Annotated in this window: 63 protein-coding genes (2 of these 63 cut by a window edge); 28 read left to right on the plus strand and 35 right to left on the minus strand. The window is 49.5% G+C overall.

The annotated features are described in order from the left end of the window. The 4 genes from ABJU74_RS01100 to ABJU74_RS01115 all read right to left on the minus strand — a co-directional run. A protein-coding gene (locus ABJU74_RS01100) for a mechanosensitive ion channel (RefSeq protein ID WP_348385735.1) crosses the window boundary here: on the minus strand, window positions 1–689 show its 5' portion. 514 nt of this gene lie to the left of the window's left edge; the window shows 689 of its 1203 coding nt (coding positions 1–689); it begins with the start codon at window positions 687–689; its stop codon lies off the left edge, out of view. A 122-nt stretch (window positions 690–811) separates the two neighbouring features. Further along, on the minus strand, window positions 812–1804 hold the full coding sequence (locus ABJU74_RS01105; RefSeq protein ID WP_348385736.1) for an NADPH:quinone oxidoreductase family protein: 993 nt from the start codon (window positions 1802–1804) through the stop codon (window positions 812–814). Next, on the minus strand, window positions 1801–3150 hold the full coding sequence (locus tag ABJU74_RS01110; protein WP_348385737.1) for a serine hydrolase: 1350 nt from the start codon (window positions 3148–3150) through the stop codon (window positions 1801–1803). Before ABJU74_RS01110 ends, ABJU74_RS01105 begins: the two co-directional genes overlap by 4 nt. Continuing rightward, on the minus strand, window positions 3134–4453 hold the full coding sequence (locus ABJU74_RS01115; RefSeq protein WP_348385738.1) for a replication-associated recombination protein A: 1320 nt from the start codon (window positions 4451–4453) through the stop codon (window positions 3134–3136). The genes ABJU74_RS01110 and ABJU74_RS01115 overlap by 17 nt, the downstream gene beginning before the upstream one ends. Window positions 4454–4569: 116 nt before the next feature. Here ABJU74_RS01115 and ABJU74_RS01120 point away from each other — a divergent pair, with 116 nt between their 5' ends. Beyond that, window positions 4570–5031 carry a hypothetical protein gene (locus ABJU74_RS01120; RefSeq protein ID WP_348385739.1) on the plus strand — a complete coding sequence of 154 codons (462 nt, stop codon included), beginning with the start codon at window positions 4570–4572 and terminating at the stop codon, window positions 5029–5031. A 4-nt stretch (window positions 5032–5035) separates the two neighbouring features. Here ABJU74_RS01120 and ABJU74_RS01125 read toward each other — a convergent pair whose 3' ends face one another. Beyond that, window positions 5036–6217 carry a glycosyltransferase family 1 protein gene (locus ABJU74_RS01125; protein WP_348385740.1) on the minus strand — a complete coding sequence of 394 codons (1182 nt, stop codon included), beginning with the start codon at window positions 6215–6217 and terminating at the stop codon, window positions 5036–5038. 64 nt (window positions 6218–6281) lie between these two features. Here ABJU74_RS01125 and ABJU74_RS01130 point away from each other — a divergent pair, with 64 nt between their 5' ends. Further along, window positions 6282–6944: an MOSC domain-containing protein gene (locus ABJU74_RS01130; protein ID WP_348385741.1), complete on the plus strand. Its 663-nt coding sequence runs from the start codon at window positions 6282–6284 to the stop codon at window positions 6942–6944. Here the strand turns inward: ABJU74_RS01130 and ABJU74_RS01135 are convergent. The 11 genes from ABJU74_RS01135 to ABJU74_RS01185 form a co-directional block, all read right to left on the minus strand. After that, entirely contained in the window at window positions 6932–7885 is a 954-nt protein-coding gene (locus tag ABJU74_RS01135; protein WP_348385742.1) for a hemolysin family protein, read from the minus strand. The genes ABJU74_RS01130 and ABJU74_RS01135 overlap by 13 nt on opposite strands. A gap of 17 nt (window positions 7886–7902) precedes the next feature. Then, on the minus strand, window positions 7903–8415 hold the full coding sequence (ybeY, locus tag ABJU74_RS01140) for an rRNA maturation RNase YbeY (protein ID WP_348385743.1): 513 nt from the start codon (window positions 8413–8415) through the stop codon (window positions 7903–7905). Next, entirely contained in the window at window positions 8402–9424 is a 1023-nt protein-coding gene (locus ABJU74_RS01145; RefSeq protein ID WP_348385744.1) for a PhoH family protein, read from the minus strand. The genes ybeY and ABJU74_RS01145 overlap by 14 nt, the downstream gene beginning before the upstream one ends. After that, window positions 9424–10761: a tRNA (N6-isopentenyl adenosine(37)-C2)-methylthiotransferase MiaB gene (miaB, locus tag ABJU74_RS01150; protein WP_348385745.1), complete on the minus strand. Its 1338-nt coding sequence runs from the start codon at window positions 10759–10761 to the stop codon at window positions 9424–9426. The genes ABJU74_RS01145 and miaB overlap by 1 nt, the downstream gene beginning before the upstream one ends. Before the next feature lie 9 nt (window positions 10762–10770). Then, entirely contained in the window at window positions 10771–11571 is an 801-nt protein-coding gene (locus tag ABJU74_RS01155; protein WP_348385746.1) for a lysophospholipid acyltransferase family protein, read from the minus strand. Beyond that, window positions 11543–11965, minus strand: coding sequence for a Fur family transcriptional regulator (locus ABJU74_RS01160; RefSeq protein ID WP_348385747.1), 423 nt, complete (start codon window positions 11963–11965; stop codon window positions 11543–11545). The genes ABJU74_RS01155 and ABJU74_RS01160 overlap by 29 nt, the downstream gene beginning before the upstream one ends. A 114-nt stretch (window positions 11966–12079) precedes the next feature. Beyond that, entirely contained in the window at window positions 12080–12493 is a 414-nt protein-coding gene (locus ABJU74_RS01165) for a MucR family transcriptional regulator (protein ID WP_348385748.1), read from the minus strand. A 120-nt stretch (window positions 12494–12613) separates the two neighbouring features. Next, a complete protein-coding gene (rimI, locus tag ABJU74_RS01170) occupies window positions 12614–13126 on the minus strand; it encodes a ribosomal protein S18-alanine N-acetyltransferase (RefSeq protein ID WP_348385749.1) in 513 nt (170 codons plus the stop codon). A 3-nt stretch (window positions 13127–13129) separates the two neighbouring features. Beyond that, the gene (tsaB, locus tag ABJU74_RS01175) at window positions 13130–13756 is read right to left on the minus strand and encodes a tRNA (adenosine(37)-N6)-threonylcarbamoyltransferase complex dimerization subunit type 1 TsaB (protein ID WP_348385750.1); all 627 of its coding nucleotides are present in this window, start codon (window positions 13754–13756) and stop codon (window positions 13130–13132) included. 17 nt (window positions 13757–13773) lie between these two features. Continuing rightward, window positions 13774–14367, minus strand: coding sequence for a malonic semialdehyde reductase (locus tag ABJU74_RS01180; protein WP_348385751.1), 594 nt, complete (start codon window positions 14365–14367; stop codon window positions 13774–13776). A 22-nt stretch (window positions 14368–14389) separates the two neighbouring features. Next, entirely contained in the window at window positions 14390–14962 is a 573-nt protein-coding gene (locus tag ABJU74_RS01185; protein WP_348385926.1) for a NifU family protein, read from the minus strand. Window positions 14963–15047: 85 nt separating this feature from the next. Here ABJU74_RS01185 and ABJU74_RS01190 point away from each other — a divergent pair, with 85 nt between their 5' ends. Next, window positions 15048–18038, plus strand: a complete 2991-nt coding sequence (locus ABJU74_RS01190) for an insulinase family protein (protein ID WP_348385752.1) — start codon at window positions 15048–15050, stop codon at window positions 18036–18038. Window positions 18039–18065: 27 nt separating this feature from the next. On the opposite strand, the gene ABJU74_RS01195 is transcribed toward ABJU74_RS01190, so the two are convergent. The 4 genes from ABJU74_RS01195 to ABJU74_RS01210 all read right to left on the minus strand — a co-directional run bounded on the left by ABJU74_RS01195 (window position 18066) and on the right by ABJU74_RS01210 (window position 21146). After that, window positions 18066–18689 carry a peroxiredoxin family protein gene (locus tag ABJU74_RS01195; RefSeq protein ID WP_348385753.1) on the minus strand — a complete coding sequence of 208 codons (624 nt, stop codon included), beginning with the start codon at window positions 18687–18689 and terminating at the stop codon, window positions 18066–18068. A 119-nt stretch (window positions 18690–18808) separates the two neighbouring features. Continuing rightward, window positions 18809–20110, minus strand: coding sequence for an ATP-dependent protease ATPase subunit HslU (gene hslU, locus ABJU74_RS01200; protein WP_348385754.1), 1302 nt, complete (start codon window positions 20108–20110; stop codon window positions 18809–18811). Between the two features lie 52 nt (window positions 20111–20162). Then, window positions 20163–20705 carry an ATP-dependent protease subunit HslV gene (gene hslV, locus ABJU74_RS01205; protein WP_348385755.1) on the minus strand — a complete coding sequence of 181 codons (543 nt, stop codon included), beginning with the start codon at window positions 20703–20705 and terminating at the stop codon, window positions 20163–20165. Between the two features lie 192 nt (window positions 20706–20897). Next, complete coding sequence (locus ABJU74_RS01210; protein WP_348385756.1) at window positions 20898–21146, minus strand: hypothetical protein; 249 nt, start codon at window positions 21144–21146, stop codon at window positions 20898–20900. A gap of 260 nt (window positions 21147–21406) precedes the next feature. Here ABJU74_RS01210 and ABJU74_RS01215 point away from each other — a divergent pair, with 260 nt between their 5' ends. Continuing rightward, window positions 21407–21625 carry a hypothetical protein gene (locus ABJU74_RS01215; protein ID WP_348385757.1) on the plus strand — a complete coding sequence of 73 codons (219 nt, stop codon included), beginning with the start codon at window positions 21407–21409 and terminating at the stop codon, window positions 21623–21625. 9 nt (window positions 21626–21634) lie between these two features. On the opposite strand, the gene ABJU74_RS01220 is transcribed toward ABJU74_RS01215, so the two are convergent. Beyond that, window positions 21635–22921 (minus strand): MFS transporter, encoded by a 1287-nt coding sequence (locus tag ABJU74_RS01220; RefSeq protein ID WP_348385758.1) that lies wholly within the window; start codon window positions 22919–22921, stop codon window positions 21635–21637. Window positions 22922–23095: 174 nt separating this feature from the next. On the opposite strand from ABJU74_RS01220, the gene pgsA reads away from it, so the two are divergent. From pgsA to ABJU74_RS01235, 3 genes are read left to right on the plus strand one after another with little or no spacing between them, the layout of a single operon-like run. Then, window positions 23096–23647 (plus strand): CDP-diacylglycerol--glycerol-3-phosphate 3-phosphatidyltransferase, encoded by a 552-nt coding sequence (gene pgsA / locus ABJU74_RS01225; RefSeq protein ID WP_348385927.1) that lies wholly within the window; start codon window positions 23096–23098, stop codon window positions 23645–23647. Window positions 23648–23659: 12 nt separating this feature from the next. Further along, window positions 23660–23923, plus strand: a complete 264-nt coding sequence (gene moaD, locus ABJU74_RS01230; protein WP_348385759.1) for a molybdopterin converting factor subunit 1 — start codon at window positions 23660–23662, stop codon at window positions 23921–23923. Next, a complete protein-coding gene (locus tag ABJU74_RS01235; protein ID WP_348385760.1) occupies window positions 23920–24363 on the plus strand; it encodes a molybdenum cofactor biosynthesis protein MoaE in 444 nt (147 codons plus the stop codon). The genes moaD and ABJU74_RS01235 overlap by 4 nt, the downstream gene beginning before the upstream one ends. Here ABJU74_RS01235 and ABJU74_RS01240 read toward each other — a convergent pair. Beyond that, a complete protein-coding gene (locus ABJU74_RS01240; RefSeq protein WP_348385761.1) occupies window positions 24360–25283 on the minus strand; it encodes a hydrogen peroxide-inducible genes activator in 924 nt (307 codons plus the stop codon). The genes ABJU74_RS01235 and ABJU74_RS01240 overlap by 4 nt on opposite strands. Before the next feature lie 153 nt (window positions 25284–25436). Between ABJU74_RS01240 and epsC the strand changes: the two genes are divergently transcribed. From epsC to ABJU74_RS01255, 3 genes are all read left to right on the plus strand, one after another. Next, complete coding sequence (epsC, locus tag ABJU74_RS01245; protein WP_348385762.1) at window positions 25437–26141, plus strand: serine O-acetyltransferase EpsC; 705 nt, start codon at window positions 25437–25439, stop codon at window positions 26139–26141. Continuing rightward, window positions 26141–26497: a DUF2794 domain-containing protein gene (locus tag ABJU74_RS01250; RefSeq protein WP_348385763.1), complete on the plus strand. Its 357-nt coding sequence runs from the start codon at window positions 26141–26143 to the stop codon at window positions 26495–26497. Before epsC ends, ABJU74_RS01250 begins: the two co-directional genes overlap by 1 nt. Window positions 26498–26630: 133 nt before the next feature. Continuing rightward, window positions 26631–27986 (plus strand): porin, encoded by a 1356-nt coding sequence (locus tag ABJU74_RS01255; protein ID WP_348385764.1) that lies wholly within the window; start codon window positions 26631–26633, stop codon window positions 27984–27986. 71 nt (window positions 27987–28057) lie between these two features. Here the strand turns inward: ABJU74_RS01255 and phoB are convergent, their stop codons facing one another. From phoB to ABJU74_RS01290, 7 genes are all read right to left on the minus strand, one after another. Next, window positions 28058–28753: a phosphate regulon transcriptional regulator PhoB gene (gene phoB / locus ABJU74_RS01260; protein WP_348385765.1), complete on the minus strand. Its 696-nt coding sequence runs from the start codon at window positions 28751–28753 to the stop codon at window positions 28058–28060. Between the two features lie 18 nt (window positions 28754–28771). Beyond that, window positions 28772–29482, minus strand: a complete 711-nt coding sequence (gene phoU / locus ABJU74_RS01265) for a phosphate signaling complex protein PhoU (protein WP_348385766.1) — start codon at window positions 29480–29482, stop codon at window positions 28772–28774. Between the two features lie 29 nt (window positions 29483–29511). Then, window positions 29512–30309: a phosphate ABC transporter ATP-binding protein PstB gene (gene pstB / locus ABJU74_RS01270; protein WP_348385928.1), complete on the minus strand. Its 798-nt coding sequence runs from the start codon at window positions 30307–30309 to the stop codon at window positions 29512–29514. Window positions 30310–30362: 53 nt separating this feature from the next. Further along, entirely contained in the window at window positions 30363–31613 is a 1251-nt protein-coding gene (gene pstA, locus ABJU74_RS01275) for a phosphate ABC transporter permease PstA (RefSeq protein ID WP_348385767.1), read from the minus strand. Window positions 31614–31623: 10 nt separating this feature from the next. Beyond that, window positions 31624–33006 (minus strand): phosphate ABC transporter permease subunit PstC, encoded by a 1383-nt coding sequence (gene pstC, locus ABJU74_RS01280; protein WP_348385768.1) that lies wholly within the window; start codon window positions 33004–33006, stop codon window positions 31624–31626. An 83-nt stretch (window positions 33007–33089) separates the two neighbouring features. Further along, window positions 33090–34133: a substrate-binding domain-containing protein gene (locus tag ABJU74_RS01285; protein ID WP_348385769.1), complete on the minus strand. Its 1044-nt coding sequence runs from the start codon at window positions 34131–34133 to the stop codon at window positions 33090–33092. A gap of 121 nt (window positions 34134–34254) precedes the next feature. Further along, window positions 34255–35499, minus strand: a complete 1245-nt coding sequence (locus tag ABJU74_RS01290) for an ATP-binding protein (protein WP_348385770.1) — start codon at window positions 35497–35499, stop codon at window positions 34255–34257. Window positions 35500–35822: 323 nt separating this feature from the next. On the opposite strand from ABJU74_RS01290, the gene ABJU74_RS01295 reads away from it, so the two are divergent. The 4 genes from ABJU74_RS01295 (at window position 35823) to ABJU74_RS01310 (ending at window position 38439) form a co-directional block, all read left to right on the plus strand. After that, complete coding sequence (locus ABJU74_RS01295) at window positions 35823–36161, plus strand: hypothetical protein (RefSeq protein WP_348385929.1); 339 nt, start codon at window positions 35823–35825, stop codon at window positions 36159–36161. Window positions 36162–36269: 108 nt separating this feature from the next. After that, the gene (locus ABJU74_RS01300; RefSeq protein ID WP_348385771.1) at window positions 36270–36548 is read left to right on the plus strand and encodes an HPr-rel-A system PqqD family peptide chaperone; all 279 of its coding nucleotides are present in this window, start codon (window positions 36270–36272) and stop codon (window positions 36546–36548) included. A gap of 14 nt (window positions 36549–36562) precedes the next feature. Further along, a complete protein-coding gene (locus tag ABJU74_RS01305; protein WP_348385930.1) occupies window positions 36563–37423 on the plus strand; it encodes an HprK-related kinase A in 861 nt (286 codons plus the stop codon). Beyond that, on the plus strand, window positions 37420–38439 hold the full coding sequence (locus tag ABJU74_RS01310; RefSeq protein WP_348385772.1) for a nucleotidyltransferase family protein: 1020 nt from the start codon (window positions 37420–37422) through the stop codon (window positions 38437–38439). Before ABJU74_RS01305 ends, ABJU74_RS01310 begins: the two co-directional genes overlap by 4 nt. A 3-nt stretch (window positions 38440–38442) precedes the next feature. Here the strand turns inward: ABJU74_RS01310 and ABJU74_RS01315 are convergent, their stop codons facing one another. Next, entirely contained in the window at window positions 38443–39129 is a 687-nt protein-coding gene (locus ABJU74_RS01315) for an HAD-IA family hydrolase (protein ID WP_348385773.1), read from the minus strand. A gap of 97 nt (window positions 39130–39226) precedes the next feature. Between ABJU74_RS01315 and glmU the strand changes: the two genes are divergently transcribed. The 7 genes from glmU to ABJU74_RS01350 are packed head-to-tail and all read left to right on the plus strand — an operon-like array spanning window position 39227 to window position 44854. Beyond that, window positions 39227–40579, plus strand: coding sequence for a bifunctional UDP-N-acetylglucosamine diphosphorylase/glucosamine-1-phosphate N-acetyltransferase GlmU (gene glmU / locus ABJU74_RS01320; RefSeq protein ID WP_348385774.1), 1353 nt, complete (start codon window positions 39227–39229; stop codon window positions 40577–40579). A gap of 7 nt (window positions 40580–40586) precedes the next feature. Beyond that, a complete protein-coding gene (locus ABJU74_RS01325; RefSeq protein ID WP_348385775.1) occupies window positions 40587–41483 on the plus strand; it encodes an acyl-CoA desaturase in 897 nt (298 codons plus the stop codon). Between the two features lie 25 nt (window positions 41484–41508). After that, a complete protein-coding gene (locus ABJU74_RS01330) occupies window positions 41509–41841 on the plus strand; it encodes a CopG family transcriptional regulator (RefSeq protein ID WP_348385776.1) in 333 nt (110 codons plus the stop codon). Next, the gene (locus tag ABJU74_RS01335) at window positions 41838–42206 is read left to right on the plus strand and encodes a PIN domain-containing protein (RefSeq protein WP_348385777.1); all 369 of its coding nucleotides are present in this window, start codon (window positions 41838–41840) and stop codon (window positions 42204–42206) included. Before ABJU74_RS01330 ends, ABJU74_RS01335 begins: the two co-directional genes overlap by 4 nt. A 16-nt stretch (window positions 42207–42222) precedes the next feature. Then, window positions 42223–44046: a glutamine--fructose-6-phosphate transaminase (isomerizing) gene (glmS, locus tag ABJU74_RS01340; RefSeq protein ID WP_348385778.1), complete on the plus strand. Its 1824-nt coding sequence runs from the start codon at window positions 42223–42225 to the stop codon at window positions 44044–44046. Window positions 44047–44048: 2 nt separating this feature from the next. Beyond that, window positions 44049–44489: an OsmC family protein gene (locus tag ABJU74_RS01345; RefSeq protein ID WP_348385779.1), complete on the plus strand. Its 441-nt coding sequence runs from the start codon at window positions 44049–44051 to the stop codon at window positions 44487–44489. Further along, window positions 44486–44854: a GFA family protein gene (locus ABJU74_RS01350; RefSeq protein ID WP_348385780.1), complete on the plus strand. Its 369-nt coding sequence runs from the start codon at window positions 44486–44488 to the stop codon at window positions 44852–44854. The genes ABJU74_RS01345 and ABJU74_RS01350 overlap by 4 nt, the downstream gene beginning before the upstream one ends. A gap of 58 nt (window positions 44855–44912) precedes the next feature. On the opposite strand, the gene katG is transcribed toward ABJU74_RS01350, so the two are convergent. Further along, entirely contained in the window at window positions 44913–47111 is a 2199-nt protein-coding gene (gene katG / locus ABJU74_RS01355; RefSeq protein ID WP_348385781.1) for a catalase/peroxidase HPI, read from the minus strand. Window positions 47112–47378: 267 nt separating this feature from the next. Here katG and ABJU74_RS01360 point away from each other — a divergent pair, with 267 nt between their 5' ends. From ABJU74_RS01360 to queE, 6 genes are all read left to right on the plus strand, one after another. Further along, on the plus strand, window positions 47379–48563 hold the full coding sequence (locus tag ABJU74_RS01360) for an aspartate aminotransferase family protein (RefSeq protein ID WP_348385782.1): 1185 nt from the start codon (window positions 47379–47381) through the stop codon (window positions 48561–48563). Further along, on the plus strand, window positions 48560–49486 hold the full coding sequence (gene argF, locus ABJU74_RS01365) for an ornithine carbamoyltransferase (RefSeq protein ID WP_348385783.1): 927 nt from the start codon (window positions 48560–48562) through the stop codon (window positions 49484–49486). The genes ABJU74_RS01360 and argF overlap by 4 nt, the downstream gene beginning before the upstream one ends. Beyond that, window positions 49486–50400, plus strand: coding sequence for an Hsp33 family molecular chaperone HslO (locus ABJU74_RS01370; protein ID WP_348385931.1), 915 nt, complete (start codon window positions 49486–49488; stop codon window positions 50398–50400). Before argF ends, ABJU74_RS01370 begins: the two co-directional genes overlap by 1 nt. 149 nt (window positions 50401–50549) lie before the next feature. Beyond that, window positions 50550–50957 (plus strand): hypothetical protein, encoded by a 408-nt coding sequence (locus ABJU74_RS01375; protein WP_348385784.1) that lies wholly within the window; start codon window positions 50550–50552, stop codon window positions 50955–50957. Between the two features lie 214 nt (window positions 50958–51171). Continuing rightward, entirely contained in the window at window positions 51172–51861 is a 690-nt protein-coding gene (gene queC / locus ABJU74_RS01380) for a 7-cyano-7-deazaguanine synthase QueC (RefSeq protein WP_348385785.1), read from the plus strand. Beyond that, window positions 51858–52502, plus strand: a complete 645-nt coding sequence (gene queE, locus ABJU74_RS01385; RefSeq protein ID WP_348385786.1) for a 7-carboxy-7-deazaguanine synthase — start codon at window positions 51858–51860, stop codon at window positions 52500–52502. The genes queC and queE overlap by 4 nt, the downstream gene beginning before the upstream one ends. A gap of 3 nt (window positions 52503–52505) precedes the next feature. On the opposite strand, the gene ABJU74_RS01390 is transcribed toward queE, so the two are convergent. Both ABJU74_RS01390 and lipB read right to left on the minus strand, forming a co-directional pair. After that, window positions 52506–52757, minus strand: a complete 252-nt coding sequence (locus ABJU74_RS01390; RefSeq protein WP_348385787.1) for a hypothetical protein — start codon at window positions 52755–52757, stop codon at window positions 52506–52508. Window positions 52758–52801: 44 nt separating this feature from the next. Continuing rightward, window positions 52802–53449 carry a lipoyl(octanoyl) transferase LipB gene (lipB, locus tag ABJU74_RS01395; protein WP_348385788.1) on the minus strand — a complete coding sequence of 216 codons (648 nt, stop codon included), beginning with the start codon at window positions 53447–53449 and terminating at the stop codon, window positions 52802–52804. Between the two features lie 74 nt (window positions 53450–53523). Here lipB and ABJU74_RS01400 point away from each other — a divergent pair, with 74 nt between their 5' ends. Further along, a complete protein-coding gene (locus ABJU74_RS01400; RefSeq protein WP_348385789.1) occupies window positions 53524–54276 on the plus strand; it encodes a glycerophosphoryl diester phosphodiesterase membrane domain-containing protein in 753 nt (250 codons plus the stop codon). On the opposite strand, the gene ABJU74_RS01405 is transcribed toward ABJU74_RS01400, so the two are convergent. Both ABJU74_RS01405 and hemF read right to left on the minus strand, forming a co-directional pair. After that, a complete protein-coding gene (locus ABJU74_RS01405; RefSeq protein ID WP_348385790.1) occupies window positions 54269–54853 on the minus strand; it encodes a GNAT family N-acetyltransferase in 585 nt (194 codons plus the stop codon). The genes ABJU74_RS01400 and ABJU74_RS01405 overlap by 8 nt on opposite strands. 7 nt (window positions 54854–54860) lie before the next feature. Continuing rightward, on the minus strand, window positions 54861–55327 hold the 3' portion of the coding sequence (gene hemF, locus ABJU74_RS01410; protein WP_348385791.1) for an oxygen-dependent coproporphyrinogen oxidase. Its footprint extends 418 nt past the window's final position; only the last 467 of its 885 coding nucleotides appear in the window; the start codon falls outside the window, past its right edge — the gene reads right to left on this strand; the stop codon is at window positions 54861–54863.

Genomic DNA, 55327 nt, shown 5'->3' on the forward strand with positions numbered 1-55327 from the left:
ACTTCTTCGATCAAACCGCCAACCCAACGTGCAATCATATAAGCAATGCCGAGCAAGATCGCGGCACCAATGACGAGCGGGATGGATGTGAAGATTGTGTCGAGAAGCGCCGTCGCTGGGCTCGTAATAGCCGACATTTGCAACGCATCAAGAGCCAATATCGCAATTGGGATCAGGATCAACACATAGACAACAGTACCGATGGTTTTGCTGATCGTGCTGTTGCCTGTGACTTCTTCTGCACCGGCTTTATTTGCCCATTTGTCTAAGTTTACCGTCATCATTGCAGTTTCGACAATTTGTTTGACGATTTTGGCAACAATGGAGCCAACAAAGAAAATGATGCCAGCGCCGACAATATTAGGGATGAAGCCCATGACATTATCAAGCAGGGTCTGCAGCGGCTCGATAACATTGTTGAGACCGAATGTCTGCAAAATGGCAATGAGACCGAACAACCAAATCAACAAGGACACGATTTTTCCGAGGGATTTTCCGATGGATTCACCAGAACCAGTGTCGCGTTGTAACAGGCTGATATTGTCAACCAATTTCGCAAAAGCCCATTTGGCGGCTTTAGCGATCAACCATGTAACGACCAGAATTGCTATTGCAATTCCGATTTTGCCGCCCCACGCCATGATGAGCTCAGTATCGAGCGCATAGTTTCCTATTCTCAATCCATCCATTATTTTTCCCCTTGTTGTGAAAATGACTATTCAACCGGTGCGTTACCACGTTCGGGATATCAGATATAGTGTTGAGTAGTCATTTGGCTGTCAGATAATGTAATCATATGTAACATGGTCGTTCATATTGTCATTTTTATAGCCACACGGCCAATGGCTTCGCGTTTTTCCAAGACACGCAAGGCATCTCCGGCTTGTTCCAATGGAAAGCTATGCGAAATATGAGGGCGCATCACGCCCTCTTGAGCCAAGCATTTTAGAGACTTATTGCTTTGAGCAGCAAGAATGGGATCTCGGCGACCACTTTCTCCCGCGCGCAAGCCGATCAGGCTATAACCTTTGATAAGCGCGTGATTGGCCGGAAAGGAAGGAATATCGCCACTTGCAAAACCGACGATTAAATATCGTCCGCCCCATCCAATTGCCCGTGTCGCGGTGATCGATAGATCACCGCCTACCGGATCAAAAACAACATCTACGCCTTTGCCATCGGTGAGTTTTTTCACCGTCGCTGCCAAGTCAGGATCGGCGGGATCCAGGCTGTGGTCAGCACCAGCTTGATCAATTGCCTGGCGTTTTTCATCGCTTGATCCAGTGGCAATGATGGTTGCGCCCTTATATTTGGCCAGCTTAACCGCGGCCATGCCGACACCGCCACTCGCTCCGAGGATCAAGATTGTTTCGCCTTCGGATAAATTGGCCTTGTCGTTCAAGGCGTGCCAAGCAGTTATCGCGGCTCCATGCCAGCATGCTCCTTCGGCGAAGGACAGGCTTGATGGCAGTTCTCGGATCGCGGCCATGGGCAGGACGATTTGTTCTGCAAAGCCATTGCCTTTACTGCCCCCCATTATCCGATCTCCCGGTGCGTAATCCTTAACACCGGCCCCGACTTCCAGAATTTCGCCAGCTATTTCTATTCCAGGAACAAATGGCGGTTCGGGACGAAATTGATATTTGCCATAGGTCATGAGCAGATCTGGAAAATTGAGACCTGCAGCTTGCACGGCTATGCGGACTTCGCCGGGCTTTAGTGGTTTAACCGGCAGTTGCTCAATCTTGACAGAATCTGGTCCCGTTAAAGCCGTGCATATAGCGGCGCGGTAGCTATTCGTCATGGATTTGTGGCCTCTATGATGTCCCGGGAAAAACCGGCGATATCAAAACGGTTGTCGCGTGTATCATATCCCCGACGGACGATGACCAAATCGCGGGAAGGAATGATAACCAGAAATTGCCCGCGATTGCCGAAAGCGGCAAACGTATCTTTGGGAATACCGTCTGATTTGTTCATCAACCAAAAACTGGCACCATAACCAAATTCGCGATCCGGTTGCGGTCCGGATGGGCTGCTGACATATTTGCGCCAGTTTTCGGGCAACAGTCTTTTTCCGCCCCACATACCATTATTAAGATACAGCATACCCATGCGACCGAGATCCCGCGCAGTTGTCCAAACTTGGCTGGAAAGAATATAATTATTCTGCCAATCCGTCTCCGCATAGGTGCGGGTCATGCCGATTTTCTGGAAAAAATCAAAAGGATCAAAAGCACCCGATCGCGCCGCATGCACAGCCAGCAACGTATCATTATTGGCATATCGAAACCGCGACCCGGGAGGATATAGAAGCGGCCAGTTTACCGCGCGCTGAGTTACGGTTGCGCCGCCCATGTAAATGGGGTCAGTGCGATTACCTGCCGTATCACTTGTCAGACCGCTGGACATGCGCAAAAGCTGATCCAAAGTGATTTCTCGGCGCGGATCGAGGGCGCTCATCCATTCCATAATTTTTGCCGGTGCGTGAACATCCGAAAATCCTTGCTCAACACTATGTCCGATCAAGGTTCCGGCCATTGATTTTGCAACCGACCAGGTGCGTTGGGCAGTGTGCATATCATGGCCATTTTTATAGCCTTCGAGCAGGATCTTCCCATTTTGGATTATCAGGAAGCCGCTCGTTTTTCCGCCATATTTCTCCGTATCAAAAGCGGCATTATGCAACTGTTGAACCGGTTTTGGTAATTGTGCAGGATCTATTGCGGCATTGCGATCACCATAGGGCCAAGCCCGTTCATCTTGAAACGTCCGCAATTTAGGCGGCTTGGAAAAAGCCAATCCAGCAGAGCCAATTGGCATGGCTGTGCATCCTGTTAGTGGATTCCAAAAAGCAATTCTGGGTTCCAAATCCGGATTGAAAGATACCCGCACTTGCCGTTTTTCCTGATCGATCTCGGTAGTCAAATCGGGAATAATCGGTTCAACACGATCATAGATGCCGGTTAATTCGTCGGCTTCAATATCCGCCAGCGATTTGCCCCCATTCCAAAGACCGGAGCAGATAAATTGCGCTTTGTATCCGGCCGCCAAGGCCCGATCATAATCCGATGATTCTGATGAAGTTTGCGCCGTAACGGGCATGGCCAGAAACTGGCTCAATAGAATCGTTTTAACCAACCATTTCACGTCTGAGTTTCTCCCAATAATCAAGTCTTTCGCGGACCTTCCTTTCAAATCCTCGGTTTACGGGATTGTAAAAGTTGTCGCTGTCCATTTCTTCAGGCCAATAATTGTCCCCGGAAAAGCCTTCATCCCGTTCATGATCATAGCTATAATTTTTGCCATAACCGATATCCTTCATCAATTGAGTCGGCGCATTAAGGATATTTTGTGGCGGCATCAGAGAACCGGTTTGTTTCGCCGATTTCCAAGCGGCTTTCTGCGCAACATAGGCGGCATTGGATTTCGGCGCCGTGGCACAATAAAGACAGGCTTGGACGATCGCCAATTCTCCTTCGGGACTGCCCAAAAATTCATAGGCATCTTTGGCGGCTAATGTTTGGAGCAGGGCTTGGGGATCCGCCAATCCGATATCTTCGCTGGCAAACCGGACCAATCGCCGCAAAACATATAAAGGTTCTTCGCCCGCGACTAGCATCCGCGCGAGATAATAGAGAGATGCTTGAGGATCCGACCCGCGCATAGATTTATGCAAAGCGGAAATCAGATTATAGTGACCTTCACGATCCTTGTCATAAACCGCCATTCGGCGATGCAATAATGCCGCCAACTCAGCTGCATCTAGTGGTTCTGCAATATCCATTGAGAACAAAGTTTCGGCCTGGTTGAGGAGAAAACGGCCGTCACCGTCAGCGCTTGCGATTAGCGCTTCCCGCGCAATGTCGGTAACCGGCAAGATTTGGCTCAGCAACGCTTCTGCCGCTTCCAACAATTGCCCCAGCGCCTGGCTATCCAAACGATTGAGGATTAGAACCTGGGTTCGGCTGAGCAAAGCGGCATTTAGCTCGAAGGACGGATTTTCGGTCGTGGCACCAACAAGAATGACCGTGCCTTTTTCGACATAAGGCAAAAAACTATCTTGTTGAGAGCGATTGAACCGATGAATTTCATCGACAAAGAGTAAAGTCTGTTTCCCGTTATTTTGTTGTTGCTCGGCTTGGGCAAACACTTTTTTCAAATCGGCGACACCGGAAAATACAGCCGATATCGCCTTGAAATGCAGATCAGTTTCATTGGCAAGCAGGCGGGCCAGACTGGTTTTGCCAGTGCCAGGCGGTCCCCAGAAAATGATGGACGAGAATTTACCAGCGACGATCATCCGGTGCAAAGCGCCATTTTCTCCGACCAATTGATCCTGGCCAACAATCTGATCCAGTTTTTTTGGTCGCAATTGCTCGGCTAGCGGCGCATGTGGCGAAACTGTTTCGGACGTTTGCTGATCATCATCAATGTCGAAAAAATCATTCATCAGATGATGTTATGGCATCTTCCTCATCAAAAACTAGTGCCATCAAACGCGGGCCTCAAAATTTTGTCTGAGTGCAAAGCCATGATATGCATCCCAGCGGAAAGGGGATGATGATTATGTCTACACTTGAAAATGACGATGGACTTGTCGACGCAAAACCGAAGACGCCCTGGCATTTATGGGTAGTTGGTATTCTGGCCGTATTATGGAATTCGGGGGGAGCGGTTGATTATACGATGACCCAAACCCAGAACAAAGATTATCTGAGCCAATTTACGCCAGAACAATTGGACTATTTCAGTTCCTTTCCGGCATGGGCAGATGCCTTTTGGGCCTCTGGGGTGTGGGGCGCTTTTATCGGCTCACTGCTGATCTTGCTGCGCAGCCGCCATGCTTTGACCGCTTTCGTAATTTCACTATTTGGTCTTGCGGGATCCACCGTGCACCAATTGATTGGAGATATGCCGCCAAGTTTAAACACGCCGGGCATATGGGTGTTTACAGCGGTGATTGCTTTGTCGATTATATTGTTGATTATATATGTACGAAAAATGAAGGCAAACGGCGTTTTACGCTAGGTTTCTAGCGAATAGCTTCTTGTTTGATCGGGCTTTGTCCAGATTGGCGTTGGCGAATGAGACGCATATAGGTTTCCGCTACGGTCTGATTAATCTGATCCCAGCTAAACTCATCCGCACGCCGTTCGCCTGCAGATCCATGAGCCTTGCGAATATCCGAATCTTGGCAGTAAATCTGAAGTACATCGGCAAAATCCCGGATAGCGCCTGGGGTTACGAGACGACCGGATTGCTTGTCTTTTACCAGGCTTTGACTGCCGGTCGCTTTAGCCGCGACAACCGGTATTCCGCAGGCCATGGCTTCAAGGGTTACATTACCAAAAGTTTCGGTAACCGATGGGTTGAATAGCATATCCATGCTGGAAACGGCACGGCCCAAATCATGACCTTGTTGAAAACCAGCAAAAATGGCCTCGTCTACGCGATCTTCAAACCATTGCTGGGCCGGTCCTTCGCCGATAATCAAAACCCGATGCTTGATTCCCCGTCGCTTCAATTCGTCAATTGTGTCAGAAAAAACATCCAGTCCTTTTTCCATCACCAATCGGCCAAGAAAACCAATGACAGGTTCATCGTCCGCTATACCGAAGGCCTGACGCCACGCATGATCTCGCTTCGAAGGATTGAAAACATTTTTGTCTACGCCGCGGGACCAAATGCCCACATCGTAATTCATTCGCTGTTGCCGCAGCACCTGCGCCATAGATTCTGATGGTGCGACCAACGCGTCACAGCGTCTATAGAGGCGCCGCAAAATGGCTTCGATAACCGGTTCGAGAAACGCGAGATTATAATAGCGCGGATAGGTTTCAAAACGCGTGTGTACCGATGCCAAAACCGGAATATCTTGTTTGCGCGCCCAGCTCACCATCCTGTGACCGACCCGATCAGGACTTGAAATTTGCATGATATTGGGCTGGAAAGCCGCCAAATCTCGTTTTGCACTGGCTGAAAGATGTGTGGGAAAGCGATATTCTCCGCGTCCCGGGAAAGCGATGGACGGGACGCTGATCAAATCCCCGGTGGGCTCAAAAGCCGGTGTATCCGTTGTAGGGGAATAGACGCGAACAGCGGCTCCTTGCCGCAAAAGATATTCCGCTAACCGGTTTAACGCTTGGTTGGCGCCATCGCGGACAAAATTATAATTACCGCTATATAAGGCAATGCGAAGGTCACTAATTTCCATTTGGATCTTCAAGCATAATGTGAGGCAAATTGCCATTATGAACTTGGCAGGTTAGGCGTGAGAAATGATTGAAACAAAAATTGACATGCTTCTGATTGGAAGGCCAAGGCCGTTTCGCGAAGATGGCGAAATGAGTGCAATCAGTAAAATACCGGTCAATAAGCCGCTATTGCTGGACTATGAGGGTTTGGATGGCAATCAAGTTGCCGATCCGGTGCATCATGGCGGCACCGACAAGGCCATCCATTTTTACCCGGTGGAACATTATGCCTTTTGGCGAGAAAAATATCCTGATCTTGATCTGCTCAACCGTCCCGGTGCGTTTGGTGAAAATATAAGCTGCACAGGATTGACCGAAGGCAGCTTGTGTCTTGGTGATGTTTTTCGCATCGGCAATGCGCGTATTGAATGCAGCCACGCGCGCCAGCCTTGTTGGAAACTCAATCACCATTTCGGTCAAGCTGATGTGTTGAAAACCGTAGTGAAAACCGGGAAGTCGGGAAGCTATTTTCGTATATTGGAACCGGGAGAAATCTGCATGGGAGATCGTATCATCCAAGAAGATCGCCCCTATCCCCAGTGGACTTTGGAGCGCCTGTTTGGGATGATTATTGGCGGTAAGCACAAAGGGCAGGGAAGCGCTCTATCGGAATTGGCTGCGATAGATGAATTGGCTGAAACCTGGAGGAAAAGAGCCTTTGAATTGGCCAAAACTCAATCAGATTGAGCTCTTGTTTCTTCTTTGCTCTTTGCTGGAATGAGCCGCAACCTTGTCACACGGCGATCATCAGCTTCCAAAATTTCAAGTTGCCAACCGCTGGGATGTTCCAGCAATTCGCCTTTGGTTGGTATATGGCCGGCCAGTACAAAGGACAGACCGCCAATTGTGTCGACATCCTCTTCGATTTCAGCCAGCGCTGGATCAATTTCTTCGCCGACATCTTCCAGTTCAGCCCGCGCGTCCGCTTCCCATACACCATTTTCAAGCGGCTTAAGCATCGGGACGGGTTCGTCATCATGCTCGTCTTCGATATCGCCGACGATTTCCTCAACAATATCTTCAATCGTCACAAGACCCTCTGTGCCATTATATTCATCGAATATAATCGCCAAATGAATCCGTGTGGCCCGCATTTCTGCTAATAAATCAAGCACACCCATGGATTCCGGAACAAATCGGGGTTGCCGCAAATAGGGTGTGATATCCGAAGGCGGTTTGCCACCTTTGGCAACGATTGCGAATATATCTTTGATATGAATCATACCGATAATTGTATCGAGATTCTCTTTGAAAACCGGAATACGGCTATGGCCATGTTCTGAGAAAATTTCGACATATTCCGAAAAGGGGGCGCTCTCTTCAATCGCGATTATATCAGCCCGTGGGACCGCAATATCATCGACGCGGTGATCACTGAAATGTAGCAAGTTTCGCAGCATCTCCAATTCAACGGGTGAGATGTCCGCATCGCCTTTCTTCTCGTCTTCTCCGTCATTTTCGTGCTCATCGATAACTTCTTCGAGCTGCGCGCGGAGAGAATTATCTTCCGTTTCTCCAAAAACCAGAGCTTTCAGGTTGCGCCATATTCGTCCCGGTTCATCCTCTTCGCCGCGCGATGCTCCCGCGTTGCGACCGCTGGATCCGTTACTTTTATTATCGTCTGACATAAATTGTTCTTAATCACTCATTGTGAAGGTTGTTCGGCATAGGGATTCGCAATGCCAATTGTGTGAAGGGCTCTGGTTTCCAACGATTCCATAATCTCGGCTTCTGCATCTGTTTGGTGATCATAGCCTAAAAGATGCAAAACGCCATGAACCATCAAATGCGATGCGTGATCCGCCATGGCGATAGACTTTTCAACGGCTTCCTTGGAACATACGGCATGAGCCAAAATTATGTCACCCAACAGAATTTCTCCATCATCGCTATTGCTCAAAGATGGCAGGAGATCTGCAGGGATTTGCGGAAAAGACAATACATTGGTCGGTTTGTTTTTTCCGCGATAAGCCACGTTTAATGATTGAACTTCAGCATTGTCGGACAATTTTATACTAATTTCTACGGCAAAATTTTTGTTCGTTAAAGCGCCATAGGAAGATAAAGACAGTGCAGCATGAGCAGCATCTTCGCTTCTTTTTCGCCAATCTATCCCGTCTTGCCAATCGGGTCCCGTATCGAGCTCAACTTGCAGCATCTTTGCCTTCATAGGCTTCAACAATTTTGCCGACCAAAGGATGGCGGACGACATCCGCAGCGCCAAATCGGACGGTGCTGACACTTTCCACATTTTCCAATTTGTTAACCGCATCGGCGAGCCCGGACGTTGCACCGCCGGGTAAATCAATCTGTTTTGGGTCGCCGCAAATCACCATCCGACTGTTCATGCCAAATCGAGTGAGAAACATCTTCATTTGAGCGGCTGTAGTGTTCTGCGCTTCGTCCAAAATCACGAAGGCATCCGCCAATGTGCGGCCACGCATAAACGCAATGGGTGCGATTTCTATTTCGCCACTTTCAATCCGGCGTTCCACCTGCTCAGCCGGCAAAGTATCATAAAGCGCGTCGTAAAGCGGGCGCAGATACGGATCGACTTTTTCTTTCATATCGCCAGGAAGGAAGCCAATTTTTTCTCCGGCTTCTACCGCGGGTCGGGACAGGATCAGGCGATCTACGGAACCGGTTATCAGTTGTGAAACGGCTTGCGCAACGGCCAGATAGGTTTTTCCGGTGCCAGCTGGGCCGAGTGCGAAAATCATGTCATCGCGCGCCAATTTTTCCATATAATCCGCTTGCCGCACAGAGCGTGGGAAAATAGTCTTTTTACGGGTTTTGATCATCACCTTAGGCGGTGCAGAAATATCAGTTTTATTTTGTGCTTGCTCGGGTTTGGTGCTTTTCGACACGCGCGGATCGGCTACCATCCCGATAATCGCTTCGACAACAGCCGCGTCAATTTCTTGCCCTTCTTCGAGACGATTATATATGCCCGTGAGCACATCGCGCGCGTGCGTAGCGGCTTCTTCTTCCCCTTCAATTTTCAATTTTGTGCCGCGCGCTGCAATATAGACCCCAAGACGATTTTCAATCGCCACAATATTACGGTCATATTCGCCGAACAGATCTCCCAAAATTTGAGGATCATCAAACTCGATATCTAATGTCACCAGATTGACTTTGCTCTCGGCAGTGGTTTTTTTGACCATTAAGCGGCTTCTCTCTGTGTCAGCTTACCTTGCAGGCTATTGGGCCCCGCGCTTTCTATCGTCACGTCCACCATGTCGCCAATTGCAAGCTCGGGAGCAATGATATGAACAGATTGCAACCATGGTGTTTTTCCAACCAATTGCCCATCTAATTTGCCATTGCGTTCTAATAAAATATCCGTTTGGCGGCCGAGCGCTTGCTTGTTGAAATCATATTGTTGCTCGTTAAGTAAGGCTTGCAAACGTTGCAGGCGTTCGTTCGTCACTTCAGGCGGAATTTGATTTTCCATGACCGCCGCAGGAGTTCCCGGGCGCGGAGAATATTTGAAGGAATAGGCCTGCGCATAATTGGCCTCGCGCACGACAGAGAGCGTTTCCTCAAAATCGGCATCAGTTTCGCCAGGAAAGCCAACGATAAAATCGCCGGAAATAGCAATATCAGGACGAACATCACGGATGCGGCGTAATATTTTGAGATATTCCTCCGCGGAATGTGACCGGTTCATTGCTTTGAGAATGGGGTCACTGCCGGATTGTACCGGAAGATGCAAATAGGGCATTAGCTTAGGAACGTCGCCATGCGCGGCGATTAAGGCATCGGTCATGTCATTGGCGTGGCTGGTTGTATATCTTATCCGTTCCAATCCATCTATTTCGTTGAGACGGCGGATCAGCCCGTCGAGACCTTGTTTCTTGCCAGTGTCATCATTGCTAGACCAGGCATTCACATTCTGGCCAAGCAGCGTAATTTCTTTGACGCCTCCATCGACAAGGGCCTGCGCCTCTGCGATTAAGTCTGACCAAGGCCGAGAAATTTCCGCTCCGCGCGTATATGGCACAACACAATAGGTGCAAAATTTGTCGCAGCCTTCCTGAACCGTCAAAAACGCTGTGGGGCGCGCCTGCTTTTTTCTTCCGGGCAGCACATCAAATTTTGAATTTGCTGGCATGTCAGTATCCAGCGCTTTTTTCCCAGACTTGGCCCGATCAATAAGCTCGGGCAAGCGATGATAGGCTTGTGGGCCGACGACAATATCAACACTAGGTGCCCGGCGGGAAATTTCTTTGCCTTCGGCCTGAGCGACGCATCCGGCCACAGCAATCATCGGACTCTTGCCATCTTTACCGCGCAGCCGACCGATATCAGAATAGACTTTTTCCGCCGCCTTTTCACGGATGTGGCAGGTGTTCAAGACAACCAAGTCGGCATCTTCGCCTTCGTCGGCGTTGCTCATGCCTTGATCGACGAGCATTTCTGACATGCGTTCGCCATCATAGACGTTCATTTGGCAGCCAAAGGATTTGACGCGGAATTTCTTTGGATTGGTTCGATTCATAGCCGCTGCCTATACAACGGGCTCTCCGGACTGGGAAGCGGAAAGCGCGTCTGCAATTCTGCGCTCTGCTTCGGCACAAATGGCCTTACGATCTCCAAATTCTGCGGGGTTAAAAGGTTCCAGAAAATGTAGTGTCGTCGAGATAATTCCCCAACGTGAGAAAAGATGAAGCGCATTGTCCGCTGCCGGTTGTTCGCCGACCCAGGCAATATTTCTGCTGACCGAGCCATAGTCGAGCAGCATGGGTTGCACCATGATCGGTTTAGGCGGCGGTGCCATAGCTTGGAACAGGGAAGGCTTGAATGGCAACAGGCTGTGACCGTCTGTCGTCGTTCCCTCAGGGAATACCGTGATGGGATATTTTTCTTCAATTGCTTCGCGAATAATATCAATTTGATTGCCCACTTGCATGCGATCGGTTCGCGAAACAAATATGGTTTTATTGATACGGCACAACCAACCGATGATCGGCCAACTGGCGATACCGTCCTGTGCTACGAACGTGCAACCGGTTACGCCTGCTATGACAGGAATATCGAACCAGCTAATATGATTGGAAACATAGAATACATCATGTTTCAGCCGTTGACCGTTTGTTTTGATTACGGCACCGCAATTGGTTGCCACTAGTCGCAGAAATAGTCGCGGCCATGGTGATGGCAAACGAAATAGCCGCCACAGATAATGAAGCGGCAAGCAGATGACCAATGTCAACGCGATGGCACAGGCCCGCAAAGCGATGAGCAGAATCCCGATAACTGAGACAGACAGTTTTTCCGTCTCAGTCTTTCCGGTCAGAGGATACGCCATATAGCTCCATACGGTGATCGACCAAACGATAGCCCAGTTTCTCTGCAATCTGTTTTTGCAGCGCCTCTAACTCGGGATCGACAAATTCGATGACCTTACCGGTTTCAACGTCAATGAGATGGTCATGATGGGCTTCGGGAACCGCTTCGTAACGGGCCCGGCCATCTCCAAAATCGTGACGATCCAAAATACCGGCTTCTTCGAAAAGACGGACAGTCCGGTACACCGTTGCAATGGAAATACGCGAATCCACTGCCGATGACCGTTCGTGCAAAGTTTCGACATCGGGATGATCATCCGCTTCTGAAATGACGCGAGCGATAACTCTGCGTTGATCGGTTATCCGCAAACCTTTTTCTGCGCATAGTTTCTCAAGATCAATTTTGTCTGGCATTTGCTCCGTCCTGATATTTACCCAACACTCTATTCTGGGTGTTCGATAAAGCAAAGGGAAAATTGCGATTCAGAATCGCGATTTTCAGCAAATAAAATCAAGAACCCATCGTGGCTAGGGCTTTTTCTTTTTCTTTCCCAATCCGATCGCTTTTGCCAATTCGCGCCGTTGTTCTGCGTAGTTTGGAGCGACCATGGGATAGTTGCTAGGCAGCCCCCATTTGGTGCGATAATCGTCGGGCGTCATGCCATAATGAGTCATGAGATGGCGTTTCAGCATCTTCAGTTTTTTGCCATCTTCCAAACAGATTACGTAATCTGGCTTGATCGACGACTTGATAGCAACAGCTGGCTCTGGCCGCGCTTGCTCAGCGGCTCTGCGTGATAAACCTGCCAAAGCTCCGTGCACATTGTTGATAATCAGCGGCAAATCCGAAACCGCAACGCTATTGTTGCTGACATGGGCGGCAACAATGTCTGACGTAAACGCGATGAGCGTCTCGTTCAGAGCAACTTCTTCCTCTGTCATATAAACCTCTTTGCGACCATTTTATGGTTTTAGTTTTATTATGCGTGTCTGCTGACATGACATAAGAGGATTATCAATGATCAAACTTTATAGTGTGGCGTATTTGCGTTACTCTAAGGATTAGAGCTGTTTCTTGTAGGTAATCGCGTCAAATTTTTCCTTATTATCGCCCGTATAATAAGCCGGTCTTGTTCCGATTTTCTCAAACCCCAGTCGTTGATAGAGATTTTGTGCCGGATTGTTGGAACGGACTTCAAGAAATACAGCGCTTACGCCATTGCGCACGGCATCATCAAGAAGCCGTTCAAGAAGAGCAATGCCTATCCCATGCCCTTGATGTTGCGGACTAACAGCGATCATGAGCAGCTCTTCTTCTCCTGCAAGGCTTCTACTAATCGCAAACCCACAGGATTCATCCTCAATATTGGCTATCATCAATTGTGTGCCAGGCAGGCAAAGCATGGACCGGCATTGATGTTCGTTCCAGGATTCTCCGTAAAGCGGGGAAAATGCTGAATTCATGATGGCCATCACCAGCTTCAACTTTTCCATTCCTGCATATTCCAATGCAATGATCGATGCCTCGTTTACAGCGGATGGATCGTCATGGGGAGGAGAAAACAAGCTGCTCATGAATCAAGTCGAGTCTTGCGGTTGTGCATCGGGAGCCCGGCCATAAATGGGTATGGTTGGTAAATACTCATAATTTTGCGGCAAGGCCAAAATTTGAGCGGCATCCGGTAAAATGGTCTCGAAAGTGGCATCATCGGTTAAGCTTGCCAATTGCGCCGCGGCAGAGCCAGCATAAAATTCCGCTGACCGGTTTTTTTGTGCCGCATCCGGGACCAGCGACAAAAGCGCGTCGCTGGCATGGCCATTGCTTTCAAAATTCTGTACGAAATACTCGCCATGACCGCCTAGCATCGCAACATAAACCGGGCTTTGTTGAGTCATGTTCTGTAATGCTTGTGCTGCGACTAACGCCAAGCATTGATAGCCCGCAATTTCGGCTTGCCAGGCCAGAGCCAATGCTTTCGCAGCCGACAGGCCAATGCGGACGCCGGTAAAGCTGCCGGGGCCGCAATTGACGAAAATTTTGTCAGCGCGTCCTTTGTCCGGCAATTGCGCGATCATTGGAACGAGCTTCTCTGCATGCCCGCGACCAATATCTTCAAAATAAGAAGCAACCAATTTGTCATTTTCGAACAAGGCTACGGAACAAGCCGTTGTTGCGGTGTCGATAACGAGAAAACGGTGGCTCATCGAAAAACGATCAACTGCTATATGATCGCGTTGAATTTTTCGAAGGCGGGGCGAGGGCTGCGATCAAATATTGTCGACGGATCCCCATAGCCCAAAGTTGAAATGAAATTCGATTTAACGCTTGGTTGATTACCAAAAAATGCGGCATCGACTGCACCATTGTCGAAACCTGACATTGGCCCTGTATCCAAACCCAAGGCCCGCGCCGCCAGAATGAAATAGGCTCCTTGAAGAGAACTGTTGCGCATGGCCGCTTCTGCCCGGCCATCAGCATCGCCTTCAAACCAGCTTTTGGCATCGATATGTGGGAATAGTTCCGGCAGATGTTCGTGAAAATTATAATCCATCCCAATAATCACAGTCGCCGGGGCCGCAATGATCTTTTCTTTATTCCCGTCTCCGGCACAGTCAGCGAGCTGTTGTTTAGATTGCTCGCTATGGCACCAAATCAGGCGAGCAGGGAGCATGTTGGCGCTGGTTGGTCCCATTTTCATAAGGTCCCAAATCGCATGGAGCTGCTCGACCGAAACGGGCCTGTCATGATAACCATTATAAGTACGGGCATCGTTGAACAGCTGATCGAGTGCAGCTTTGTCGAGGGGCTGATTCATGTCTTTTCCATAAATTGGCGGTTTAAGCGGCTCTGACTTCAATCACTTCCGGCACATAATGTTTGAGGAGTGATTCAATCCCATGTTTCAAAGTGGCGGTGGATGACGGGCAGCCAGCGCATGCGCCTTGCATTTTCAAAAAGACGACGCCCTTGTTAAAGCCACGATAGACTATATCTCCACCGTCATTTGCAACCGCAGGACGAACCCGAGTTTCGATCAATTCCCGGATTTGGGCGACAATGTCTGCATCCTCAGGATCATCATGCACCTCTTCTTCGGGGGGAATATATATTTCACCCGCTGAGCCTGGTTTAAACAGCGGTAAATCTGCGGAGAAATGATCGAGCAAAATGCTCAGCACTTGAGGCTTGACGTCCATCCATTCTGACCCGGGTCCGGCCGTGACCGACACAAAGTCTGCGCCGAAAAATACCCCGGTCACATCGCCTAGTGTGAACAAGGCTTCTGCGAGCGGTGAAATTTCTGCTTCTTCTGGCGATGCAAAGTCCCGCGTACCATCAGCCATCACTGTCTGGCCCATTAGAAATTTCAAGGTGGACGGGTTGGGTGTTTTTTCTGTTTCTATAAGCATGGTCCACATGTGGGACCATTTTGCCCGGCTATCAAGGCAAAATTCGCATCTGTGATTGAAATGATTTGCAGAATTAATTCAAAATTTGCATCAGTCTGACGCGGTTTATTCACTGGCCAGTAAGATAGGGCCTGCTTATACCGACGGTATGAACAAATTTTTCGGCGCTGCTGGCCGCCTTGCCACCATATTGATGACTATTTCCGGAATGACCTTGTGGTCCGGTGCTGCATTGGCGCAATCTCAAGACAGTTCGACGGTTTCCGAGGAAGCTGGCTCACCGCAACCTTGGTTATATGAGCGCAGCAATGTCCCCGTTGATACCAGTTGGACATTTGGGGTGCTCGATAACGGTTTACGCTATGCTGTAAAGAATAATGGTGTGCCTCCGGGCCAGGTCTCGATCCGAGTCAGAATTGATGTCGGTTCTTTGATGGAGCAGAAGCATGAACAAGGCTTCGCCCATTTCATGGAACATTTGTCCTTTCGCGGTTCGGAATTTGTTCCCGATGGAGAAGCCAAAAGAGTTTGGCAACGCTTGGGCGCAACTTTTGGTAGCGACAGTAATGCAGAGACCACGCCTACACAGACGGTGTATAAGTTGGATCTCCCCAATGCCAATCCAACCAGCTTGGATGAAAGTATTAAAATTCTATCCGGAATGATTAGCGCGCCTGGACTAAACGCAAAGGCGGTCAATGCGGAAAGACCGGTTGTTTTGGCAGAACTCAGAGAGCGACAAGGTCCCCAGACCAAGGTTCAGGACGCAACGCGGGCCTTGTTTTTCGCCAATCAAAGACTAGCAATTCGGGCGCCGATTGGCACGCCAGAAACGTTAAGCGCAGCGACGCCGCAAATGTTGCAATCCTTTCACCAGCGTTGGTACCGGCCAGAAAACACCGTCGTAGTGATCGCAGGAGACGGTGAGCCGGCTGAGTTTGAAGCGCTTTTAAAGAAGCATTTTTCCGATTGGAAGGGGAGCGGCGAGGCAGGAAAAGCACCTGATTTCGGCGATCCCAATCCGGGTGCGGACACCAGTCGCGTGGTGATAGAACCCACATTGCCGCGCTTTATATCGATGGCCACAATACGTCCCTGGGAACAAGTGGATGATACCATAGCTTATAACCAGCAACTGTTGATTGACCTACTTGCTTTGCAAATGATCAATCGCCGATTGGAGGCGCGGGCCAGGGCAGGCGGCAGCTATTTGCAAGCCAATGTCAACCAGGAGGATGTCAGCCGATCGGTTGATGGAACATTTGTAAATATTGTTCCGTTGAGTGATGATTGGGAATCGGCTTTGCAAGATGTCCGAGCGGTGATTGCCGATGCGACAACCCATGCGCCATCTCAGGAAGATATTGCCCGAGAACTATCGGAATTTGATGCCGCGCTGGCGATTGGAGTCGAGGGCTATGCAACTGAGGCTGCGCGCAAACAGGCTGATGATATTGTCAATGCCGTGGATATTCGTGAGACGGTGGCAACGCCGCAAACGGCATTGGATGTTTTTCGTGACATGCGTGATCTTTACACACCGGAACGACTTTTGGCTTCGACGCAAAAGCTATTTGATGGTGTCGCTACCCGTGCCTTGCTGACGTCTCCTACGGTTGTTGACGAAGGGAAGTCTAAACTGGCAATCGCGCTCGATCAGACAGTAAAGGCGGCGAGCAATGCCCGTGTGGAGCAAGCCAATCTCGGCTTTGATGCGCTGCCGCGGATTGGCCGAAAAGGCAAAGTAAAGTCTGCTGAGACAATTGGGCGCTTTGAGATGGAGAAACTTATTCTCAGCAATGGTGTCCGTGTATTGCTCTTTCCAAACAAGGCTGAACGCAACAAAATCATGGTCAATGCCAGATTTGGAAAAGGGTATAGCGGGCTTGATCCGAATGATGAGGGATTGGCTTGGACCGGCGCAATGGCTTTGATGGCAAGTGGTGTCGGAAAGCTAGGACAGGATGATCTCGATAAAATCACAACCGGTCGCCGTATCTCTCTGGGCTTTGAAATTGATGATGACGCATTTGAGATTAAAGCGGATACTCGCGCGGCGGATTTGAAAGATCAGCTCCATCTGATTGCTGCGAAATTGCAGCATCCCCGCTGGGATAAAGCGCCTGTAATTAGAGGTCGTGCTGCATCATTAATTGGCTATGATAGCTTCTTGGCATCTCCTCAGGCGGTTTTGCAACGCGATTTGGAATGGCTGGTGCGAAGCAAAGATCCGCGGTGGAAAACTCCGGACAAAGAAGATTTTAACGCCTTAACCCCCCGGGATTTCAAGAATTTTTGGAAGCCAATTTTAAAAAGCGGACCAGTCGAGTTGATGCTATTCGGCGATTTCGATCGTGATGAAGCCGTCGAAGCGATTTTGAAAACATTCGGTGCTTTACGCAAAAGGCGATCGAATGACATAGCCGAAGGTGGTCACTCACCGATGTTTCCCAAGCCAAAAGCGGGGCCAGAGATTTTGGTACACAAAGGGGATGCCGAACGCGCAGCCGCCTTGATCGCATGGCCAACCGGCGGCGGTTTGGATGACATTCGTGAGAGCCGAAAATTGGAAGTTCTGGTTTCGATATTTAATGATCGTATGTTCGAAATTTTGAGATCTAAAGAAGGCGCTAGCTATAGTCCGCAAGTGATCAACAGCTGGCCAATCAGTTTCGAAACGGGTGGATATATTAGTGCCTCCAGCCAGTTAACTCCCGACAATATCGATCGTTTTTATGGTGTGGCAGAACTGATTGCGAAAGATTTGCGCGAAAAACCCGTGAGCCCAGATGAGTTGAAGCGGATTGTTGAACCTTTGCGCCAACTGATATCACGGGCGAGCAGCGGCAATAGTTTCTGGATGAGTCAGTTGGAAGGAGCGAGCTTCGATCCCAAAAAATTCACGGTTTTGCGAACCTTATTGACCGACTACACGGTGATTACACCGGAGCAAGTGCAAAAATTGGCGCAAAAATATCTCAAGGACTCAACCAAGTGGAAGCTAGTGGTCTTGCCAGAAGGCAATAAAAAAGCCGCAATCTCAAAGGATGCGGCTTCTTTGTCTGCGTCTCGATAGGGGCGTTTAAAAAGCCTTAAAAGCTAATTAGATCGCGTCGATCAACGCCAAAAGTTGCTCATTTGTCGGGCGTTTTTTAAAGTCGCCAGATACTGCCTTGGCAGTGATTTTACCGTCTTTGCCAATTACTACGACAGACGCATAAGGCACGCCAACAGCTTTGCCTTCCGTATATTGCGGGTCGCGCAATTCAAACGCGTCGATCATCGCAGATTTTTCGTCGGAAAGCATAGCATAATCCAACATTTGATTTTTTGAAAATCGATCTTGGCTTTCGATACTGTCGTAGCTGACGCCATATAATTTATAGCCGCGCTCCTCCAGATCGCTAACGATAGCATTCACGCCCTTCAATTGGGTTTGGCAAAACGGGCACCAATCAACCGAACGGGTAAATATGAAAACTGCAGGGCCTTGCTCCAAAATTGCAGCAAGACTGGTTTCGCCATCTCCCGTATTGAACGTAGCAGCCAATGGCGCTGTATCGCCGATGGCGAGCCCGGCTTCTATGGTTTCAATTGCTTCAGGGGCCGGACTGGATTCGATATCCTCGGCTGCCTCAGCGCCTTGATCAGAATCGTTTTCAGAGGGTGAGCATGCAGCGATGACCAACGCGGATGCCAGAGCAAAAAGAGATGCGGTTCGTTTCAAAATATAACTCCTGCCGGTTAAAGAAGGTCGTTCGAATTCAATATGCAAATGGTTACACATGTGCACAAGAATTTTTACCTATGAAATATTATTGTCGGCCTAATTGCCGGTCTTCACCCCTATAGCACATATTTTGACAAGTCCGTGTCTTTTGCGACATCGGATAGCTGGCTGTCGACATAGGCGGCATCGACTGTAATCGTTTCACCTTTGCGATCTTCCGCATCAAAACTGATATCTTCCAGCAGCTTTTCCATGACGGTTTGCAAACGACGGGCGCCAATATTCTCAACGGTTTCGTTCACATTTGCAGCGATTTGCGCCAATTTTTCGATCGCGTCCTGGGTGATATCAATTGTCACTTCTTCTGTTCCAAGCAAAGCGACATATTGCTTCGGTAGATTGGCCTTGGTTTCCGTCAAAATTCGCACGAAATCGGATTCCGTCAAAGCCCGAAGTTCGACCCTGATCGGGAGCCGGCCCTGCAATTCTGGCAGCATATCGCTGGGCTTGGAAATTGAAAAAGCGCCGGAAGCGATAAACAATATATGGTCGGTTTTCATCGGTCCATATTTTGTTGCGACGGTGGTGCCTTCGATCAGCGGCAATAAGTCCCGTTGTACGCCTTCACGGCTGACAGATCCTCCGCGCACATCGCTGACCGCAATTTTGTCAATTTCATCAAGGAATACAATGCCATTGGACTCCGCGTCGGTAATGGCCGCGCGGGCAATATCATCATCATCGAGACGCTTGTCGGATTCTTCTTCGATCAATTTGTCCCAAGCATCAGCCACCCGCATTTTTCGGCGTTTCATGGCATTTTGACCAAAGGCTTTGCCCATCATGTCAGAAAGATTGATCATGCCGACTTGGCCAGACATGCCAGGGATATCCATGGGTGCGGTGGGCGTATCTTCCACTTCAATTTCAATTTCTGTGTCGTTCATATGATTATCGACAACCCGCTGACGGAAGCTTTCTCTTGTCGCTTCACTCGCATTTTCTCCGCATAAAACATCCAGCAAACGCTTCATGGCCGCATCGGATGCCGCATCACTAACCGCAGACCGGCGACGTTCCCGCTCTAGCCTGACGGCCTCTTCGGCCAAATCACGTGCTATTTGTTCGACGTCTCGGCCGACATATCCGACTTCTGTGAATTTGGTCGCTTCAATTTTGATGAAAGGGGCATCAGCCAATTTTGCTAAACGCCGGGATATTTCGGTTTTACCGCACCCGGTCGGCCCAATCATAAGGATATTTTTGGGCGTGACTTCTTCGCGCAAGTCAGCGGGTAATCTTTGACGGCGCCACCGATTGCGCAGTGCCACGGCGACCGCACGTTTGGCGTCTTTTTGACCGACTATATGTTCGTCCAGAGCCTCAACTATGGCTTTGGGGGTGAGATTATCTAACATGGGAAACCTTTACCGGAGCAAGTGAAAATGATTTGGTGTGAAAGCGTCAGCGCTAGCTGTCGCTATCCAATAGTTCGATCGTGACCTGATCATTGGTGTAGACACAAACATCTGCTGCGATAGCCATGGCTTTGCGCGCCAATGTCTCGGCATCTTTTTCATAGTCAATCAGAGCCCTGGCCGCAGCCAACGCAAAATTACCACCAGAGCCAATGGCTGCAATGCCTTGGGTGGGTTCTAAAACATCACCATTACCCGTCAGGATCAATGTGACTTCGCTGTCGGCGACAATCATCATCGCTTCCAGGTTGCGTAAATATTTATCTGTTCGCCAATCTTTTGCGAGTTCCACGGCGGCGCGCATCAATTGTCCGTTATGCCGTTCGAGCTTCGCTTCGAGCCGTTCGAATAGCGTGAAAGCATCTGCTGTAGCACCCGCAAATCCGCCAATAACCGAACCGTCATGCAATTGACGAACCTTGCGGGCATTGGGCTTCATAACGGTTTGCCCCATTGAAACTTGGCCGTCACCGATAACGACGACTTTTCCGTTTACGCGGACCGAAAGGATGGTGGTGCCATGCCATTGTTGCATGCCATGCTGCTGATTTTCTGTCATAAACCGGATATGGGAAGTCTGTTGATTAAGTGCAACCGTCGAATATTTCTTGCTCCAAAATTTGTTGCTTCATATTTGCCAACCATCTGAAGGATTGATTGGCTGCAGCAGAGCGCAAAAAAAATGGCGACCAAAAGGCCGCCATTTTAAATTCGTTTAGCCCAAGATTCAGGGGCTGGTTGGCGTGTCGTCACTACCATCAGCAGCTATGATGATGCCACCGATTACTGCAGCAGCTGCGAGAACCGCAACGATGATGCCAGATCCGCCTTCAAGCTTGTTTTCTTTGTCTGCAGATGCACTAGCACGAACAGCTTCAGAAGCTTTAGATACTGGCTGAACAGCCTGTGCAAGCACAGGTGTAGCAACCAGAGCTGAGGCTGCAACTGCAGCCATACCAATTTTACCGAAACGCATAATTTGCTCCTTCAGGGTTTCGCATTTCACTCAATACGAAAGGCCCATTGCCACAACAATTGTTTGAAATCAACAGCATTTATCCCAAATTCACCGATTTATCAGGGCTGTTGCAAAGATCACACAATGATAATTTTAGTCCATTTTGGAGCAATGGTCGATCAATTGGGCGTGTGAAAAGCTGTGTCATCCTAAGACAATGGATCAAAAGCAGGATTTTCTTATGGATTTCATGGCTAACAAATTGTTAACAATATCGCATGAAGCAAAATAGAAACCGTCCATTGGTGCTCCACAATGAAGGATCCCGGCATCCCTTTCGCTTGCGCTTGCCGCGCGAGATTTTCGTTATAGGGCCAGATGAGCTGCCTTTGGAAGAGGTCGCTGCCCCTGCCAAGAAGGGGTTGAGCGAAGATGCAAGCCTATTCATGCTCAGCTTTTCTGCCTTTTTCGCTGCTTTTTACCTGTTCATTTTTTAAAAAACTCTGTCAGTCGCAGGCCAAATGTAGTTGCTGGCCCAACCAGGCGGCGACCACGCACATTGCCGCAACCAACAGCAATTGTTCGGTTGTCGAGACGCCCATAAGGCTGAGAGCCAAAGCGGCGAGGGCACCTAATACCATGCAGCCAGAATTGACGACATTATTGGCGGCAATGGTTCTGGCAGTTTCACTAATATCCACCGTTGTTGTCAAAAAGGCATAAAGCGGCACAACGAACATGCCACCGAAAACTGAGACACCAACCAATGTCCCCAACAAGGCCCAGGCGCCGTCGTGCATCATAAAGGTACTAAACGTGTAGAGCTGTCCGTCGGGCAGTCCTTCCCATCCGCGAGCGATGAAAAAGAGAATGAGAACGAACACGCCCATAGCGATTACGCTGAACGGCGCATAACGTGCTGATACTTCGCTTTTGAGCAGGCGGTTTATGAGTATGGAGCCGACAGCGATACCGATAGAAAAAACACCCAAAAACAAGCTCGCCACTGCCGGAGTAGCGGTCAGGACATTTTCAACCAAAGGCGGGAATTGAATGATCAGAACCGACCCAATCGTCCAGAAAAAGCTAATCGCTACAATGGCAAGATAGAGGCGCCTGATGTGCAATGTTGCAGAAATTAGGTTGATAGAAGATCGGATGAAATTGAAATCGATTTTTTCGACTTCTTTCTGGGGCGGAGCTGCGGGAAGAAATTGTGCGCTAAAGCGGCCGATTAAGGCGACGATAAAAACCGATATAACCGCGAACTCGACGCCATTGCCATCGCGGTCGATAATGATTCCGCCCAAAATTGTTCCGGCCAAAATCGCGATATAGGTACCGGCTTCGACGAGCCCAGTCCCGGCGAGCACCTCATCCTTTTCGAGATGCTGGGGAAGAATCGCATATTTAATCGGTCCGAAAAATGTCGATTGCAGGCCGAGAAGAAACAGAGCCGTCAACATGACTGGAATGGACTGGAACCAAAGGCCAAGTCCGCCGATTATCGCAATGGCGATTTCGAGCGTTTTGACAAGCCGAGTAATGCGGGCCTTATCATAATTATCCGCCAATTGTCCGGCCAAAGAAGAGAACAGGAAAAAGGGTAAAATGAAAATGCCGGAGGCGAGGGCGTTAAATTGAAAATCCTGTGCAGGATCTTTGTAAATGCCGTAAGTTACCAAAATAACCATCGAAAACTTAAAGAGATTATCGTTAAAAGCACCGAGCATTTGTGTCAGGAATAACGGCCAAAATCGCCGTTTTGCCAATAGTCGATGAGCAGATGACATGAATGGAGATTCCCGTTTTTGCAGATTGCCAGTCAGGGGGATGAAGTTACTTTCACACTAGCGATGTTGATCGATTGCGCAAGGCGTTGAATGGAGTAAAATTTGCGCAATATCGAAGAGATGTTGCGGATAGGATTTAACTTTCGTCAAAACCTCGTTATGGCAGCGGTCAATATGTTGAACCTGCCTAATATTTTGACGCTCTCGCGGATATTTACCGTGCCGTTTCTGGTTGGCCTATTGTGGTGGCCGGACTGGAAGCTCGGCTATTTACTGGCGACGGTCTTATATGCCCTTATGGCGATAACCGATTATTTTGATGGATATCTCGCGCGTTCGCAGGGCACCGTATCGAAACTGGGGATATTTCTCGATCCCATAGCGGATAAGATCATGGTCGCGTCGGTCATACTTATTTTATGCGCAACCGGCGATATAGAAGGCTATAATGTGATCGCTGCACTCATCATTTTGCTCCGCGAAATTGCGGTTTCCGGCTTGCGAGAATTTCTCGCCGGATTGCAAGTCAGTGTTCCGGTTTCGCAATTGGCAAAATGGAAAACAACCTTTCAACTCATTTCGCTCGGTGCACTTATTTTGGCTGGTGGGCTACCGCAATTTCCGTTCATCCAAATGGTGGGTATCTGGACTTTGTGGGCCGCTGCCATACTAACCTTGATCACAGGCTGGGATTATCTCCGGGTCGGCTTAAAGCATATGGACTAAAGGACCGCAGCAATGACGACGGAACTTAATATTGTCTATTTTGCATGGGTGAGAGAACGTTTGGGCCGAGACGAAGAGGTGGTGCATTTACCAGATACGGTCACAACGATCGGCCAACTGGTTACGCATCTGCAGAGTTTGGGCACGGTCTATTCAGAAATTTTTGAAGATGTCGGCAAGCTTAGATTTGCATTAGATCAAGAATTTGTATCGCTGGACCATTGTTTACAGGGTGCCAAGGAATTGGCGATTTTTCCTCCGGTGACCGGCGGATGATCAAGATCTCCGTTCAGAAAAGCGATTTTGACGCTGGTTTGGAAATTTCAAAGCTATCCGAATTGGGCGGCGGAGCGGTGTCCAGTTTTGTGGGACAGGTCCGCGGCGACAAACAGTTACAAGCGCTGGAGCTGGAGTATTATCCCGCGATGACTGAAAAAGCTTTGCGCGAAATCGCGAAGCAAGCCACCGGAAAATGGCCGATTCACGGCTTGGTGATCATCCACCGTGTTGGTCGAATGGCAATTGGAGATCAAATTGTATTAACTGGTGTCTGTTCCGATCATCGGCACGCCGCCATTTCAGCCTGTTCGTTTCTGATGGATCAACTCAAAACCGTTGCCCCTTTTTGGAAAAAAGAAATTATGTCCGACGGCGTTGAAAAATGGGTTGATGAAAGGCAATCGGATATTGATGCCGCGCAAAATTGGCGCAACTAGGCGGCTTTTTCCATCACCCAGCTTTGACTTTGGCGCATAATTTCCGCGAGCAGTTTAAACTCATCCTTACGCGGGCTGTTTTTCCGCCATACAAGCGCAATATTGCGGACAGCGCGATCCGATTTGATCGGGCGTGCCAGAATGTCAGTGTGCATTAAAATGCCGGCATCGATTGCCATTTTGGGAAGCAAAGTCAGACCTAAACCATTGTCGACCATCTGAACCAATGTATGCAATGAGGTTCCCAGCATCCGAGCGGACGCCCTCAGCTCGGGGCGATTGCAAGCCGCTAGGCCATGATCTTTCAAGCAATGGCCATCTTCCAGCAAAAGCAATCGACTGTCATCGATCAGGGCTGGATCGACGATATTAGGCGGATCACGGGGATCGTCTTTCGGAAACGCGACAAAAATTTCATCATCAAATAAAATCTCTGATTCAACATCTCCACAAGAAAATGGCTGCGCCAACAAAACACAATCGACATAACCATGGCTCAGCGAGTCACAGGCAGCCTGACTGGTTTCTTCCTTAAGATAGAGTTTTAACTCGGGCCGATCTTTCCGCAATTGAGGGAGCAATTTGGGCAATAAAAAGGGAGCGATGGTTGGAATTACGCTCATTCTAATGTCGCCAACCAGCGGTTGACCGGCAGATCGCGCCATATCGGACAATTCTTCCGCTTCGCGCAAAATACGATGGGATTTTTCAACCATCTGCTTTCCAAGCTCGGTAAAACGGACGACTCGCCGCGTTCTTTCCACAAGCATGACATCGAGCAACGTTTCCAGTTCTTTGATCCCAGCAGATAAGGTTGACTGGGTGACATAACACGCTTCGGCGGCGCGCCCAAAATGACCATGTTCCTCTAGCGCCACCAAATATTGCAACTGTTTGAGTGTGGGTAGGTAGCTAGACATGATTTAACCTTTCGATAAATAAGCTTGATTTCATTCAATATAGCGATGTTATTGGCGGTGAAAAGAGCTTGTTTCAAATAGGTTGCAAGAAAGGACTGGAATTTCTTCCACCAAATCCTTAGTTTAGACTTTATAAAATCGCCGGAGAAAAATATGTTTCGGGAACTGCGTGAATATTTAGATTCCATCAAAGCGCGAGATCCTGCTCCGCGTTCGCGTTGGGAAGTGTTGCTCTACCCTGGCGTGTTGGCGCTGGGTCTCCACCGCGTTGCCCATTGGTTGTTCAAAGGTGAGCTCTATTTCTTCGCCCGGTTTGTGAATCATTTTTCGCGTCTTTTTACGGCAATCGACATTCATCCAGGCGCCAAAATTGGCCGCCATCTGTTTATCGATCACGGTTTTTCCGTGATTGGAGAAACAGCGGAAATTGGCGACAATGTGACAATTTACCAATGTGTCACTTTGGGGGGTACCAATCCCGCTAATGGAGTTGGGGGTAAACGCCATCCGACGATCGAAGACGATGCCATTTTGGGATCTGGCGCTCAAATATTGGGGCCGATAACGGTCGGAAAGAGATCTCGTGTCGGCGCCAATGCCGTCGTCACCCAAGATGTGCCGGAAGGTGCGACCATGGTCGGCGTAAGGGCGCGCCCAACCTTGGTGCAAGTTGAACAATATCAAGAAGACTTCACACCATACGGAACGCCCTGTAGCGAAGTATTCGATCCATCGACGCAAAAATTGGAAATTTTGCAATGCGAAATGGAGCGGCTCCAAAAGCGCATCGCAGCCTATGCAGAGGGGCGAGACGAAACACAGGCTGACGATCCAGAAGGCGAGCGAGACAGCGCTTAATGGCTTCTGAAACGTCTAATGTTTCGAATTTTCCGAATAAAAAGTCCTTTCCGGTCCAAGTGGGTTTTGATCGCAAGGAAATGGATCGCATTTTGAACATATATGGCCGCATGGTCGCCGCCGGACATTGGCGGGACTATGCAATGGATATGGGAAAAGATGCGGCCATTTTTGCAGCGTTTCGGCGGGCATCTGAACGACCGCAAATGCGCATAGAAAAGCGGCCTGCAAACCGCAATAAGCAAGGCATTTGGACCCTTCATGGTGAACATGGTCAAATCTTGAAAAGGGGCCATGATCTTGCCGGGATTTTAGCGCCGCTTGAACGGCGGCTGATGAAACTGGTGACAGATTAATCCAGATTTGGCTTCCTGGACGACAGCGGCGATCATTGTAAAAAATGTGAAATATTAATGCCATTCAAATGAAATAAAATTCTCATATTGCGGTCATCAAACATCCAAATCCATGTTTGAGGATTCGAAACTGATGACATTAAAATCTATCTTAGTTACCGGAACGGCAGCCATTGCTTTGCTCCCAGGACAGGCATTTGCGGCTGAAATTTCAAGTGAGCAGGCAACTGCACTGTTGGAGCGATTGAATCAACTTGAGCAAGAAGTGGTCAATTTGCGAGCGCAGCTTAGCAATGTGGAAACGGTTCAGCAGAAACAAACCGAACAGGTCGCCGCTGTAGAGAAAGTCGCACAGAAAAAAGAGAAAACGTCGATAAAATTTAAGGGGGCGCCCGAAATTAAAACCGATGATGGATGGAGCTTCAAGCCACGCGGCCGTATCCTCTATGACTTTAACAATCTTTCGTCCGTACCATCCACGATAACCATTCCCGGAGAAGGCTTTTCAAACGAAGCCCGACGCGTTCGATTGGGCGTACAGGGCAAGATTCCCGGCGGTTTTGGTTATAAGCTGGAAGCGGATCTGTTAGATGGCGTAGAAATAACCGATGCCTATCTCGACTATAAAAGTGGCGGGCTGACGATCACGGTTGGACAGCATAATAACTTCCAATCGCTAGAAGAGATTTCAAGCAGCAATGACACGAGTTTCATTGAACGTTCAGCTTTTACCGATGCCTTTGGCTTCGAACGTAAAGTTGGTATTTCTGCACAATATAAGGCCGGCGACGTGCTGTTGCAGGGCGGTGTGTTTACAGACAATATTGACGATCTGAGCGCTGGTAACGACAGTATCGGATTGGATGGCCGGGTTGTTTTTGCTCCCAAACTGGGCGACGCTCAACTTCACCTTGGTGGATCTGTCCACTGGATGGACCTGGGCGATACGATTGGTTCGGTCCGTTACCGTCAGCGGCCGCTCATTCACAGCGTAAGCACACGGTTTATCAACACCGGCAATATCGATGCTGAGGAACAGCTTACCTATGGATTGGAAGGCGCTGTAATTGCGGGGCGTTTTCATGCTGCCGCCGAAACCCATTGGGCAAAAGTCAGTCGATCTGGTCTTGCCAATCCAACATTTTTTGGCGGTTCCATTGAAGCCGGCTTGTTCCTGACTGATGACAAGCGAGAATATAAAGGCGGTGTCTTTAAAGGCGTGAAAGTGAAGAACCCAGTTGGTTCTGGTGGATCGGGCGCTTGGCAAGTCAATGTTCGTTACGACCGTTTGGATTTAACAGATGCGGGGATCATAGGCGGCACGCAAGATGGGTATATGGCGTCGTTAATCTGGACACCGATTAATCATGTGCGGTTCCTGCTAAACTACGGGAACCTCTCTTACGGCAATGCATTGGGCATTGTGGCTGGCGCGCCGGAAGATTTTTCGGTTGATGTGATCGGTGCGCGCGCTCAGATTTCCTTCTAGAAACATCGCAGCAATGCAAAAAAGGCCGGTTTAAGCCGACCTTTTTTATGTCTTTGTTAGCGCACCGAAGATCACGCGGCTTCGGTATCCAATGCATATCCAGCTGATCGGACAGTCCGAATAATATCTGGCCGCTGATTGGCGTTAAGCGCTTTACGCAAACGGCGAATATGAACATCAACCGTACGCAACTCGATATCGCTATCTTGTCCCCAAACACTGTCGAGCAAGCGTTCGCGGGAAAATACCCAATTGGGATGCTCCAGAAAATGACGCAAAAGCCGAAATTCTGTTGGTCCCAGAGGAACTGTTTCGCCACTGCGTTTCACTTTATGGCCGACCGTATCCATTTCGAGGTCACCAAATGCCAATTTCTCACCAGCAAGGGCAGGGCGGACGCGCCGCAAAACGGCTTTCACTCGAGCAACCAACTCGCGCGGACTAAAAGGCTTGGTGATATAGTCATCAGCGCCCGTCTCCAAGCCTCGAATCTTGTCTTCTTCTTCGCCGCGGGCGGTCAGCATGATAATCGGAATATTGGCTGTTTCGGGCGACCGACGGAGGCGCCGACACACTTCAATGCCTGACAAATTTTCGATCATCCAATCAAGCAATATAACGTCGGGCTGGTTTTCTTTGACCAGCAACAAAGCCTCTTCTCCATCTGCTGTGTGGATGACCTCATATTCCTCTTTTTTAAAATTCCATGACAAAAGTTCAGCCAAAGCGGCATCATCTTCTACTAGCAGCAACGTCGCGTTGGACATTTGACCTTCCTCAGTTGTTTACTCTTCCAATAAATCTGTTGGGTTTTCTCCGCGATCCCGTTCGGGCATTGGTTCCCCTTTGGCGGCAAAATAGACCATTTCCGCAACATTGGTGGCATGGTCACCAATGCGCTCCAAATTTTTGGCAATGAACAGTAAATGAGCGGCTTCACCAATATCTTTTGGATTTTCGATCATATAGGTAATGACCGAACGAAAAATACTGGTGTAGAAATCATCGACAACCTGATCCCGTTCGCTCACTTCCAAAGCCAAGTCGGCATCTCTGCGCGCAAAAGCTTCCAATGAGTCGCGGACCAATTCCGAGGCTACATTTGACATGGACGGGAGTAACGATGCGGGGCCTAGCTTATGGGTGCTGGCAATGACCGGAACGCGCTTTGCAATATTCTTTGCATAGTCACCAATCCGCTCCACAACACCAGAAATTTTGAAGGTGGCGATGAGTTCTCGCAAATCATCAGCCATGGGTGCGCGCAGCGCGATGGTTTGGAAGGTAAGATCGTCGATCCGTTTTTCCAATTCATCAATCAACTTATCTTCTTCAACAACCTGGGCGGCCAATTTCAAATCATGCTTTTCCAGGGCGCGCATTGCCTTGGCAATGGCCTGTTCGCTGCGTCCGCCAATTTCTGCAACCATTCCGCGCAGTTCATTAATGTCGGTGTCAAAGGCTTTGACGGTATGTTCTGTGCCGCTATTGACCATTTTTCGGGTTCCTTCCCTTGTCGAGCCGCTTAACCGTAGCGTCCGGTAATATAATCCCGTGTTCTTTCTTCAGTCGGGTTGGTGAATATCTCTGAAGTTACGCCATATTCAACCAGGGTACCCAAGTGGAAAAAGGCAGTGCGTTGCGAGACACGGGCTGCTTGCTGCATATTATGCGTGACGATAACAATGGCATATTTGCCGCGTAGCTCGTGGATAAGTTCTTCGATTTTTGCCGTGGCAATCGGATCCAATGCTGAACAGGGCTCGTCCATCAAGATCACTTCCGGATCAACCGCGATGGCTCGGGCGATGCATAATCTTTGTTGCTGCCCGCCTGATAATGCTGTGCCGCTATCTTGCAGTCGATCCTGCACTTCGCCCCATAAACCGGCCCGTTGGAGCGAGGTTTCGACAATATTGTCCAACTCATCTTTGCTGTTGGCAAGCCCATGAATACGAGGGCCATAAGCGATATTGTCATAGATGGATTTAGGAAATGGATTGGGTTTCTGAAAAACCATGCCAACCCGAGCGCGCAATTGTACGACGTCCATATCGGGCGCGTATATGTCTTCACCTTCCAGCGTAATTTCACCAGTGACGCGCGCGATAGGAATCGTATCGTTCATGCGATTCATGCAGCGTAGAAAAGTAGATTTTCCGCAACCAGAAGGCCCAATAAATGCGGTGACATTGTCCATTGTAACATCAATGGACACATCTTTAATCGCTTGCTTGTCGCCGTAGAAGACATCCACATTGCGGGTTGTCATTTTTAACGGGCCATCGCCGGCTGAAATAGCGGGAGCAGTGGATGCTGTCATATTCGGACTTTCAATCGAGCTATTACTGTCTATCAATTCGGTCATATCAGTTTCTACCAGCGGGTTTCAAATCGATTGCGTAAATAGATCGCAAGCGCATTCATGGTGAGAAGGAAGACGAGCAGCACAATGATAGCTGCGGATGTTTTCTCTACAAATCCGCGGTTAACCTCATCGGACCAGAGAAAAATCTGAACCGGTAAAACCGTTGCCGGTTCAACAATCCCGCTGGGCGGTGTCGCGATAAAGGCCCGCATGCCAATCATCAACAGCGGTGCGGTTTCGCCTAGAGCTCGGGCCATACCGATAATCGTTCCGGTTAAAATGCCGGGCAGCGCAAGGGGCAGAACGTGATGAAAGACAACTTGCATTTGACTGGCGCCGATACCCAAAGCCGCTTCCCGGATCGATGGCGGAACGGCTTTGACAGCATTGCGGCCTGAGATAACGATAACGGGCATGGTCATCAAAGCGAGAGTTAGGCCACCAACCAATGCCGCCGAGCGCGGTAATCCGAATATATTCAGAAACACCGCTAGACCGAGCAGGCCAAAAATGATCGAAGGCACTGCCGCCAGATTGTTTATCGATACCTCAATCAGATCGGTAAACCGGTTTTTCGGGGCATATTCCTCCAAATATAAGGCGGAGAACACCCCGACAGGGAAGGCAATTGCCAAGGTTATAAACATGGTGATCAAGGAGCCTTTCAACGCGCCCCAAATTCCAACTTGCATTGGATCGGTTGCATCAGAATTGCTCAAGAAATTCCAATTGAATCCAGTTGTTAGCTTATCATCCAGGGTGGAGACCATTTTTTCGGCATCCGCGCTGCCATCGCCCTTATAGGCAACATCAATTTCAGATTCTGCCGGCAAATAGACCGTCGTTTTGGTTTCGACAATATCAGGATTCTCCAATATCTGGCTGCTGACAGATTGCCACCCACCGCCGGAAAACAGCTCCTTACCTTCTTCTCCATATTGAATTTCTATGCTCGCATTGACGATGTCGCGGACACCCAAGGATTGCAAATTTGCTGCCCCATTTGGTCCCGTAAACTGGTTGGCTGAAGCGCCACCGGTCATGGCCGGAAAATCTATTTCAACCGGTAATTCTGTTTGCGTGAAGCCACGCAGTCCATTGCCCACCATGACAACAAGCAGAAAGGCGAGAAAGCTGGCGGATAAAATTATCGCCGCCAAGCCCAGCGCTTTAAACCGGCGTTCGGATGCATAGCGCTTGCGGATACGCCGCTGCATATCATCACTATGCCAATCGGTTGGTGCTCTTTTGCCCGTCATGGTGGCGCTGCTATTCATAAGCTTCCCGATATTTTTTCACGACTCTCAGCGCGACGAGGTTGAGCAGCAATGTGACAATGAACAACACCAGTCCAAGCGCAAAGGCGGCAAGGGTTTTTGGACTATCAAATTCCTGATCGCCAGTGAGCAGTTGAACGATTTGAGTGGTCACTGTGGTAACGCTGGAAAACGGATTCGCAGTCATATTGGCCGCTAAGCCAGCGGCCATGACGACAATCATAGTTTCGCCAATGGCGCGGCTGACGGCTAATAAAACGCCGCCGACAACACCCGGTAGCGCAGCAGGAATAAGCACTTTCTTGATGGTTTCGCTTTTCGTCGCCCCCATCGCCAGTGACCCATCGCGCATGGCGCCCGGCACCGCAGCAATACTGTCGTCTGCCATGGAGGAAACAAATGGGATGATCATAATACCCATCACAACGCCTGCGGCGAGTGCGGATTCAGAAGAAGCACTTGAAATGCCGATAGAAACTGCAAAATCGCGCAAGGCCGGGGCGACGGTTAGCGCAGCAAAATAGCCATACACAACGGTCGGAACACCGGCCAATACTTCTAATATCGGTTTCATCCAGGCGCGAAATCTGGGTGCGGCATATTGGGTAAGATAGATCGCGCTCATCAAGCCTAAGGGAATGGCCACGATCATCGCAATAATAGCGCCAATAAATACAGTTCCCCAAAATAGCGGAATGGCACCGAAACCGGTTTCACCACGAGGGCCTGCAACGGCCTTGGGATTCCATTCGGTACCGAAAAGAAAATCAATCGGCGAAACCATGGAAAAGAATCGCGCAGATTCGAAAATAAGAGAGGCGAAAATACCAATGGTTGTAACGATCGCTATTAACGAAGCGAGAAGCAGCGTCATCATTGTTACCCGCTCTATTTTGGTGCGGGCTCGCAGATCGGGTTTGATGCGCAACCATGCAAAGGCACCGCAAGCAAAAACAAGCAAAAACGCCGCGACCATTCCTAATGTCTGATAGTATGAAATCGCTGTTTTATAAGGCTCTACCATGGACTGCGAAAGCGGATTAAACGCTTTTACCTGTTGTCCCGACGCAATTGATCTTGCTTCGGCCAGAATAGCGCCACGGGAAAACGAATCTTGTGGAAGCTGTTCCGCAGCAGGACTTGCTAGGGCCGCGTCGGTGATAAGAGCGGGGCTGGTAATATTCCAAACAGTGAGAAACAGAAATGCCGGAAAAACGGCCCAAAGCGCAACATACCAACCATGATAGTTGGGACGCGAATGAATGGCGCGCGGGCTGGTGCTTTCTGTATAGAAACGTCTTGCTTTGACGCGGCCAAAAAACCAAGCAATGCCGCCTAAGATAATGATCAGTAAGAAGAGGATTGAGCCTGACACGGTGGTTATACTGATCCTTAAAGAGGTCCGGATTTATAAAGGCGCGGACCGTTTCAAAAAAATGGTCCGCGCCTCGATATATTTTACTTCAGCTCAGCGCCAGTCAAAACAGGCAATTCTTTTGCTGTTTCGGTCATTTGTGCCCGAACATCATCTGGAGAAGCAATAAGACCGGCTTCGATGAGATAACCATCGCTGCCGCCAGCATTAACGAACTCCGTTACATATTCCTGCAATCCAGGAATTACGTTCACATGTTGTTTTTTGGCGTAAATATATAGCGGCCGTGCACCCGGATATTCACCCGAAGCAATGGCACCATAAACCGGTTCAACATCAGAAACAGCAACACCGCGGACTGCATCGGTATTTTCTTCAAGGAAGCTATAACCAAAAATACCCAGGCTGTTTGGATTGGCTTTCAGTTTTTGAACGATCAAATTATCGTTTTCACCGGCGTCAATATAGGCACCATCGGCGCGAACATCGTGACAAATGGCATCATATTCGTCTTCGTTGGTTTCTTTCAGCGCTTTGGTTTCAGCATCTGTTTTGCAACCCACTTCCATGATTAATTCTGTAAGAGCATCACGTGTTCCCGAGGTGGAAGGGGGGCCATAGACGCTGATCGCGATATTAGGGAGTGAAGGATCAATGTCCGACCAGTTTTTGGTTTCATTTTTCTTGCCATAAGGCCGTTCTGCAATGGCTTCATAAATCTGTGCTGGGGTCAATTTAATCGCTGGGCCTTCATTGGCTTGCGCGATAGCGATTCCATCAATGCCGATTTGGATTTCAACCACATCAGTCACGCCATTTTCTTTGCACATTTCAAATTCGGACGCTTTCATCCGGCGCGATGCATTGGCAATATCGGGTGTGTTTGCACCAACACCAGCGCAGAATAATTTCATTCCGCCGCCAGTTCCGGTTGATTCTAATATCGGTGAGGTGTTCATGTCACCTGCGCTAAATTGTTCTGCAACCGCCTTTGCAAATGGGAATACAGTTGAAGAGCCTACGATACGGATTTCTCCGCGCGTACCGCCTTGTCCGCCAGAAGCTTGATCCTGACAGGCCGCGAGTGCTAAAGTTGAGACCGCCAATAGAGCGATTTTCTTAAACATTTTGAATGTCCCCGTTTTCTTTTGGAGTGGTGAAACATGGCCGAGAATCACTTCTTCTTTTCGACCTCGTAGCCGTCATTTAAGAGTCCGCAATGTCCTATTGATTACAAATTTGTTACAGTTATGTGACATCAGATTTCACGGCAGGAAGAAATACCGTGACTGTGGTGCCCAAGCCAATCTCGCTTGATATCTCCAGTCGTCCTCCATGACGCTCGGTAATATGTTTCACAATAGCAAGCCCGAGGCCGGTTCCGCCGATGGATTTGCTGCGCCCTTTGTCCACTCTGTAAAACCGTTCGGTGAGCCGCGGAAGATGATCCGCAGAAATCCCATCCCCTTGATCCGTGACCGATAAGCGCAACATGGAATTATTGCGATTGGGTTCGACGGCAACCGAGACAGGGCTGCCTTTGCGACCATATTTATAAGCATTGCTTACCAGATTGTGGAGCAGTTGCGACAATTGACCATAGTCACCTTGAATCATTGAAGTTTGCTCAGGCAAGGAGATGATGAAATCCTGGTTCTTGATATTGCGGCCATTTAAAAACACGTCTTTGACGTCCGTGACCAGCTTGGCAAGATCCACCGCTTCTGAAGGAAGCTGATATTTTTCGGCTTCAATGCGCGAAAGAGACATGAGATCTTCGACGAGCCGCTGCATCCGGTCGGCTTCTTGATACATGATCTGAAGAAAGCGCGCGCGCGTATCATTGTCGCGGCCAGCTTCCGGATTTTCCAGCGTTTCAACAAAACCCTTGATAGCGGCTAGCGGGGTACGCAGCTCGTGGCTCGCATTGGCCACAAAATCCGTGCGCATTCTCTCTGCAGCATAGCGGCTGCTTTGATCTGACAGTTGAACCAGTTTCAAGCCATCATCTAACGCGTGAATCCGTAACTCCCATCTTTGATCAGCGCTGCCCACACCCACCAATAATATCGGTTCTCCGGTATGTTCGGCACTTGGGTTGGCCAGCCGGTCGGCCGCCGCTGGATGACGAATAGCAACGCGAACATCTTCGCCGATGATATGATCACCGAGAAACCTCTTTGCCGCGGGATTAGCCGCCGCCACTTTTGCGTTGCGAATAAGCAATATCGGGTCGGTAATGGGAGTGATGACATCCTCATATGCTTCTGCCCGGCCTTGATATATTAAGCGCTTTTTTTGACGTTCTAAACTGGTTGGGTCGGGTTGCTTAGGAGATTTTTCTTCCAAAGCGATAATTGCGAGCGCCACAATCCCAAATGCCGACATGATCACAATTTTGGTGAGTGCAGCTGATGTTTGCGCAGCCCATACTGCACCGGCGACGACCAGTAAGATCGAGAAGATGAGACGAAAGGGCGAAGTAGAATTCATGAGATCCGAAAATGTTGCAAAGCTGCGCTATGTTTAGGCGGGTTTTCTCGAAAACAGCAACGCCTATATCACGATTGGGCATTGCAGAGAATGTTTACACTACTGTGAAACGCCGCAGCGTTAAACAATCTGGCCGGAATGTCCCGAATATGGACGACTATTGCATAGGGTGACAGTTTACTCGCTTTTAAGCGTTTTCCGGTCTAAGGGCCGCATATAGAGGAATTTAGACCATGACGGAATCATCAAGTCAGAATGACAAACCGGTGGATTCGGATGAGGATTCACTTCAAGCAAGTAACGTCACGCGTAGGCGGGCTTTGATGATGGGGGCAGTGACAGCATCTGCAGTCGTGAGTATTAAGCCAGCACTTGCTCAAACCGCTGGATCGGTTCTCAATTGCGAAATTCCTGTGCCAGGCAATCATGCCGGCGGCGGCTATATCGGCGCTGACGGCCGCATTGTGTCTCCAGATACTCCAGGTGCCTTTCCGCCAGCCGGACGCAATTTTACCGGAGAAGAAGTGAAGCGCGCTATGAACGGACGATCTTTGCCTGGAACTTCTTACGAGCAATCAAAGGCTTATGTGAATTATATTCGCCGTCTTCAATCTGGCCAAAGCGGTTTTACCTGCTACGCATCCTTGCAAATGCCACGCTAGACTGGAAAACGGTTTTCGGCTTCAAAGCCAAGGCTTATTAACATATTCATGCTATTAGACCGACATGTTCTCAATGACTTGTCATGATCAGGAATAGTGAATATCGCCATGAGCCAATATTATTGCGCCGCTGACCCAAACGGGCTGATCCAGCATGAACTGGACAGCATGACCCTGATTTTTCAAAAATCATCTGGGATCACACATATGGTAGCCGATCCGGTTCCCGCCATATTGGAGGTTATGCGCGAGGATATTGTGCGGCCTGAAGATATTGTGCGGCGGCTTACTGATCAATTTGATCTGCAAGATGAAGGTGACAGCGAAGCTATTGTATTGGCTCGATTAACCGAGTTATGCGCATTGGGCCTGGTGGAGCAGGTCTAGGTTTAATGTTCGATATGCATCATATAAACCTTGCGATTGGGCCGGCACGGTTTCGGGTTGCGTCTTGCTGGCGTGAGCCGCTGGATCAGCTTGAAAATCTATATCAATATTATCCTCAAATTACCGACGAATATGTTGATTTCACGGTACGTTTGGAGCCGGAAAAACCTTGGCGTCGCTATCTCAGGCCATCGGTCCATATATCAGGAGACTATTGGCTACCTGATGCTGCACCGCTGCCTCTTGATCAGGGCTTGCTTGCTGCGGAAATGGGTATGAACTTGCAGATGGCATTGGGATGGCGTCGCCATTTGTTGTTGCACGCAAGCAGTGTCGAGAAAGATGGGCGCGCTTTATTGATGACCGGCCTTTCTGGTTCGGGAAAATCGACATTGTCAGCGTTGCTAGCAGAAAATGGCTGGCGGTTCATGGGCGATGAATTTGCGTTACTCGATCCCGAAACTGGTCTCGTGCACAGCTTCCCAAGATTAATCAGTTTAAAAAACGAAGCCATTGCAGCCATGCACAAAATTGTGCCGGAAGAGCGTTTCGGCCCGTTCATAAAAAACACGCCAAAAGGCGATATACAGCACATCCAACCACCGCGAGATGCGGTCAAGAAAATGGCCGTCACCGCGAAACCAGCAATGCTTCTTTTTCCGCGTTTTGGCTATGAATCCGCTCTACGGGACATGGGTAAAAGCGAGATTTTTATACGATTAACGCAAGCATCGACAAACTATGTTGCGCTTGGCGAGCCCGGCTTTAGGTCTCTCACCAAATTTGTTGATCAGGTGCCGGTTAAAGCAATGGATTATCCTACTGGTGAGCGGGCACTGGCGCTAATCGACGAACTCTGGGATCAGCTTCCATGAGATCCAATGCGCAGATATTGGTTGATGCATTACGCCAGCCCCAATCAACCCTTGCGCTCGATGGCGCGGGCTGGGCCGATTTAATCAGCATGGCGCGGGCAGAATCGCTGGCCGGAAGTCTCGCCTATCGCTTAGTTGACATTGCGGTCCCTGAGGCAGTGAAGCCGGTATTGCAGGATTCCATGCAATCTAGTGAGTTGGCTCGACAACAAGCGCTATGGGAGGCTGAAAGCGCGCGGCGGGCCTTGTCTTCTCTATCTTGCAAAATCCTCCTCATGAAAGGCACCGCCTATGTTGCTGCCAATATTGATGCCGGTATTGGTCGTTCCATTGGCGATCTCGACATCATGGTGGACCGGAGTCGATTGCCGGACGCCGAAGAGGCTTTGCTCGATGCGGGTTGGGAATGGGTGAAACCAGATCCCTATGATGACCAATATTATCGGGAATATATGCACGAACTGCCACCGTTAATTCATCGCGAACGGGATCGGATGATTGACGTGCATCACACAATTTTGCCGCTGACCGCAAGACCAACGCCTTGTCCCAAAGCCATGCTCGATGACGCGCAAAAATTGGATTCTGGTCTCTATGTAATGGGCGAAGCCGATATGGTTTTGCATTCAGTGGCGCATATGCTCGCTGATGGCGACATGGCTGGGGGATTGCGCAACCTGTGGGACATTGACCGTCTTGTGCGCCAATTTTCTTGGAATAATGCGGGGTTTTGGAAAGTCTTGCACGAGCGCGCCCAGTTGCATGGTTTGGAACCGCATCTTGCCCGAGCGCTGCGATTGGCGGCGCGTCTTTACGATTTGCCAACAGATAAAAGCTTCACCGGCGCCTCGCAATTGACCGATTATTTCTATGTTCGCCGTCTGCTAGCCCGCGATGGATGGGGTCGGGAAAGCCGCAAGATTACTAGGCAATTTTTCTATATTCGGTCGCATTGGCTGCGCATGCCGCCGGTGATGCTCGCTCGCCATTTGTGGACAAAATGGCGCAAAAAATAAACCTTATGCACCAAGTTTCACGAGTGCAGGAAGAAGCTCATCATAATGATCGATAATGATATCGGCTCCCAATTCTTCGACCGGCTGATGCAAAAATCCAAAACTGACAGCAATATTGGCGATTTCCGCATTTTTTGCAGCTTCAATGTCAAAAATACTATCACCAATAAATACCGCTTTGCTTTGCCCGATTTTACCATCGCAACGCCGGATCATCTCATCTATCGGATCACGCTTGGGCTTGCTGCGTCCTTTACCCATGGTATCGCCGCCAATTACGGTGACAAACCGATCAATCATACCGACTTTGGTTAGCAGTTTTACGGCCAAATTCTCAAATTTGTTGGTCACGACGGCAAGTTTGATCTCTTTTTGCTGGAGACTGTCCAAGGCAGCAATCAAGCCCGGAAATGCAGGCGCGTTGGTTCCCAAATGGGCTTCATAATGATCAATCAGGATGGGCAATAATTGTTTGATGAGATTGTCATCAAAACCGCCCGACTGTTGCAACGCCATTTTTAGCATATGACGAGCCCCCATGCCCACCAAGGAGCGTGTTGATTGTGCATCAACTTGCGGCCGGTTCGCGGTTTCTAGGGCGTGGTTGAGAGAGGCGGCAAGTTCCATGCTGGTATCCAGCAACGTGCCATCCAGATCAAAACCAATAATATCGAAAGAAATTTCTGTCATCAGAGCAGCATAGAACCGATCTTGCTGGCATAAGCAACCGCATCATGGCATGGGGCGCAAAATCACCGTTCGAAATGACATATTTGGAGTATTTGGCATGAGTGACCGTCCTTTAGCAGCCATTATCTTAGCCGCCGGACAAGGCACACGGATGAAATCAAGCATGCACAAGGTTCTCCATCCGATTGCCGGGAAGCCGATGCTGCACCATTTGCTGGACACGGTGGAGTCTATCGGCGTGGAGAGAACGGTTGTTGTTGTCGGTGCGAGGCGGGAACAGTTGGAGCATAGCGTTGAGGGTTGCGGTGTTGCGATCGCGGTTCAGAAAGATCAGCTCGGGACAGGGCATGCGGTGGCGCAGGCGCATGATGCGCTCAAAGGTTTCGCCGGTGATGTGCTGATTCTTTACGGTGATGTGCCGATGGTCAGCGCGGATACTATGCAAGCAATGATAGCTCGCTTAAATGATGGGACCGACCCGCGCGCCGTTGTGCTTGGTTTTCGTCCCAACGATGCGGGCGCTTATGGGCGGATTATTGCAAGTGATCAGGGCGAAATTGAAAAAATGGTCGAGTTTAAGGATGCCAATGAGATCGAGCGGGCGGTTAACCTGTGCAACAGCGGTCTGATGGCGGCGCGCGCGACCGATTTGTTCATCTTGTTGGACCAGATCGGCAACGACAATGCGGCTGGTGAATATTATCTGCCCGACATTGTTATGTTGCCGGGACAGGCCAGCGCGGTGATCGAAGTCGATGACCCAGCGGAAGTTGCGGGCGTTAACAGCCGCGCGGAATTGGCCGCCGTTGAAGGCGAATGGCAAGACCGCCGCCGCGCGCAGGCGATGGCTGATGGCGTCAGTTTGATTGCGCCAGAAACCGTTTGGTTTTCATATGATACACAGATTTCTTCAGATGTTATCGTAGAACCAAATGTCTTTTTTGGTCCCGGTGTATCGGTAGCCAGCGGAGCCCGTATCTATGGTCATAGTCATATCGAAGGCGCATCTATTGGAGCAAATACCAATGTTGGACCCTTCGCGCGTCTGCGTCCCGGTGCGGTGCTAGAAGAAGGCTCGAAAATCGGCAATTTTGTTGAGATGAAAAAGGCGATCCTGGGCAAAGGTGCCAAGGCCAATCATCTGACCTATCTGGGTGATGCCGAGGTGGGAGAGGGTGCTAATATTGGCGCCGGGACAATCACCTGCAATTATGACGGCTATTTCAAATATAAGACCAAGATCGGCAAGGGCGCGTTTATTGGCTCCAACAGCGCGCTAGTCGCGCCCGTGACGATTGGCGATGGCGCGATCGTCGGCGCCGGCGCAGCGCTAACTAAAGATGTGGATGCTGGCGATTTGGCACTGGTGCGGGCAGAGCAAACCGCGAAACACGGCTGGGCTGACCGGTTTAATACAGTGAGTGCGAAGAAAAAGGCGGGAAAATCTTAAACCTGTCATGATGAAACCGGTTGCCCGGGTTGAAGGATCATCTGCATCTGCCGAATTTGGGCGGGTCAGTTTTGATATGAAAAGGGCTATTTGGAATGGTTCGATGCTGGTATGCGCCATCAGTTTGGCGGCCCCCTTCTTCACCCTGGGGGCGTTTTTTATGTTCCTTATTCTCACCTATTTCTCTCTACTCTTGGGACATAGTGTGGGGATGCATCGCATGATGATCCACCGAACATTCGTATGCTCAAAACTATTAGAGAGATCGTTGATCTATCTGGGCACATTGGTCGGTGTGGCTGGTCCTCACGGCATATTATATGTTCATGACATCCGTGATTGGGCTCAGCGCCAGCCCGCCTGTCACGATTTTTTTGCACATCGAAAATCTCTGATCAGAGATTTAACATGGCAGTTATTCTATCGTTTTGAGTTTGATCGGCCGCCCAAATTCACAATTGAAGAAAATATCGCAGATGACAAATTTTATCATTTTCTGGAAAAGAGCTGGCGCTGGCACCAGTTACCACTGGCAGTGATTTTATTCGTAATTGGCGGAATGCCTTGGGTTGTTTGGGGAATTTTCGTGCGGATTATCATCAGTGTCGCTGGGCATTGGACCATTACATACTTTTGCCATCGCCCTGGTAAGGGGCGCTGGGATGTAGCCACAGCATGCGTCCAAGCCTCCAATCTCAATGGTCTCGGTTTACTGACCTATGGAGAATGTTGGCACAACAACCATCATGCTTTTCCAGAATCTGCTCGCATCGGCTTGGAGCCGGGGCAGTCGGATCCAGCATGGTGGGTTATAGCCGGTCTCGGTAAAGCCGGTTTTGTCTGGGACATCGGGTTGCCGCGCGCGCCATCACAGCAAGAAGATTTAAGAAGAAGATTGACATGATATCATGATATGATATCAATATATCATGACTCGCATACTTGCAGACTTGTCCGAAGAAGATGTCCAATGGCTGGATGCCCAAGCGGCAGCACAAGAGACATCGCGTGCGCAATTATTGCGGGATGCGGTGGCTGCTTTTCGCGCAGACGCGTCCAAGCAGGGTATTGAGAAATTTTTCGGTATCTGGCGTGACCGGCGAGAGGTTGGCGATCCGGTTGCCTGGCAACGGCGCGAGCGGGCGTCCTGGACGCGGCCCTGGGACCCAGATTATTGGGATGTCCGCAAGGAATTTCCTGACCTTTTCGATGCGAATGATGACCGGGAGGCCGAGCGTTATCGCCGGAAAGATACCTCGTGAACGAAGCTGTTTTCGATAGTAATATTTTATTCGATGCGCTGAATGATATTGGCCGTGCCAATGTCGAGCTGAAACGCTATGATCGGCGTTATATCAGCCGATTGACCTGGGTTGAAATACTGACCCGTGCACTGCCGGATGACGGTGATCGGGCTGAGGATTTTCTCTCCTTTTTCAACATTATCGAAGTCAATGAAGAAATTGGTCGCCGCGCCGCCTTGTTGCGCAGCGACCGGCGGCGCCTGAAAGCAATGGATGCGGTCATTCTTGCATCCGCTCAACTCTCTGGGCGAATCTTAATTACACGAAACACACGCGACTTTCCGGCAGAAATGCCAGGTATTCGTGTTCCTTATACTCTTTAAACAGAAAGCCTGAATTATGTGCGGAATCATCGGAATTGTTGGCAAGGATGCGGTCTCAGATCGTCTGGTCGATGGTCTCAAGCGAATGGAATATCGTGGTTATGATAGCGCCGGCGTGTGCACTGTTGCCAACGGCGATCTTATTCGCCGCCGCGCCGAGGGCAAATTGATTAATCTGGTGGACGTGCTCAAGACGGACGATGCCCCAGGCATGATAGGTATTGCTCATACCCGATGGGCGACCCATGGCGCGCCAACACGAAACAACGCGCATCCCCATGCCACCAGTGAAGTCGCCTTGGTGCACAATGGGATTATTGAGAATTTCAAAAGCTTGCGAGAAGCGCTTTCGGCGCGAGGCCGCAGTTTTGAAAGCGAAACGGATACCGAAGTGGTGGCGCATTTGGTGAGTGAGCAAGTGGAAGCGGGCAAATCTCCACAGGAAGCGGTTAAAGCTGTTTTGCCACAATTGCGCGGCGCCTTTGCGCTGGCGATAGCGTTTAAATCTGATCCTGATCTGCTTATCGGCGCCCGATTAGGTTCTCCATTGGTCGTTGGCTATGGCGATGGCGAAACCTATCTGGGATCAGATGCGCTCGCCTTGGCGCCATTGACCCAGAAAATCGCTTATCTTGAAGAAGGCGACTGGGTTGTCATTACGCGCGATGGTGCGGAAATTTTTGATAGTAAGAACAAGCCTGTAGAACGGGAAGTGACGACATCCGGTGTGTCGGCCGCAACAATCGAAAAAGGCCAATATCGCCACTATATGCAAAAAGAGATTTTTGAGCAGCCCACTGTGGTCGCGCAAACCCTGCAAAGTTATATCCGGTCCCTTGAACAGCAAGTCGCTCTTCCCCAAATGGACTTTGACTTAAAAGACATAAAACGGATCACGATCGTTGCCTGCGGGACCAGCTATTATGCCGGGATGGTTGCCAAATATTGGTTCGAAACCTTTGCCCGCGTCCCAGTTGATTTGGATTTTGCTTCCGAATTTCGGTATCGTGATCCCGTATTTGAACAGGGTGGTTTGGCCCTATTCATTTCTCAATCCGGTGAAACAGCCGATACACTTGCGGCATTGCGCCACAGCAAAGAAAATGGACAGAAAATTGCTGTCGTTGTTAATGTGCCAACCAGTTCCATGGCGCGCGAGGCTGATTTGCTTTTGCCAACTCATGCTGGCCCCGAAATTGGCGTTGCATCAACCAAGGCCTTTTCTTGCCAACTGGCGGTTCTAGCGGCTCTGGCCGCGCATCTTGCGGTGGTGAAAAGCAAAATGACGGCCGCCGAAGAACGTGAAGTTGTTACGCATCTGACGGAAGCTCCGGCGGCATTGAATGAGGCGCTGTCTCATGATGAAGATATTGCTGAAATGGCTCATCTAATCGCCCCGGCGCGTGATGTGCTCTATCTCGGCCGTGGACCGGACTACCCGCTCGCCTTAGAAGGTGCGCTCAAACTCAAAGAAATCAGCTATATTCATGCCGAAGGCTATGCCTCTGGTGAAATGAAGCATGGCCCAATTGCGCTTATCGATGAAGCGGTACCGGTGATCGTTTTGGCGCCATCTGGTCCATTATTTGAAAAAACAGTCTCGAATATGCAAGAAGTGCGTGCGCGGGGCGGTAAGGTGGTGCTGATCTCTGATGCCGAAGGCCTAGCAGAAGCGGGAGAAGGGTGCATGGCCACTATTGAAATGCCCAAGGTACATCCTTTAATTGCGCCGTTGGTCTATTCTGTACCCGTGCAACTGCTGGCATATCATGTGGCCGTCGCTAAAGGGACGGATGTCGACCAACCGCGCAATCTCGCAAAATCGGTAACTGTGGAGTAATTATGGCTAACCAACCTTCGATCGTTTCCGTCGAAACCGCTGACGGTAAATTTCAACAGACGGTGAAGGTGGGAAAACATGTTTTTCGTGCGGATGAACCGCTGTCATTTGGTGGCGGAGACACGGGGCCATCGCCCTATGATCTGTTGCTGGCGGCGCTAGGCAGTTGTACGTCGATGACGATCAAAATGTATGCTGATCGCAAGGCCATTCCCCTCGAAGCGGTGCATATTGAATTGGAGCATAGTAGAGATCATGTGGCTGATTGCGACAATTGCAGCAATGATGACAATCGGATTGATGTGATCGATCGTGCGATTAGCTTACAAGGCGATTTGACTGCGGAGCAGCGGCAAAAATTACTGGAAATTGGCGATAAATGTCCGGTGCACAGGACATTAGAAAACCGCATCGATATTCATACTACTGAAGTGCGGACATGATTACCGTAACTGGTGGTTGTCATTGCGGAGCAGTCCGCTTTGTGGCTCAGTCAAAAGCCAAGCCTGACATGTTGGACTGCAACTGTTCCATTTGCGCGCGCAGCGGCTATTTGCATTTGTTCATCCCGCATGCACTGTTCAACTTGGCGAACGGCGCGGATGATCTCACCAGCTATAAATTTGGGAAGAAACAAGCCGATCATCTCTTCTGCAAAAAATGCGGTGTGAAGAGCTTTTACCAACCCCGATCTCATCCCGATTGCTGGAGCGTCAATTATAATTGCCTAGATATAGGCCATGCGCTTGAACCCATGATCACCAAATTTGATGGGCAAAATTGGGAAGCGTCCAAAGCGCAATTATAAAAAAATGGCCCGCCAGTTTCCTGGCGAGCCATCTTAACGGTTGCGACCCGTTATTTTATTAAGCGAGATCGAAACGATCTGCATTCATCACTTTCGTCCATGCAGCAACAAAGTCAGAAACAAATTTCTGTTCATGGCCATTTTCTGCATAAACTTCAGCAACAGCACGCAGCTGTGAGTTGGAACCGAATACCAGATCGGCCCGTGTGCCGGTCCAGCGCTGAGCCCCGCTGCTGCGATCCTTGCCGATAAATTCCTCTTCATCACTGCCTTCAACGGCTTCCCAAACGGTGCCCATATCAAGCAGGTTGACGAAAAAGTCATTGGTAAGCTGGCCAGGTCGTTCGGTCAGAACACCATGGCTGCTATTGCCGCTATTGGCGCCAAGCGCGCGCAATCCGCCGACCAGGACGGTCATTTCCGGAACACTTAGTTTCAACAGGGAAGCGCGATCGAGCATAAGTTCCTCGGTTGGAACACTATGCTTGGCGGACAGATAGTTACGGAAACCATCGGCTTTAGGCTCTAAGGGCTCAAAGCTTTCTGCGTCCGTCATTTCATCGGTCGCATCGCCGCGGCCACTTGCAAAAGGCACTTCAACATCGAAGCCTGCATCTTTAGCTGCTTTTTCAACTGCCGCTGAACCACCCAGGACAATCAAATCAGCAATGCTGACATTATGGTCGCCTTTGATCTCTTCCAACTTGGCAATGACTTTACCCAGTTCAGCCGGATCATTAGCTGCCCAATCTTTTTGCGGAGCTAAGCGGACGCGTGCACCATTGGCCCCGCCGCGATGATCGGATGACCGGTAAGTGGATGCTGAGGCCCATGCTGCCTTGACCAATTCGCTGACCGTCAATCCGCTGTCCAAAATAGCCTGCTTCAACGACGCGACATCGCCAGCGCCGAGGATTTCACCGGCAGGTACCGGATCTTGCCAGATCAAATCTTCAGCAGGAACTTCAGGCCCTTGGTAACGGATTTTGGGACCCATATCGCGGTGACATAATTTGAACCAAGCGCGCGCGAATGCGTCGTCCAGTGCGGCCTGGTCATTGCGGAAACGCTCAGAAACTTTGCGATATTCCGGGTCAATTTTCAAAGCCATGTCCGCGGTGGTCATCATGGTTGGGACCTTTTTAGAAGGATCCGCAGCATGAGGAGCCATGTCTTCTTCTTTCTGATCAATGGGCTGCCATTGCTGCGCACCGGCAGGGCTTTTCACGAGCTCATATTCATAATCGAGCAGAAGCCGGAAATAATTTCCATTCCATTGCGTGGGCGTGGAAGACCAAGATCCTTCCAGGCCGGATGTGATGGCATCACCGCCAACGCCAGAAGCGTGGGTGCTGAGCCAACCAAAGCCTTGCGCAGTGATATCGCCGCCTTCGGGTTCAACACCCACCAGACCTGCATCACCGGCACCATGGGCCTTACCAAAAGCATGTCCGCCAGCGGTCAGAGCAACGGTTTCTTCGTCATTCATCGCCATGCGCGCAAAGGTTTCGCGCATATCACGGGCTGACAATGCCGGATCAGGATTGCCGCCTGGCCCTTCCGGATTGACATAGATTAGTCCCATTTGAATGGCAGCCAATGGATTTTCCAGCAGCAAATCCTGATCAGGGTCGATCCGGGTTTGCACGCCTTCGTTGACCATCTTATCTTCATTGCCCCAATAAATATCTCTTTGGGGTTCAAACGTGTCGGCACGACCGCCGCCAAATCCAAATACCGGTCCACCCATTGATTCAATCGCCACATTGCCGGCTAAAATGAACAGATCGGCCCAGCTGATTTTTTCACCATATTTTTGCTTAACCGGCCAAAGCAAACGGCGGGCTTTGTCGAGATTGCCATTATCAGGCCAAGAATTTAGCGGTGCGAAACGCTGTTGTCCTTCACCGGCGCCACCACGACCATCGGCAGTACGATAAGTACCAGCTGCATGCCACGCCATGCGAATGAAGAAAGGACCATAATGCCCGTAATCAGCAGGCCACCAGGGCTGGCTGTCGGTCATCAAAGCGGTTAGATCATTTTTAAGGCCTTGATAGTCAATCGACTTGAACGCTTCGGTATAGCTGAAATCATCGCCCATAGGATCGGGAGATGTGCCGCCTTGGCTGAGAATGTTTAGCTCGAGCTGATTGGGCCACCAGTCTTGGTTCTGCCGTCCTAGAAGTGAACGTACACCACCATCGAAACCCATTGGGCAACCTTCGATTTTGGCTCCAGGTGTTTTCATATCCATGCGAATCTCTCCTTGTTAAATAATAGGGGTATATGGGCTTAAATTAGGTCATTTATAATACATGTTTTTGTGTTTGCTAAATCAATTAAAACATTCTGTTTGATTGCCTTACTCGATTAATAATCAGGACGCCTACAGATCGACAGATATCAATCGCAAAGATTGACCGGCCTTCTAATCAGGCATATAAGGCAAGCCATTGAAAGAGGCGACCAATCGGGTCGCCTTTTCTGTTTTTCTGCGCCCTTGTTTTGGAAGGAAATTATAATGACGATTACCCCGCTCATGCCCGTATATCCTCGGTGTGGTTTTCGTCCCGTCCGCGGCGAAGGTGCTTGGTTGATCTCAGAAGACGGGAGTCGCGCGCTTGATTTTGCTACCGGTATAGCGGTGAACCTGTTGGGGCATGGTCATCCGCATCTGACTAAAGCAATTCAGGACCAAGCGGCGACATTAATGCATGTTTCCAACCTCTATGGCAGTCCGCAAGGCGAGAAGCTCGCGCAGCGTATGGTCGATACCACATTTGCGGACACTGTATTCTTCACCAACAGCGGTGCTGAGGCGGTTGAATGTGCGATAAAGACGGCACGGGTTTATCACCAATCCCAAGACAGCGACCGGTTTGAAATCATCACATTTAAAAACGCCTTTCACGGACGAACCATGGCGACAATTTCGGCATCGAACCAAGAAAAAATGCATCATGGTTTCTCTCCATTGCTCAATGGTTTCAAATATGTCGATTTTGATGATTTGGCGGGAGCAGAGGCAGCGATCGGCCCGCAAACTGCTGCTTTTCTGGTGGAGCCCGTACAAGGTGAGGGCGGTGTCCGCCCGGCATCTCAAGAATTCATGCAGGGACTGCGGGCGCTCGCCGACAAACATGGCCTATTATTGGTGCTTGATGAGGTCCAATGTGGTGTGGCGCGGACCGGCGCGCTTTATGCCCATGAACTTTACGGCATAACGCCTGATATTATGGCCAGTGCCAAAGGCATTGGTGGTGGTTTTCCCTTTGGCGCTTGTTTGGCCACGGAAGACGCGGCGCGGGGAATGGTGCCCGGAACGCATGGATCCACTTATGGCGGCAATCCTTTGGCTATGGCCGCCGGTAACGCTGTCTGGGATGTTGTCGCCAATGATGAATTTCTCGATAATGTAAAGGACATGGGCAATAAGCTGCGTGCCGCGATTGAGCAATTTATTGGCAATTATCCGGCTTTATTTAAGGGCGTCAGGGGACATGGTTTGATGCTCGGGATTACCATGACTCAAGAAACGCGATCATTTGTCGCTCATTTGCGAGACAATCATGGCCTTCTTACGGTCGCTGCAGGGGATAACACGCTGCGGATATTACCGCCTCTGAATATCGAAGAGAGCCATGTCGCGACATTTATTGAGAAATTGTCCGCAGGTGCGGCTGACTATGAGGCACCCGGCTCATGACGCGGCATTTTTTGAATTTGGCGGATGCCGGCGGTGATGCGGTTGCCGCGATGTTGAATGATGCGATGGATCGTAAGGCCATTCGGACTTCTTGGCCGAAAGGCAAAGCCGACGCTGACGCGCCTTTGGCAGATCATGTATTGGCCATGATTTTTGAAAAAAGCAGCACGCGTACGCGCGTGTCTTTTGATATGGCTATCCGCCAATTGGGCGGAACAAGTATCGTCATGGATAGTGGTTCCATGCAGCTTGGCCGGGGAGAAACCGTAGCTGACACCGCAAAGGTGCTTTCCCGGATGTGTGATGCCATCATGATCCGCACGGATGATCACGCCAAGATCGAGGAATTGGCTGCAAATGCCACAGTGCCGGTGATAAATGGTTTGACCGATTTGTCGCACCCTTGTCAGATTGTCGCCGATCTATTGACTTTGATAGAGCATGATAAGGCGCTGCCCGGGCTTGAAGTGGCTTGGTTGGGCGACAGCAATAATGTTTTGAACAGTATCGTCGAAGCTGCCGGTCTAATGAAGTTTAATGTGCGCATCGCTTGTCCGGAAGGCTATGATCCGAATGTGGATTTTATAAGCGCTGCGCAAGCATCTGGCGCACGCATCTCGATATTTCGTGACGCGATGGAAGCCGCTGCGGATGCTGATGTCATCGTTGCGGACACTTGGGTGTCCATGGGACAAGCGCACGCAGACGCCAAAATTGACGCAATGATGCCCTATCAAGTCAATGACGTGATCATGGAGCAAGCTAAAAATAATGCTGTATTTCTGCACTGTCTTCCCGCTCATCGGGGTGAAGAGGTTATGCCGTCTGTGATTGATGGGAAGCAGTCGCTGGTTTGGGATGAAGCAGAAAACCGAATCCATGCGCAAAAGTCGATTTTGCGATGGGCTCTTGAGCAAATATGATGGCGAGTCAGTCCGATAGCGCCACATTAATAGACAAAAATCTCTCTTTTTCTATTCCGGCAAAACATTGCCGGGGGCGAACGGTCAGACTTGGACCTGTGCTTGATGATATACTGTCGGCGCACAATTATCCGGCCCAGATAAAGTCTGTTTTGTCTGAAGCCGTCTGTTTGACCGCAATGCTCGGGGCATTGCTGAAAGAAGAGGACGCTCAGTTGACATTGCAAGCTCAGACTGAAAATGGCGTGATTAGCTTGTTGGCATGTGACTATAAAAATGGCGATGTGCGCGGTTATGTTCAATTTGACCACGACCGACTAGTTAGCCAGCCATTGGAGCCCAGTTTGATGGCCTTGTTTGGCAAAGGATATCTAGCCATAACTTTTGATCATCCGGAGCCGCGCGGCCGCTCGCAGGGTATCGTTCCGCTGGAAGGGGCCAGTCTAGCCGATGCGGTTCAAAATTATTTTATGCAATCTGAACAGATCCCGACGATTATTCGGGTACATCTGGAGTCTGAGGGAGATCATATTGTCGCGGGTGGCTTGCTTGTCCAGCATTTGCCAGATGGCGAAGAAGGCAAAGAAAGACTGCATGTTCGGATGAATCATCCCGAATGGGAGCATGTTGCGATAATGGGTGGCAGCGTCCAACCCGAAGAGCTTGTAAACAAAGCACTTCCTTTAGAAGACTTACTATGGCGCCTGTTTAGTGAGAGCGACGAAGTGAGGGTTTTGAGCGGTAAACCGCTCGTTAAGGGTTGTCGGTGTAATGAAGATCATATTCGGGACGTAATCGCGCGATTCCCAAAGGAAGATAAGGAGGATATGGTCGACGAAAAAGGGCTGATTTCTATTGATTGTGCCTTTTGCAGCAAAAAATTCAGCATCTCTGTTGCAAGTTTAAACAATTGATAAAATTGAACTTTGCTTCGAATTTTTGGAAAATCGTCGAAAACATACAATTAATCGCCGCAATTGAGCGCGATATTGGCCACATTCTTACGCTAATGAATAATAAGATCAGTTTAACCGTAGAACAATCGACCAGAAGGGCGCCAGTTATGAAAGCTATCACACTGATGAAAACGGTTAGCGTTTCGACAGCTGCATTCTTGGCATTTGCCGTTTCGGCGCCTGCGCAATCACCCGATCTGGTGCTTTTGGATGGCTTACAAAAAGGCGAATGGACCCTGAAAGCGCGCGGATCGAATGAACCGGGCAAGAAAGTATGTTTGGGCGATCCAGGCATTTTGCTACAAATTCAGCATGGCGATACCGCATGTTCTCGCTATGTCATTCAAGACACCGTGAATAGCGTGCGTGTTAGTTATAAATGCGGCAGCGCCGACCATGGCGTAACCACAATTAAGCGGGAATCCAGTGGACTGGTGCAAATTCAGTCTCAGGGGATTAAAGGCAATGCTCCATTTTCCTTCAATGTCGAAGGCCGGCGGACTAGCAGCTGTTAGGTCAAACAGATAGCCATCTGACGTTTAACGAAATATTTACTATGATTTCCTATTGAGTGATTATCACGCTTAAGCTTGATATCCTCCCTTTGGGTTTTACTAGAAACCCGACTAGGCCGCATTCCTCTGGATTCGCGGCCTATTTTTTTGTCATCCAATATATTGCGTACCTGAACACTTGATTGTGTTCGAGAAGGCGACTAGCGGGTCGGATATGGCTCAAAAGCAAAAAAAAGCGATCGTGTTGCTGTCGGGCGGACTGGATTCGATGGTGTCTGCCGCAATAGCACGGGAACAGGGATTTGACGTTATTGCGCTGACCGTTGATTATAACCAACGGCACAAAATCGAACTCAAATCTGCGCAACGCATCGCAGAAACTTTGGGTGTCATCGAACATATTATTTTGCCGCTCGATCTCAGTCGATTTGGCGGCTCTGCGCTGACTGACGATATTAATGTCCCTAAATCCGGCGTTAGTGATGATATTCCCGTTACTTATGTTCCGGCTCGTAATTTGATTTTTCTCTCGCTGACATTGGGTTTGGCAGAAGCACGAGATGCGCGTGATATATTTATCGGCGTGAATGCCCTGGATTATTCAGGCTATCCGGACTGCCGCCCGGAATTTATTCAGGGGTTTGAGAAATTAGCGGACCTGGCGACCAAGGCGGGCGATCAAGGAAGTGGTTTCACGATTCAGACACCTCTTCAATATTTGACCAAAGCGGATATTGCCAAAGAAACCGAACGACTAGAAATTGATCCGGGTTTGAGCTGGTCTTGCTATGATCCTTCTCCGGGGGATTTGCATTGCGGCCTTTGTGACAGTTGTCGGTTGCGACAAAAAGGTTTTGAAGAAGCGGGCTTGATCGACCCCACCGTCTATGCGCAGCAGCCATGAGTTACGCGGTCAAAGAAATATTTCTAACGCTGCAAGGCGAGGGGATTCAAGCCGGCCGACGGGCTGTCTTTGCTAGGCTCGCGGGTTGCAATCTCTGGTCAGGTCTCGAACAAGACAGAAGCCGTGCGATCTGTCAATTTTGCGATACGGATTTTGTGGGAATGGATGGTGAAGGTGGTGGGCGGTTTGCAGATGCAGCTTCATTTGTAGAAGCTATCACCCAAAAATGGGGTGATGGTAACCTGGGTAGGTTTGTCGTGTTAACCGGCGGCGAGCCGATGCTTCAAGTGGACGAACCCTTAATCAATGCATTGCACGAAGCGGGGTTTGAAATTGCGATAGAATCCAACGGGACAATAGCGGTTCCGCGATCGATTGACTGGATCTGTATCAGTCCAAAAGCGGGCAGTGAGACTGTTCAACGTTCTGGCGATGAACTCAAGCTGGTCTGGCCGCAATCGGGCAGCGATTGGCAAGAGATGCAAGATTGGGATTTTGCAAATTTTTTGTTGCAGCCGATGGATGCGCGTGGCGATGAACAGGAAAGTGCAGCCAATCTCAATGCGGCAATCGCATTTGTCCAGGCGCACCCAAAATGGCGGCTATCTTTGCAAACCCATAAAATTTTGGGACTAGCCTAAACCTTATTCTTCGTCGTCACTTTCGCTTGAATTATCGGATTCAGATTCCGCGTCACTGCCTTCAGCCAGTTCATCACCGGTTTCTTCTGCATCGACATCCACCATGTCATCATTAATGGTTCCGTCAATTACATCCACTTCGTCCATTCTGGTTTCTGTTACTGTTTCAGCTTCCGGGGCTTCAGCGTCATCCGAGCAGGCCGCTGCGGATAAGGATAATAGGGCAATGATGGAAATCTTTGGCAAAAATGTCATGGAAAATCCTATATTATTTAGGCCACTACCATATCGCGTCTATTTTATTTGGCAATTGCGGCGAAGAAGTTCGGTGCGGTTTTCTTTAGGGCCGCATCAAAGTCATTCATCGTTGCATTGATGCCCAATTGATGAAGACTGGTGACTGGAAATTCACTAATTCCGCACGGGATAATGCCGGTAAAATGACTAAGGTTGGGATCAACATTTACAGAAAAGCCGTGCATCGTCACCCATTTCCGAATGCGAATACCAATTGCGCCGATTTTCGCCTCTTGGCCTTGCGGTGTATCACACCAAATTCCTACACGCCCATCGATGGCCCGCGCTTCCACGCCAAATTCGGCTAAGGCCAAGATAACCCAATCTTCCAACGCATGTACAAAATTTCGGACGTCCGCTTGGCGCCGTTTGAGGTCCAGCAGGACGTAGCCAACCCTTTGTCCCGGGCCGTGATAAGTGTGTCGTCCACCGCGCCCAGTATTAAAAACGGGAAATGCCTCACTGAGCAATTCTGCTGGATCCGCGCTCGTGCCAGCCGTGTAAAGCGGAGGATGTTCGAGGAGCCAAAGCAATTCCGATTGCTCTTGGTTGTAAATGGCGGCGTTGCGCTTTTCCATCGTTGCCAAGGCATCCGGATAGTCCACTTTTTCGGTTTCAACCCGCCATTCAATGTTAGAAATATCAGTCATAAAAATTCCGTGCACAATTGCAGGGAAAGTGGCAAGGGGTCGGTCGATGGAATTCAAATTTAGAGGCGAAGCGAATGAAGCTCAATTTCATGGACTGTTGGAATGGCACGCTGGCAATTTTGCGCGCTCATAAAGAAGCGATTATCGCCATTTCGGGTGTGTTTGTGTTTCTGCCGACGTTGCTCATGGCGCAGTTTGTCGGACAACCCGCATTGCAAGGCACAGAAGATCTGAACGCTGCAATGAGCGCCTATTCAACGTTTTTCCAAGATAATGCCACTGCAATTATCCTGTCCAATTTGATTATCAGCTTTGGCGGTTTCGTTATATTTTTTACGATAGCGCGCGCGCATAGCGGCACGCTCGCGGATGATTTGGGCAAGGCCATGCGGTTTTTTCTGTTCTTCTTACTGGCCAATATATTAACCGGTCTGATCACTTTGGCGGGTTTCATGCTTTTTATCATCCCGGGATTTTACGTCGCCTGTAGAATGGCCCTGGTTCCAATCGTGATTGCTGATCAAGAAGAACGTAATCCTCTCGAAGCGGTCAAAAAAAGTTGGGCTATCACCAAGGATAATGGCTTTTCGATTTTGCTGCTGGTTCTGATTATCGCCATTATCGGAGCGATTACCGTGGGTGTCATCCAAATGATTGTTGGTTTGATCATTGGAGTGGCAACAGGCGGCGCTGGCTGGGCTTTGCTGGAAAATATCGTATCCGCTCTCGGCAGCGCTGTTTTGGGCGTATTGTTTACGGCGCTGATTGCTTCGATTTACAATCAGTTGACAGGTAAAGGGTCAAATGTTGCAGAGGTGTTTAACTAACCGTTCCGATCAGCGGAACATGCGGTGCGGCTGATTTAGGCAGAATACCGGTGAGGCGTGGGTCGGGGTGCGTATCAGTCGCTCTCTTATATGCCGTAAATCCAACCTTTTGATAAAAGGATGGAGCGCGCGGTGAATCATTTGTACAGGTATGCAACCAAACTCGCACGATATCAGTTCGCCATGCATGGGCCAATGTTTCAGACATAATCTCCCGGCCAAGCCTTTTGCCGTTCATTTCGGGAATGATTCCGAAATATAAAATTTCACATTGGCTGGTTTGACTAAAGTCCAATTCCACAAAGCCAATTTTCCGGTCTTGGAAAATGATGTGAAAAATCGTGATGTTAGGATCATTTATTGCAGAATGCAGATCGTCGTCACTGAGCAATAATCGCCCAAACCAAAGCCATTCCTGCCCAACCTGTTTAAACAATTGACGATATTCGGAAATATTCGGATTCTGCCAAATGGTCAACTGGATATGTTCTGATGGAATAAGGGTAGGGCGGCTGTTCATTTCAAAATAGGTGACAACCACCGCCAGGTCTTTGTCCGGAATTTCGGTCATCGGCATCAGGTCATCACTCCCATTTCGCTTCTGGTGGCAGGCTCATTAAAATGGCATCTACATTGCCGCCAGTTTTCAGCCCGAAAGTCGTGCCTCGATCATAGACCAAGTTAAATTCAGCATAGCGCCCGCGCCAGACCAGCTGCTCCTCTTTCTCTGCACTGGTCCACGGCAAGCCCATGCGCCTACGCACCAATTTTGGAAAAATATCGAGAAAAGCTTTGCCCACTTCCTGGGTAAACGCAAAATTGCGATCAAATTCTGCGTCGTTTTCCAGTTCCAGATGGTCATAAAAAATGCCACCGACACCGCGATGCATTTTGCGATGGGGAATATAAAAATAGTCATCTGCCCATTTTTTAAATTTTGCGTGACAATCGGGGTCGTGGCTGTCGCAAGCGGCTTTTAAACGCGCATGAAAATCCGCTGTATCTTCTTCGTAAGGAATGGGGGGGTTGAGGTCGGCTCCACCGCCAAACC

Origin of the sequence: Parasphingorhabdus sp. (assembly GCF_039982415.1) — a bacterium.
Classification (GTDB): Bacteria; Pseudomonadota; Alphaproteobacteria; order Sphingomonadales; family Sphingomonadaceae; genus Parasphingorhabdus.

Bases quoted from the DNA above. Each gene is read 5' to 3' on its own strand.
- ABJU74_RS01105 (WP_348385736.1), bottom strand. From the start codon at position 1,804: ATGACGAATAGCTACCGCGCCGCTATATGCACGGCTTTAACGGGACCA.
- ABJU74_RS01115 (WP_348385738.1), bottom strand. From the start codon at position 4,453: ATGAATGATTTTTTCGACATTGATGATGATCAGCAAACGTCCGAAACA.
- ABJU74_RS01120 (WP_348385739.1), top strand. From the start codon at position 4,570: ATGTCTACACTTGAAAATGACGATGGACTTGTCGACGCAAAACCGAAG.
- ABJU74_RS01125 (WP_348385740.1), bottom strand. From the start codon at position 6,217: ATGGAAATTAGTGACCTTCGCATTGCCTTATATAGCGGTAATTATAAT.
- ABJU74_RS01130 (WP_348385741.1), top strand. From the start codon at position 6,282: ATGATTGAAACAAAAATTGACATGCTTCTGATTGGAAGGCCAAGGCCG.
- ABJU74_RS01135 (WP_348385742.1), bottom strand. From the start codon at position 7,885: ATGTCAGACGATAATAAAAGTAACGGATCCAGCGGTCGCAACGCGGGA.
- ybeY (WP_348385743.1), bottom strand. From the start codon at position 8,415: ATGCTGCAAGTTGAGCTCGATACGGGACCCGATTGGCAAGACGGGATA.
- ABJU74_RS01145 (WP_348385744.1), bottom strand. From the start codon at position 9,424: ATGGTCAAAAAAACCACTGCCGAGAGCAAAGTCAATCTGGTGACATTA.
- miaB (WP_348385745.1), bottom strand. From the start codon at position 10,761: ATGAATCGAACCAATCCAAAGAAATTCCGCGTCAAATCCTTTGGCTGC.
- ABJU74_RS01155 (WP_348385746.1), bottom strand. From the start codon at position 11,571: ATGGCGTATCCTCTGACCGGAAAGACTGAGACGGAAAAACTGTCTGTC.
- ABJU74_RS01160 (WP_348385747.1), bottom strand. From the start codon at position 11,965: ATGCCAGACAAAATTGATCTTGAGAAACTATGCGCAGAAAAAGGTTTG.
- ABJU74_RS01165 (WP_348385748.1), bottom strand. From the start codon at position 12,493: ATGACAGAGGAAGAAGTTGCTCTGAACGAGACGCTCATCGCGTTTACG.
- rimI (WP_348385749.1), bottom strand. From the start codon at position 13,126: ATGAGCAGCTTGTTTTCTCCTCCCCATGACGATCCATCCGCTGTAAAC.
- tsaB (WP_348385750.1), bottom strand. From the start codon at position 13,756: ATGAGCCACCGTTTTCTCGTTATCGACACCGCAACAACGGCTTGTTCC.
- ABJU74_RS01180 (WP_348385751.1), bottom strand. From the start codon at position 14,367: ATGAATCAGCCCCTCGACAAAGCTGCACTCGATCAGCTGTTCAACGAT.
- ABJU74_RS01185 (WP_348385926.1), bottom strand. From the start codon at position 14,962: ATGCTTATAGAAACAGAAAAAACACCCAACCCGTCCACCTTGAAATTT.
- hslU (WP_348385754.1), bottom strand. From the start codon at position 20,110: ATGTTAGATAATCTCACCCCCAAAGCCATAGTTGAGGCTCTGGACGAA.
- hslV (WP_348385755.1), bottom strand. From the start codon at position 20,705: ATGCAACAATGGCATGGCACCACCATCCTTTCGGTCCGCGTAAACGGA.
- ABJU74_RS01210 (WP_348385756.1), bottom strand. From the start codon at position 21,146: ATGCGTTTCGGTAAAATTGGTATGGCTGCAGTTGCAGCCTCAGCTCTG.
- ABJU74_RS01215 (WP_348385757.1), top strand. From the start codon at position 21,407: ATGAAGCAAAATAGAAACCGTCCATTGGTGCTCCACAATGAAGGATCC.
- ABJU74_RS01220 (WP_348385758.1), bottom strand. From the start codon at position 22,921: ATGTCATCTGCTCATCGACTATTGGCAAAACGGCGATTTTGGCCGTTA.
- pgsA (WP_348385927.1), top strand. From the start codon at position 23,096: ATGTTGAACCTGCCTAATATTTTGACGCTCTCGCGGATATTTACCGTG.
- moaD (WP_348385759.1), top strand. From the start codon at position 23,660: ATGACGACGGAACTTAATATTGTCTATTTTGCATGGGTGAGAGAACGT.
- ABJU74_RS01235 (WP_348385760.1), top strand. From the start codon at position 23,920: ATGATCAAGATCTCCGTTCAGAAAAGCGATTTTGACGCTGGTTTGGAA.
- ABJU74_RS01240 (WP_348385761.1), bottom strand. From the start codon at position 25,283: ATGTCTAGCTACCTACCCACACTCAAACAGTTGCAATATTTGGTGGCG.
- epsC (WP_348385762.1), top strand. From the start codon at position 25,437: ATGTTTCGGGAACTGCGTGAATATTTAGATTCCATCAAAGCGCGAGAT.
- ABJU74_RS01250 (WP_348385763.1), top strand. From the start codon at position 26,141: ATGGCTTCTGAAACGTCTAATGTTTCGAATTTTCCGAATAAAAAGTCC.
- ABJU74_RS01255 (WP_348385764.1), top strand. From the start codon at position 26,631: ATGACATTAAAATCTATCTTAGTTACCGGAACGGCAGCCATTGCTTTG.
- phoB (WP_348385765.1), bottom strand. From the start codon at position 28,753: ATGTCCAACGCGACGTTGCTGCTAGTAGAAGATGATGCCGCTTTGGCT.
- phoU (WP_348385766.1), bottom strand. From the start codon at position 29,482: ATGGTCAATAGCGGCACAGAACATACCGTCAAAGCCTTTGACACCGAC.
- pstB (WP_348385928.1), bottom strand. From the start codon at position 30,309: ATGACAGCATCCACTGCTCCCGCTATTTCAGCCGGCGATGGCCCGTTA.
- pstA (WP_348385767.1), bottom strand. From the start codon at position 31,613: ATGACGGGCAAAAGAGCACCAACCGATTGGCATAGTGATGATATGCAG.
- ABJU74_RS01285 (WP_348385769.1), bottom strand. From the start codon at position 34,133: ATGTTTAAGAAAATCGCTCTATTGGCGGTCTCAACTTTAGCACTCGCG.
- ABJU74_RS01290 (WP_348385770.1), bottom strand. From the start codon at position 35,499: ATGAATTCTACTTCGCCCTTTCGTCTCATCTTCTCGATCTTACTGGTC.
- ABJU74_RS01295 (WP_348385929.1), top strand. From the start codon at position 35,823: ATGATGGGGGCAGTGACAGCATCTGCAGTCGTGAGTATTAAGCCAGCA.
- ABJU74_RS01300 (WP_348385771.1), top strand. From the start codon at position 36,270: ATGAGCCAATATTATTGCGCCGCTGACCCAAACGGGCTGATCCAGCAT.
- ABJU74_RS01305 (WP_348385930.1), top strand. From the start codon at position 36,563: ATGCATCATATAAACCTTGCGATTGGGCCGGCACGGTTTCGGGTTGCG.
- ABJU74_RS01310 (WP_348385772.1), top strand. From the start codon at position 37,420: ATGAGATCCAATGCGCAGATATTGGTTGATGCATTACGCCAGCCCCAA.
- ABJU74_RS01315 (WP_348385773.1), bottom strand. From the start codon at position 39,129: ATGACAGAAATTTCTTTCGATATTATTGGTTTTGATCTGGATGGCACG.
- glmU (WP_348385774.1), top strand. From the start codon at position 39,227: ATGAGTGACCGTCCTTTAGCAGCCATTATCTTAGCCGCCGGACAAGGC.
- ABJU74_RS01325 (WP_348385775.1), top strand. From the start codon at position 40,587: ATGATGAAACCGGTTGCCCGGGTTGAAGGATCATCTGCATCTGCCGAA.
- ABJU74_RS01330 (WP_348385776.1), top strand. From the start codon at position 41,509: ATGACTCGCATACTTGCAGACTTGTCCGAAGAAGATGTCCAATGGCTG.
- glmS (WP_348385778.1), top strand. From the start codon at position 42,223: ATGTGCGGAATCATCGGAATTGTTGGCAAGGATGCGGTCTCAGATCGT.
- ABJU74_RS01345 (WP_348385779.1), top strand. From the start codon at position 44,049: ATGGCTAACCAACCTTCGATCGTTTCCGTCGAAACCGCTGACGGTAAA.
- ABJU74_RS01350 (WP_348385780.1), top strand. From the start codon at position 44,486: ATGATTACCGTAACTGGTGGTTGTCATTGCGGAGCAGTCCGCTTTGTG.
- katG (WP_348385781.1), bottom strand. From the start codon at position 47,111: ATGGATATGAAAACACCTGGAGCCAAAATCGAAGGTTGCCCAATGGGT.
- ABJU74_RS01360 (WP_348385782.1), top strand. From the start codon at position 47,379: ATGACGATTACCCCGCTCATGCCCGTATATCCTCGGTGTGGTTTTCGT.
- argF (WP_348385783.1), top strand. From the start codon at position 48,560: ATGACGCGGCATTTTTTGAATTTGGCGGATGCCGGCGGTGATGCGGTT.
- ABJU74_RS01370 (WP_348385931.1), top strand. From the start codon at position 49,486: ATGGCGAGTCAGTCCGATAGCGCCACATTAATAGACAAAAATCTCTCT.
- ABJU74_RS01375 (WP_348385784.1), top strand. From the start codon at position 50,550: ATGAAAGCTATCACACTGATGAAAACGGTTAGCGTTTCGACAGCTGCA.
- queC (WP_348385785.1), top strand. From the start codon at position 51,172: ATGGCTCAAAAGCAAAAAAAAGCGATCGTGTTGCTGTCGGGCGGACTG.
- queE (WP_348385786.1), top strand. From the start codon at position 51,858: ATGAGTTACGCGGTCAAAGAAATATTTCTAACGCTGCAAGGCGAGGGG.
- ABJU74_RS01390 (WP_348385787.1), bottom strand. From the start codon at position 52,757: ATGACATTTTTGCCAAAGATTTCCATCATTGCCCTATTATCCTTATCC.
- lipB (WP_348385788.1), bottom strand. From the start codon at position 53,449: ATGACTGATATTTCTAACATTGAATGGCGGGTTGAAACCGAAAAAGTG.
- ABJU74_RS01400 (WP_348385789.1), top strand. From the start codon at position 53,524: ATGAAGCTCAATTTCATGGACTGTTGGAATGGCACGCTGGCAATTTTG.
- ABJU74_RS01405 (WP_348385790.1), bottom strand. From the start codon at position 54,853: ATGCCGATGACCGAAATTCCGGACAAAGACCTGGCGGTGGTTGTCACC.